This window comes from Alloalcanivorax xenomutans, from assembly GCF_900217905.1.
Taxonomy (GTDB): Bacteria; Pseudomonadota; Gammaproteobacteria; order Pseudomonadales; family Alcanivoracaceae; genus Alloalcanivorax; species Alloalcanivorax xenomutans.
Map to the genome: position 1 here is coordinate 1 of NZ_OBMO01000021.1, position 57,118 is coordinate 57,118.

Sequence of the window (57,118 nt, forward strand, 5' to 3'; positions counted from 1 at the left end):
CCACAGTCTGTACCCTAGGGTCAGAAGCTTGCCTGGTCCCTCCACCCCGACAAGTCTCTTCTTTCTAAGACTTGCCGGGTAACCATACAAGCTTGCCCGCAAGCGAATTTTTTCGGAGTTCAGCCCGATTCGCTTGCAGGGCAAGCTCCTACAGAGCCTTCGTAGACCCCCCTGAGGGAAGCTGGCCGGAGCGGATCAGTCGTGCTTTCCCTTCCAGCTGTACATGGACGTGGAAACGCCGGTGTATTTGGCTACCTGATCCCAGAGGCGGCGCGGCAGCACGCCTTTGAGCAGCTCCACGGAACGGGCCATGGGCGGCTCGATCACGAAGGGCTCACCGGCGGCGATGCCCTTGAGAATGCTGGAGACCACCTTGTCCGGTGTCAGCATGGGGGAGAACAATGGGGTTTTTACCCCTTTGAACATACCCGTGGCGATGTAACTGGGGCAGACCGTGGTGACTTTCACATTACGCAGGCCGCGTTCGGCCAGTTCCAGGCGTAACGATTCGGAGAAACCCACCACCGCCCATTTGCTGGCGGCATAGCTGCTGCCGTAGGGCAGGCCGATGAAGGCGGAGGCGCTGGCGATATTCACCAGATGGCCGCGCCGTGCCTGTATCAGATCGTCAAGAAAGGCATGGGTGCAAGCCATCAGGCCTTCGCTGTTGACCTTGAAGGTCTGCAAATGCTGATCCAGGGAAACTTTCTCGAATTCGCCGCCGAACACCACGCCAGCATTGTTGATCAGCATGGTCAGCGGCCCGACTTCCTCATGGATCTTGTCGCGCAAGGTGGTGATCGAGCTGATCTTCCCCACATCCAGGGTATAGGCGTGGGCGGTGCCGCCAGCGTTGGCGATATGTTTCACCACCTCGCGGGCGGCGTCGATGCGGCGGGCGGTGACGATCACCTCCGCCCCACGGCCGGCCATCCGTTCCGCCATCAGCCGGCCAATGCCGGCCCCGGCGCCGGTGATCAAAACCCGGTGTCCAGAAAATCGCATCGAATCCCTCCTGGGCTTTTGCTCGCTTGAACGCAAAACAGGGCCTGCGATCCCTGATTTTTACAGTGAATTATTGCGGCAGTTTGATGCCCGCCATGATCACCCGCCCTTTTTCCACGGTGCGGGCGCGCAATCTCAGGCCGCCCAGTTTAAGGGTGTCGCCCACCACGGCATGTTGGCCGAAACGATCCTCGAAGGCCGCTTCCACGGTCATGCCCTTGAGGCGCTCCTCCAGCTCATGGATACCGTATACCGCCACCAACTGATCCACCGGTACGCTGCCGCGCACGATGAAGTCGCCGAAATAGCGTCTTTCCGCCACGGTGATCTTGTGGCACATGTCCGACAGATAGTCCTGTTCACTCAGCGGCGCCAGCCAACTGACCATGTCCCCGGCCTCGATTTGTGGATCCTCGGACAGATTGAGGAAAGCCTTGTCCCGAATGATCAGCACCGGGGTGATACGCTGGGTGGTGATGGTGCCAAGCCGCTGGCCCTGGGCTTTGGCGCCTTCTTCCACCTCGAATTGCATCAGATAGCGGTTGGCGGAATGCGCCATGGGCACCATCTGCTTCGGCGCCGCTGTCGCTGGTACCGAGACTTTCAACAATCGTGCCATGTAGCGCAGGCTGGCCCCCTGGGCCAGCAACGAGATCAAAACCACCACCAGGGTGATATCAAACAGCAGGCGGGTCTCGCCCACACCGGCCAACAGCGGGAACACCGCCAGGACAATGGGCACCGCCCCGCGCAGACCGGTCCAGGCGATGAACAGCTTTTCGCGCCAGGTGAAAATAAAGGGAATCAGGCTCACCCACACCGCCGCCGGCCGCGCCACCAGCATCAGGAACAGGGCCACCAGCAACGCGGGCAGCAGATGCTGGCCCAGCTCCGACGGTGTGATCAGCAGGCCCAGCATCAAGAACATGCCGGACTGGGCAAGCCAGGCCATGCTGTCCATGGAACGCAACACGTTGTCCCCGGTGCCGCCGCGGCGGTTACCGGCGACCAGGCCGGTCAGATAGATCGCCAGGAAGCCGCTGCCGCCGGCAAGATTGGTGAGGGCGAATACCATGGCGCCGCCGCTGCACAGTAATAAGGCGTGCAGGCCTTCGTTGCTGCGCACCCGCAACAGGATTTCACTGAGCACCGCGCCCAGCCCCAGGCCGATGATCGCCCCCAGGCCAAACTGCTGGATCAGGGTCAGGATCATGCCGAAGCCGAAGGCGGCGTCCGGCTCCACCAGCACGCCGACCAGCATCAGGGTGATGAAGATCGCCATCGGGTCGTTGAGACCGGATTCGATTTCCAGAGTGCTGGCCACCCGCTCATTGATATTGACCCCGGCGCCCTTGATCACGCTGAATACCGCCGCCGCGTCGGTTGAGCCGATAATGCCGCCCAGCAGCAGCCCCAGGCGCCAGTCCACGCCCATCAGCCAGGTGGTGAAGGCGCCGACCAGGGCGGCGGAGATGGCCACGCCCAGGCTGGCCAGGGACAGCGCCGGCTTCAGGGCCAGACGAAAGGTGTCCATACGGGTGCGCAGGCCGCCATCCATGAGGATGACCGCCAGGGCGATGTTACTGATGACGTAAGCGGTGGAAAGATCGTCGAATTCAATACCGCCGATGCCGTCCTCACCGGCGGCCATCCCCACCAGCAGGAACATCAACAGGGACGGTACGCCGATGCGGGTGCTCAGGGAGCCCAAAAGCAGCCCGATGAACATCAATCCGGTGCCGATCAGCAGAAACAGATTCAACGAATCCAAATGCACTCCTGGAATATCGGGGGGAGGATAAAGACAAGGATTATCATAACAGACCGCCGGGCCTTTCTTTTAATTCCCATGGCACTATACTAGCGCGCCCGGACTGATCATATTTTGCACAGCCCTGATCGGGTACAGCACTCTGAGCGAGATATTTCCATGGATTTTCCCCAGCGATTTGGCGTGATCGTGATTGGCGGTGGCCACGCCGGCACCGAAGCAGCCCTGGCGGCGGCGCGCATGGGCGTGGAAACCCTTTTGCTCACCCATAATATCGAGACTCTGGGTCAGATGAGTTGCAATCCGGCCATTGGCGGCATCGGCAAGAGCCATCTGGTGCGGGAAATCGATGCCCTGGGCGGGGCCATGGCCCGCGCCACCGATCAGGCCGGCATCCAGTTCCGGGTGCTTAATGCCCGCAAGGGGCCGGCGGTGCGCGCCACTCGGGCCCAGGCCGATCGCATCCTTTATAAAGCCGCTATCCGCCATGCTCTGGAGAATCAGCCGCATCTCACACTGTTCCAGCAGGCCGCCGATGATCTGATCGTCGAGCAGGGCCGCTGTGTGGGCGTGGTGACCAACATGGGATTGCGTTTCCACGCCGATGCCGTGGTGCTGACCGCGGGAACTTTTCTCGGCGGGGTCATCCATGTGGGGATGGAAAATCATCAGGGCGGCCGGGCCGGCGATCAGCCCTCCAATGCTCTGGCCCGCCGGCTGCGTGAGCTGCCGTTCCGTGTCGACCGGCTGAAAACCGGCACGCCGCCGCGTATTGACGGCAGAAGCGTGGACTTCTCCGTGATGGAGGAACAGTGGGGTGACAGCCCGACGCCGGTAATGAGCTACCTGGGCAGGGTGGAGGACCATCCGCGCCAGGTGTGTTGTCATGTCACCCATACCAACGAGCGCACCCACGAGATCATTCGCTCCGGCTTTGATCGCAGCCCGATGTTCGCCGGCGTTATCGAAGGCGTGGGGCCGCGCTATTGCCCGTCCGTGGAAGACAAGGTCAATCGCTATCCGGACAAGACCAGCCACCAGGTGTTCGTGGAGCCGGAAGGGCTGAACACCCATGAGCTGTACCCCAACGGCATTTCCACCAGTTTGCCGTTCGATATCCAGCTGGCGGCGGTACGTTCCATCCGCGGGTTCGAGAACGCCCACATCACCCGGCCGGGCTACGCCATTGAGTACGATTTCTTCAATCCCCAGGATCTTAAGCACAGCCTGGAGACCAAGCACATGCCGGGGTTGTTCTTCGCCGGCCAGATCAATGGCACCACCGGGTATGAAGAAGCCGGCGCCCAGGGCTTGCTGGCGGGGCTGAACGCGGCCCTGATGAGCCAGGAGAAAGCGCCGTGGACGCCGCGCCGGGACGAAGCCTACCTGGGCGTACTGGTGGACGATCTGATCACCATGGGCACCCGCGAGCCGTACCGTATGTTCACCAGCCGCGCCGAATACCGCCTGTTACTGCGTGAGGATAACGCCGACCTGCGTTTGACCGGGAAAGGCCGCGAGCTGGGGCTGGTGGACGATGAGCGCTGGGCCGCCTACAACGAAAAGCGTGAGGGGATGGCGCGCGAACAAGCGCGCCTGAGCGCTACCTGGGTGCGCCCCGGAACGGCGGCGGCGGACAGCATCAATGCCCTGGTGGATAAGCCGCTGCCCCACGAGTACAACCTGCTGGATCTGCTCAAGCGCCCGGAAATCGACTACCACGCCCTGATCGGGGCGATGGGGCTGGAACCGGAGACCCCGCCGGTGGTGGAGCAGATGGAAATCCTCGCCAAATACGCGGGTTACATCGACCGTCAGGAAGCGGAGATAGCCCGGCTGCGCGCCGCCGAGCATCAGCGTTTGCCGGCGGACTTCGACTTCGGCCAGGTGCAGGGGTTGTCCAATGAGGTCAAGCAGAAGCTCGCCGAGGTTCGCCCGGAAACCATCGGCCAGGCCGGCCGTATTCCCGGCGTGACGCCGGCGGCCATTTCCCTGTTGTTGATCTACCTGAAAAAGCACCAGCACCGGGCGGCCCGCCAGGCATGACCGAAGATCAACAGCGGCTGGCGCGGGGGCTGGCCGAACTGAATATCGACCTGGACCGGGAGCAACAGGAGCGCCTGTTGCTCTATCGGGATCTGCTGGTGCGCTGGAATCGTGCCTACAATCTTACCGCCGTGCGCGATCCAGCGGAGATGGTCACTCGCCACCTGCTCGATTCCCTGGCAGTGTTGCCCCATGTGGAACCGGTGGACACCCTGGATGTGGGCACCGGTGCCGGGCTGCCCGGTATCCCTCTGGCCCTGGCCCGTCCGGACCAGTCCTTCGTGCTGCTGGACAGCAATGGCAAGAAACTCCGTTTCATCCGTCAGGCGCGACGGGAGCTGGGTTTGCATAACGTGGAGGTTGTGCACGCCCGCGTGGAACAGTACCGTAAGGCTCCATCACAGATTATCAGCCGCGCTTTCGCCGCCTTGCCGGACATGTTGGAGTTACTCGGACCCCTGATGCAGGGCGATGTCCGGTTATTGGCGATGAAAGCCGCCGCCGCCGATCAGGAGATGGCAGCCCTGCCAGCCTGCTGGCGGGTGCAACGCGAAACCCTGAGCGTGCCCGGTTTGGCGGAATCAAGGGTGTTGTTGATCGTGCGTCGCCAATGACGCGCGTCGCCAATGAGAGGGAGCGTCGTGACCACCGTTTTTGCCATTGCCAACCAAAAGGGCGGGGTCGGCAAGACCACCAGTAGCGTCAATCTGGCGGCGTCGTTGGCGGCTACCCGCAAGAAGGTGCTGCTGGTGGATATCGACCCGCAGGGGAACGCCACCAGTGGCGCCGGCGTCGACAAGCACGAACCGGAATACACCATATTGGACGTGTTGCTCGGCGAAGCTGATATGGCCGAGGCCATCGTGATCACGCCGGAAGAGTCCGGCTTCGATCTGGTGGCCGCCAACGGTGATCTGACCGCCGCGGAAGTGCAGTTGCTGGAACTGGACAGCAAGGAGTACCGGCTGCGCGACGCGCTGGTCGGAATCCGTGACCGCTATGACTACATCATTATCGACTGCCCGCCGTCGCTGAACATGCTGACCGTGAATTCCCTGGCGGCGGCGGACTCCGTTATCGTGCCGATCCAGTGTGAGTACTATGCGCTGGAGGGGCTGACCTCGTTGATGAACACCATCGAGAAGATCCGCTCGGTACTGAATCCGAAGCTGCATATAGGCGGCCTGTTGCGGACCATGTATGACCCGCGCAACAGCCTTTCCAACGACGTTTCCAATCAGCTGATCAGTCACTTTGGTGACAAGGTCTATCGCACCATCATTCCACGCAATGTGCGTTTGGCGGAGGCGCCCAGCCACGGCGCGCCGGTGATCACCTATGACCCCAAATCCCGGGGTGCGGTAAGCTATCTGGCGCTGGCCGGTGAAATCCTGCGGCGCGAGCAGACGGTGGCATCGACGGCACCCTCCCAGCAGCCCCCCGAGACGCCGTGAAGGCAGTGACGTCGGGCGATAATCTCCGGTGGCGCAGCGCCACCGCAACCGAACATGAGCGAGTTTGAATCATGGCGGCAAAGCGTAAACGCGGTCTCAGCAAAGGACTCGATGCCCTGCTCAGCACCAGTGCGAGCTATCAGCAACATCAGGAAGAAGTCGCCGTCGGCGCCGCGGCCAGCCCGGCTGAGCCTGCTCAGGAACAACGTCCGCCCCGGGATGGGGAGCTGCGCCATCTGCCGGTGGAGTTCATGCAGCGAGGCCGTTACCAGCCGCGCAAGGACATGTCCGCCGACGCTCTCGAGGAATTGGCGGAGTCGATCCGGGCTCAGGGCGTGATGCAGCCTATCGTGGTGCGTCCACTAAGCGAGAATCGTTACGAAATCATTGCCGGTGAGCGCCGCTGGCGTGCCGCGCAAATGGCGGAACTGGACTCCATTCCCGCGGTGATCCGTGAGGTGCCGGATGAAGCCGCCATCGCCATGTCGCTGATCGAGAACATCCAGCGTGAAAACCTCAATCCGATGGAAGAGGCGCTGGCGTTGTCACGGCTCAAGGATGAGTTTGGCCTGACCCACCAGCAAGTGGCGGATGCCGTGGGGAAATCCCGTGCCATGGTTACCAATCTGCTGCGTCTGATGACGCTGGAAGCGGATGTGAAGAAGCTGCTTGAGCACGGTGACCTGGAAATGGGGCACGCCCGGGCGCTGCTGGCGCTCGGAGGGGACAAGCAGGTGGAAGCGGCCCGCGTGGTGGTGGCCAAAGGGCTTTCGGTGCGCCAAACCGAAGTGCTGGTAAGGGAATTCGAGAAACAGAAGCCGGCCAAACCGGCGCCGAAAAAGGAAGATCCCAATGTCCGCTCTCTGATCACCGATCTGTCCGATCGTCTCGGTGCGCCGGTGCAAATCCAGCAGGGCTCGGGAGGAAAAGGCAAGCTGGTGATCAGCTACAACAATCTGGACGAACTTGACGGGATCTTGTCCCACATCAAGTAACTTGACGTTTGGTTGAAAAAGGAGGACGCTTTGCAAGTTCTGGGTGGATACGAATAAAGCCTATTTGTATACGAAAGAGCAACCGTCTGTTTTTTGGGCTCTTTTTTATCAAATTGGGCCAAACTATCGCGCTCAGCCGGTTGATACCGGATAACCTTCCCCATATACTTCCCGCGCCAAGATCAGGGGGTACCCGCGACCTTCGCCTGGTGAATCGCATTTTTCACCAGTAGCCAAACACGGGAGCACGGTGACCAGTTTCGACTTACGAGCCCGCAGAACACTGTTCTGGGGTTTGATGCGCGCCCAAATCATCACTTTGGTGATTGTCGCCATACTGACCACGGTGCTGGCGGATGCCACCGCGGGCTTGTTTGCAGCCTGGGGCTCGGCCATCAGCCTGATCGCATACGCCTGGGGTGGCTACCAGGTATGGCTTCATCCGGGCAATATCAAGCCCGACCGTATGGCGGGTGCCGCCATCCGGGGCGAAGCCGGAAAAGTTTTGATAATGCTCGCGCTCTTCGGGCTGACCTTCGCCGAAGTGCGGCTTTCGCGCGAGTTCAGGAATGTAACGGTCCTGCTTCTGGGGTTTCTGCTGACGCAGATTGTCGGATGGATTCAGGTGATGCGCCTGGATCGCCGCCTGGGAGCGGAGCGGGACGGGCAAGACGACTAGACTGACGACTAGGTAGGTATCGATATGGCAGCGAGCTCCACCGGCGAGTATATCAAGCACCATTTGGGCAACCTCACCTATGGCCAATTGCCCGCCGGCTATGAACGTACCTGCCATGGTCATGAACAAACGCTGACCGAATCCACATGGACCTTTGCCTGTAATGGCCAGGAAGCCGTTGATATGGGCTTCATGGCGTTCCATGTGGACTCTCTGGCCTGGTCCGGCGGTCTCGGCATTCTGATGTGTTTCCTGTTCTGGCTGGGCGCCCGCAAGGCCAGTGCCGGCGTGCCGTCCGGCTTCATGAATTTCGTCGAAGTCATCATCGGTTTCATCGACACTCAGGTGCGTGACTCGTTCCACGGCAAGAGCAAGCTGATCGCTCCTCTGTCCCTGGTGATCTTCTGCTGGGTCTTCCTGATGAACCTGATGGACCTGATCCCGGTGGATTTTGTTCCCAAGACCTTTGAATGGGTCATGGTGACCTTCGCCGGTTGGGACGCGCATCAAGCCTACTTCAAGATCGTGCCGACCACGGACCCGAACATCACTCTGTCCATGTCGATCACGGTGTTTTTCCTGATTATTTTCTACAGCCTGAGGTCGAAGGGCATCGGTGGCTTCATCGGTGAATTGGCCCTGCATCCCTTCAGCGCTCCGAACAAGCTGGCCATGGTGATTCTGATTCCGATCAACCTTGTATTGGAAACGGTATCCCTGCTGGCCAAACCGGTCTCTCTGGGCATGCGGTTGTTCGGCAACATGTATGCTGGTGAGTTCGTCTTTATTCTTGCCGCCGCCATGCTGGGTACCTGGCAGGCGGTGGGTGCCTGGCCCTGGGCGGTGTTCCACATTCTGGTTATCACGCTGCAGGCCTTCATCTTCATGGTGTTGACCATCGTTTATCTGAGCATGGCGACCGAAGAGCACTAAGCACTGTTTTTACCTTAACTGAAAAGCACTTAACGGGAGTGTAATGATGGAAGATATCAACCTTCTCGCTGCTGGCATCATGGCTGGTCTGGCCGCACTGGGCGCCGGTATCGGCTTTGGTCTGATGGGCGGTCGGTTCCTGGAATCCGTTGCGCGTCAGCCCGAGCTGGGTCCGATGCTGCAAACCCGCATGTTCATCATCGCTGGTCTGTTGGACGCCGTGCCGATTATCGCAGTGGTACTGGGTATGTATCTGATGTTTGCGGCTTAAATCGATTGCTGCCGCACCCGATTTAAGGAGGCGCAATGAATATCAACCTGACACTGATCGGCCAGGCCATCTGGTTCGCTCTGTTCGTCGCCTTCTGCATGAAGTTCGTCTGGCCGCCCATTTCACGGGCACTGGAAGAACGAAAACAGAAGATCGCCGAAGGCCTGAGTGCCGCTGATCGCGCCGAGCGTGATCTGGAGCTGGCTCAGGAAAAAGCGACGGCCAATCTCAAGGAAGCAAAAGAGAAGGCGGCCGAAATCATTGAACAGGCCAACCGCCGAGCAAATCAGATTGTGGAAGAAGCGAAAGATCAGGCCCGCACCGAAGGTGAGCGTCTGATTGCCAAAGCCCAGTCTGAGATTGAGCAGGAAGTCAATCAGGCTCGCGAGCAGCTGCGTAAGGAAGTGTCCGCACTGGCGTTGAACGGCGCCGAGAAAGTTCTCGGTGGTGAAATCAACCGCGACACTCACAAGCAGCTTCTGGACCAGTTGGCGGCTGAACTCTGAGTAAACGGGTAAACCATGGCTGAATTGACCACCATCGCACGCCCCTACGCCAAAGCGGCTTTTTTGTACGCTAAGGAAGCAGGGGTCCTGGACAAGTGGGAACAGATGCTGACCACGATGGCGGCTGTGGCGCAGGACGCCACCATGCGCGCCTTTCTGGATCGGCCCCAACTGGACGACGCCGCTAAAGTCGACGCTTTTGCCCAGGTTTGCGGCGATGTGTTGGACGAGAGCGGCCGTAATTTCATTGCCCAACTGGCGCGCTACAAGCGCCTGTCGCTTCTGCCGCTGATTTTGGCGTTATTCCACGAACTGCTGGCCGAACAGCAAGCGTTCACGGATGTGGAACTCATCTCCGCTTACGAGATGGAAGACGCCGATATCAGCCGACTGGTCGATGCTCTGAAAAGACGTCTCGGCGGCGAAGTGAAAATCAGCACTTCCGTGGACCCCGCCCTGATCGGCGGCGTGCTGGTTCGAGCCGGTGATACCGTAATTGATGGCAGTGTGCGTGGCCGACTGAACCGTCTGGCAGAGCAACTGAACTCTTGAGTTTGAGGGACTAGAGATGCAGCAACTCAACCCGTCCGAAATCAGCGAGATTATCAAGTCCCGCATTGAAAAACTTGATACCTCCACCGAGGCACGCAACGAAGGTACGGTGGTATCCGTATCCGATGGTATTGTGCGCATTCATGGTCTTGCCGACGTGATGTTCGGTGAGATGATCGAGTTTGAAGGCGGCATCTACGGCATGGCCCTTAACCTTGAGCAGGACTCAGTCGGTGCCGTGGTCCTGGGTGATTACCTGGGGTTGGCCGAAGGCCAGAAGGTCCGTTGTACTGGCCGTATTCTGGAAGTACCCACCGGTCCGGAACTGCTGGGTCGCGTGGTGGATGCCCTGGGTAACCCGATCGATGGCAAGGGCCCGATCAATGCGGCCCAGACCGACGCGGTGGAAAAAGTAGCCCCCGGCGTTATCTGGCGGAAAGAGGTGAACGAACCGGTGCAGACCGGTTATAAGTCCATCGACTCCATGGTGCCGATTGGCCGTGGTCAGCGTGAGCTGATCATCGGTGACCGTCAGATTGGTAAGACCGCTGTGGCGGTGGATGCCATCATCAACCAGAGAGATTCCGGCGTTCGCTGTGTCTATGTCGCGGTTGGTCAGAAGCAGTCCACCATCGCCAACGTGGTGCGCAAACTGGAAGAACATGGAGCGATGGAAAACACCATCGTGGTGGCGGCTTCCGCCTCCGATCCGGCTTCCATGCAGTTCCTGGCGCCGTTCGCCGGTTGCGCCATGGGCGAATACTTCCGTGATCGCGGTGAAGATGCCCTGATCGTCTATGATGACCTGACCAAGCAGGCCTGGGCGTATCGTCAGATCTCCCTGCTGCTGCGTCGCCCGCCGGGCCGTGAAGCTTATCCTGGTGACGTGTTCTACCTGCACTCCCGTCTGCTGGAGCGCGCCGCCAAGGTAAACGAAGAATACGTGGAAAAATTCACCAACGGTGAAGTGAAAGGCAAGACCGGTTCCCTGACCGCGCTGCCGATCATTGAAACCCAGGGTGGTGACGTTTCCGCGTTCGTACCGACCAACGTGATCTCCATCACCGACGGTCAGATCTTCCTGGAAACCGACCTGTTCAACTCCGGCATCCGCCCGGCGATGAACGCGGGTGTGTCCGTATCCCGTGTGGGCGGCGCGGCCCAGACCAAGATCATCAAGAAGCTGGGCGGCGGTATTCGTCTGGCACTGGCTCAGTATCGTGAACTGGCGGCCTTCGCCCAGTTCGCTTCCGACCTGGATGACGCTACTCGCGAACAGCTGGAGCATGGTCAGGCGGTTACCGAGCTGATGAAACAAAACCAGTACAGCCCGATGAGCATCGCCGAAATGGGCGTGGTGCTGTACGCCGCCAACGAAGGCTACCTGAAAGGTATCGAAGTCGAGAAGATCGGCGCCTTTGAAGCGGCTCTGCTGGACTATATGAACAGCGAACAGAAAGCGTTGATGGATAAGATCAACGAGAAGGGTGACTACAACGACGAAATCGAAGCCGGTATCAAAGAAGGCATCGAACAGTTCAAGGCCACCCAAACCTGGTAATTCGCTAAAAAAGGATTAGTCCTATGGCTAGCGGTAAAGAGATCAAAGGCAAGATCTCTAGCGTCCAGAGCACAAAGAAGATCACCCGTGCAATGGAGATGGTGGCGGCCAGCAAAATGCGCAAGGCGCAGGACCGCATGGCTGCCAGCAAGCCCTACGCCACCCGCATTCGTCAGGTGGTGGCGCATCTTGCCAACGCTGATCTGGAATACCGGCACACCTACCTGCAAGAGCGGGAAGTGAAAAGCGTGGGCTATATCGTGGTGACCTCCGACCGGGGTCTGTGCGGTGGCCTGAACGTGAACCTGCTCAAGAAAGTGGTGCAAGGCGCCCGCGAATGGCAGGAACAGGGTGCCAAGGTAAGCTATTGCCTGGTGGGTTCCAAGGGAATCAGCTTCTTCAAGAGCATGGGCGGTGATGTGCAAGCCACCGTCAACGGTCTTGGCGATACCCCGCATCTGGAAGACCTGGTGGGTTCCATCAAGGTCATGCTGGAAGCCTATGAGTCTGGTGAGATCGATCGTCTGTACATCATGTACAACGAATTCGTGAACACCATGACGCAACAGGCCAAGCAGATCCAGTTGCTGCCGCTGGAGCCGGGCGACGATGAAGAGCTCAAGCGCCATTGGGACTACATCTATGAGCCGGCGCCCAAGGAGCTGCTTGATGAACTGCTGGTGCGGTTCATCGAGTCCCAGGTATACCAGGGTGTGGTAGAGAACAATGCCTGCGAACAGGCGGCGCGGATGGTAGCGATGAAGGCGGCCAGTGATAACGCCGGTGACATCATTCGTGATCTGCAACTGGTGTACAACAAAGCGCGCCAGGCAGCCATTACGCAGGAAATTTCCGAAATCGTTGGTGGTGCCGCCGCGGTATAACGGCTTGGCGACAATACCGGTAAACGCGGCGAAAAACGCAAGTTTAAGAGGATGCAAGCATGAGTAGCGGTCGTATTGTTCAGATCATCGGTGCTGTGATCGACGTCGAATTTCCGCGCGATAATGTACCCAAGGTGTATGACGCGCTCACCGTGGACGGCACCGAAACCACGCTGGAAGTTCAACAGCAGTTGGGCGACGGTGTGGTGCGCTCCATCGCCATGGGCTCCACCGAAGGTCTGAAACGGGGTCTGCCCGTGACCGATACCGGAGAAGCGATTCAGGTTCCGGTCGGCACCAAGACCCTGGGCCGAATCATGGACGTGCTGGGACGCCCCATTGACGAGGCAGGCCCGATCGGTGAAGAGGAGCGTATGCCCATTCACCGTAAAGCACCTACTTATGCGGATCAGGCAGCCACCAACGAACTGCTGGAAACCGGTATCAAGGTTATCGACCTGGTTTGCCCCTTCGCCAAAGGCGGTAAGGTTGGCCTGTTCGGCGGCGCCGGCGTGGGCAAGACCGTGAACATGATGGAGCTGATCCGGAACATCGCGATCGAGCACTCCGGTTTCTCCGTGTTCGCCGGTGTGGGGGAGCGTACCCGTGAAGGTAACGACTTCTACCACGAAATGAAGGACTCCAACGTTCTCGACAAGGTGTCCCTGGTTTACGGTCAGATGAACGAGCCGCCGGGTAACCGTCTGCGTGTGGCGCTGACCGGTCTGACCATGGCCGAGAAGTTCCGGGACGAAGGTCGCGACGTGTTGTTCTTCGTGGATAACATCTACCGTTACACCCTGGCCGGTACCGAAGTATCCGCACTGTTGGGCCGTATGCCTTCCGCGGTGGGTTACCAGCCGACTCTGGCGGAAGAGATGGGCGTTCTGCAGGAACGGATCACCTCCACCAAAACCGGCTCCATCACCTCCGTGCAGGCGGTATACGTCCCCGCGGATGACTTGACCGACCCGTCTCCGGCCACCACCTTCGCCCACTTGGACGCCACCGTGGTACTTAGCCGTGACATCGCTTCCAAGGGTATTTACCCGGCGATCGACCCGCTGGATTCCACCTCCCGTCAGTTGGATCCGCTGGTGATTGGTCACGAGCATTACGAGGCCGCCCGTGGCGTGCAGACTGTTCTGCAGCGCTACAAGGAGCTCAAGGACATCATCGCGATTCTGGGGATGGACGAACTGTCCGAGGAAGACAAGCTCACCGTGGCCCGGGCCCGTAAGATCGAGCGTTTCCTGTCTCAACCGTTCTTCGTGGCGGAAGTATTTACCGGTTCTCCGGGTAAATATGTGTCCCTGAAGGATACTATTCGCTCCTTTAGCGGTATCCTGAAAGGCGACTATGACCATATCCCCGAGCAGGACTTCTACATGAAGGGGTCCATCGATGAAGTTGTAGAGGCTTACAACAAACGCGGTGGCAAGTAACCTGCACGGGGAGGAACCGAAATGGCGATGACCGTGCATTGCGATATTGTGAGTGCCGAAAAGCAACTCTTCTCCGGTCTGGTGGAGATGGTGGTGGCGGCTGGTGTCGAAGGTGATCTGGGTGTTCTGCCCGGCCACGCTCCGTTGCTGACCCGCCTCAAGCCAGGCCCGGTGCGAGTGAAGCTGCAGAACGGTGAGGAAGAAGTGTTCTACGTATCCGGTGGCTTCCTGGAAGTCCAGCCGAAATTGGTGACGGTGTTGGCCGACACCGCCGAGCGCGCCCAGGATATGGACGGTGCCCAGGCGGAGCAAGCCAGACAGCGTGCCAAGGAAGCGCTGGAAGGGAAGAACTCGGAAATGGATTACACCCGTGCCGCCGCTGTTCTGGCGGAGGCCTCCGCCCGCCTGCGGACCATTGAGCAGATCAAGAAAATGGCGAAGCGCTAACACTTGCGGTGGCACCATTTTCAAAGAGATGTAAAAAAGGGTGGCCATGTGCCGCCCTTTTTTTATTTGCAATGGTCGAGGGATAGGATAAACACCCTTTAGACCCCGTTATGGAGCCCGGAACAGACATGAACCTAGCGGTAGTGATCCTTGCCGCGGGTAAAGGAACCCGCATGAAGTCCGCCCTCCCCAAAGTGCTTCACGGCATCGCCGGGCGGCCGATGGTGCAGCATGTTGTCGACGCGGCGGCGGCGCTCGACCCGTTGAATACCGTGGTGGTGTATGGCCACGGTGGCGAGAAGGTGCGCGAAGCGGTGCAGGGGACCAACCTGCGCTGGGCGGAACAAGCCGAACAGCTCGGCACCGGCCACGCGGTGGCCCAGGCGCTGCCTTATCTGGAAGAGGACGTGGTACTGGTCCTCTACGGTGATGTTCCGCTGATCCGGCCGGAAACCCTGCGGGAGTTCGTTGCCCGGGTAAACGAACGGACCCTGGCGTTGATGACCCTGACCATGGACGACCCTTCCGGTTACGGGCGTATCGTTCGTGGAGAGGACGGTAAGGTACAGCGCATTGTTGAGCAGAAAGACGCCAGCGAAGACGAAAAACGCATCCCGGAGATCAACACCGGTATCCTCGCCTGTACCCGCGGGTTTCTGTCGGAAAGTCTGCCGGCACTGTCCAACAACAACGCTCAGGGCGAGTATTACCTGACCGATCTGATCGCCATGGCGGTGGAAAAAGGAATGACGGTGGAAACCGCCCAGCCCGCTTTTCCGTGGGAAGTGGACGGCGTCAATGACCGCGTGCAACTGGCACGGCTGGAACGGGTTTATCAACTGAACCAGGCCGAAGCGCTGATGCGCGCCGGTGTCACGCTGATGGATCCGGCCCGTCTTGATGTGCGTGGCGATGTCCAGGTGGCCGGTGACGTGATGATGGATGTCAACGTGGTCCTGGAAGGCAAGGTCACCATCGAGTCCGGCGTGCGCATCGGCCCCAATTGCTTGATTCGGGATGCCCATCTCGGCGCTCACACCGTGGTTGAAGCCAACTCTGTCATTGATGGTGCCCGCGTAGGCGAGCATTGTCAGGTGGGGCCGTTTGCCCGCCTGCGACCGGGCACGGAACTGGCGGCCAAGGCAAAGGTCGGCAATTTCGTGGAGACCAAGAAAGCAACCATCGGCGAGGGGTCGAAGGTAAATCACCTGACCTACATCGGCGACAGCCGGATCGGCAAGGGCGTGAATGTGGGCGCGGGCACCATCACCTGTAATTATGACGGCGTTAACAAATACCAGACGATCATGAAGGACGGCGCTTTCATCGGTTCCAATTCTTCACTGGTCGCGCCGGTCACCATTGGCGAGAATGCAACCATCGGCGCGGGCAGCACCATTACCCGGGATGTGGAAGACAACGCTCTGGCAGTGGCGCGTGGTAAACAGCGCAACATTATGGATTGGCAGCGTCCTGTAAAAAAACAGGATCAGTGAAGCAAGGAGTAAGACCGTTATGTGCGGAATCGTCGGAGCTGTGGCTCAGCGCAACGTCAGCAATATTTTGATCACTGGCCTGAAACGCTTGGAATACCGGGGTTATGACAGTGCCGGTGTGGCTTTGATCAATGATCAGGGTTTGCAGCGCGTGCGTCGCCAGGGAAAAGTGGCCGGATTGGAGCAGGCGGTTCGTGAAACCGATGCCTCCGGCTTCACCGGTATCGCACACACCCGTTGGGCTACTCATGGCCGCCCTTCCGAGAAAAACGCCCACCCGCACCTGTCCGGTGAGGAACTGGCTCTGGTGCATAACGGCATCATCGAGAACTTCCAGGAATTGCGCGAGGAACTGGAAAGCGAAGGCTATCAGTTCGCTTCCGACACCGACACCGAGGTGGTGGTCCATTTGGTCCATCGCGCCATGGCGGAAACCGCTGATCTGTTCCGTGCCTTGCAAAGCGTGGTCAAGCGGCTGCGGGGCGCCTATGCTCTGGGCGTGATCCATGCCCGGGAGCCTCATCGTCTGGTGGCGGTCCGCTCCGGCTCTCCGTTGGTGGTGGGATTGGGTATCGACGAAAACTACGTGGCATCCGATCAACTGGCGTTGTTGCCGGTGACCAATCGCTTCGTGTTCCTGGGTGAAGGGGACATGGTGGACGTGACACTCGAAGGCGTGCGCATCTTTGACGCGGATGGCAACGAAGTGAACCGCGAGGTGCATGAGCTGGACGGCGCCCACGAGGATGCGGAAAAAGGCGAATACCGGCATTACATGCAGAAGGAAATCTTCGAGCAGCCGGCGGCCATCCAACGCACCCTGGAAGATCGCATCGACTCACCACAAAGCGTGAGCGACGCTTTTGGAGAGCGGGCGACGGCGATTTTCGACCAGGTGCGTACCGTGCAGATCGTTGCCTGCGGCACCAGCTACCATGCTGGTATGGTGGCCCGCTACTGGCTGGAAGCGCTCGCCGGCATCCCTTGCCAGGTGGAAGTGGCCAGTGAGTTTCGTTATCGCCAGCACGTGGTGCCGGAAGGCACGCTGTTCGTCACCATCTCCCAGAGTGGGGAAACCGCCGATACCCTGGCGGCTTTGCGTGACACCGACTCCAGCAACTATGTGGGCCGGCTGGCGATCTGCAATGTGGACGGCTCTTCTTTGGTACGCGAGTCCGAATTGGTGTTCCTGACCAAGGCCGGCCCGGAAATTGGCGTGGCCTCCACCAAGGCGTTCACGACCCAGCTGACCGCTTTGTTGATGCTGGTAATGGCGCTCGGCCGGCGCAAAGGCATGGCGGACGAGAAAATCGAAAGTATTCTCAACGAGCTGCGCCAATTGCCGAACCTGATCGAACAAGCCGCTTCTCTGGACAAGCCCATCGAGCAGCTCTCCCGGGCCTTCGTGGAAAAGCATCACACCCTGTTCCTGGGGCGTGGTGTACAGTTCCCGGTGGCCATGGAAGGGGCGCTCAAGCTCAAGGAGATTTCCTACATCCATGCCGAAGCGTACCCCGCTGGTGAGCTGAAACATGGCCCCCTGGCCTTGGTGGACAAGGACATGCCGGTGGTGGCGGTGGCGCCCAACGACGAACTGCTGGAGAAGTTGAAATCCAACCTGCAGGAAGTGCGTGCCCGCGGCGGTGAGCTGTACCTGTTCGCCGACAAGAACGCCCATGTGAAGGAAGGCGAGGGGATCCACGTGCTCAATCTGCCAGCGGTGCCGGAAATCATCGCTCCCATCGTCTATACCGTGCCGTTGCAGCTGCTCAGCTATCATGTGGCGGTACTGCGTGGCACCGATGTGGACCAGCCCCGTAACCTGGCGAAGTCGGTGACGGTGGAGTAATAACGCCGGCACCGTACGCGCTCCATCATTGCCGGCCTTGGAAGCGGGATTCGGAGGTAGCTAAAAGGCCACTGCAGGAGCTTGTCTGCAAGCGAATCGGACCTCGTTTCAGGCATTCGCTTGCAGGCAAGCTCCTGCAGTGGCTTCATAGCACATCGTGATAGTGACTGCGTATCGAAGGCGCGGTTATCCGTCGCCTCCCTTGCTCAACCGGAATGGCGCGCTGCCGTTTTCGTTATTGGCTTCCACCAGTCTGATCAACTGCAACATGAAGACATCACGCTGATCTTTCGGGATGGCTTCGATGGTGCGATCGTGAGCCCGTTGCACGGCGGGCTCCATCTTTTTCAGTAAATAAACCCCTTTGCGGCTCAGCTTGACCAGTTTGAAGCGCCGGTCCTCGTCGCTCTGCCGGCGTTTAAGCAAACCCCGGGCTTCCAAGCGGGGGATCACCTCGGCCACGCTGGTGCGTTCCAGGCCGATCTCATGAGCCAGGCTGTTCTGGTCCATCTCTCCGTGGGTGCTTAACGTGGTCATCAGACTGTACTGAACCGGCGTGATGTTGTGCTCCCGGGTTTCATCCAGAAACAGTCCGCAGTGGATCTGGTGCAAACGACGAATAAGAAAACCCGGACGGCCAAGCAGGGCGGATCGTTCGACCGCATTGGCCAGTTGAGCGGCGGCCGCTTTCCTGGATGTCTTAGAGGAATTGCCCATAAAAAATGTGGAGAAATATCTGGTGAGAATAAGAAGAAGTAAAGACCAGCGCCCTTCGGCTTGTCAACCTGGGTTGCGACATGACGGGAGAACGGGCGAGAGAGCGTGATAATCGTCGTCCTTTCATGCTCAACTAAGAGGCATACCACATAAAGATGCCTTGCCCAATGGCACGCTTTACCTTCAAAGCCGCATTTTCATGGCCGCTATATAAACTCGGAATCCTCTAATATAACCACGAAAATCAGCCACTTAAGTCAATGCGGGAAAGGTCTGTAACGGCCAGGCTGGGCTTGAAAAAGGGTGGCATACAACTTGCTTTTCAAAGGTATTACTCCGGCCGCTGTAATCGAGGAAGATACCGATGAACTGCAGAGAACAGCTGAACCAGCAGGACTTTACCCTGGAGCCCGCGTTGTTGAACGACTGGCACGTGGTGGCTGCTTCCGACGAAGTAACGGAAGGTAATTTGATACCCTCCACCCTGTTCGAGCGCGATCTGGTGATCTGGCGTGATTCAAGTGGCCAGGCTCATGTGTGGGAAGATCTGTGCATCCACCGGGGAGCGCGGCTCTCCAAAGGGTTTATCGCCAGTGACCGGGTCGTGTGTCCTTACCATGGCTGGAACTACGATGGCACGGCGCAGTGCCGGCTAATCCCCGCTTCCCCGGGGGAGACACCGATGAAAAAGGCCAAGGCCATCAGCCATCACGTCAAGGAAGCCTATGGCTTCATCTGGACCAGCCTGGGCGAACCGGAGCACGATATACCGGATTTCCCCGAGTGGAACGATGACAGCTACAAGAAGGTGGTGTGCGGCCCCTACCGCTTCAAGTCCGGCTATCGGGCGGTGGAGAATTTCATTGATCCCACCCATTTCCCTTTCGTGCACGCGGGCGTGAACGGCCTGATGGATGATCCGGATCCGATCGGAGCCTATGACGTCTGGGAGGAGAACGGCGGCCTGGCCTCTTCCGAAGTGCAAGTGACCCAGCCTTATGGGGATCCGCGTAATGTGCCGGTAACCGCATTCTATGCCTACAAATGCTTGCGGCCGTTGGTGGCCTACTTTAAAAAACGTGTCCTGATTACGGACCCGGACCGCGCCCATGAAGGTAATCCCAATGATCGCTTCTGCACTTATCTGACCGCCCAACAAGTGAGCGAGACGGAAAGCATCGTTCGGATTTGCTGCGCCATGAACTTCAACCCCATGCCGACGGATGATGAAGTGCGTCAACGTCAGGATCTGGTCTATGCCCAGGACAGTGACATTGTCGATACGCAACGCCCAGAACGGATTCCCACTGATCTGCGTCAAGAGCTTCACCACCGTACCGATCTGCTCGGTATGAAGTACCGTTCCTGGCTGCAGAAGATGGGAGTTCAGTATGGCACGGTCTGATACCGGTGTTTTTCAGGATACCGGGACCTTGCCGGTTCGTTTGGACACCATTCGCTATGGTGCGGAAGAAATTATCTTCTATGAGTTCGAGGCGATTACACCAGCGGCTTTGCCGCCGGTCTCCGCCGGCGCGCATTTGGACATTGGTTTGCCGGGTGGGGTGCTACGTCAATACTCGCTGATAACACCGCTGTGTTCGCCGCGGCGCTATGTTATCGCGGTAAAGCGGGAAGAGAACGGCAGGGGCGGCTCTCGCTGGCTGCACGACAGCGCCCGGGTAGGACAGGTATTTGATCTGAGCCCGCCTCGCAACCAGTTCGAGATAACGCCGGGTACCTCACCGGTATTGCTGTTGGCGGGGGGGATCGGTATCACCCCAATCTACTCTATGTATGAGCATGTCCGCGCAAGCGGTCGGCCGGTACGGCTGCATTACTGGTGCCGCTCAAAAAAACACGGATTGTTTCTGGAAACGCTGCGCGGTCGCAGCGATGTTACGGTCCATTACGCCGCTTCTCCGGAGGATAGCGCCGGGCAATTTGCCGCTGTGGTCAGGGGCGTGACCAGGCAGACCGAGATCTATTGCTGCGGCCCTAAGGGGATGCTCGATCACCTGGAGCGGCTGGGAGAGGAGCTGAATGCGCGGCGCCGCATCCATATGGAGCGCTTTCAGGCCGCCCCACTAGCGGCGGCTTCGAATGATGCGTTCGAGGTGACTTTGGCGCGCTCCGGCGCGCAGGTGCGGGTGGCTCCCGGGCAAACTATCCTGGACGCCCTGCGAGATGCCGGCGCCGACGTCATGTATTCCTGTGAACAGGGGCTTTGCGGGGCCTGCGAGGTGAGGGTATTGGAAGGGCGCCCGGATCATCGTGACACGGTATGTTCGGCGGAAGAGCATGATCGCCGTGGCACCATGATCATCTGCTGCTCTTCAAGCCAGTCGGCCAGTTTGGTGCTGGATATCTGATTCTTCCGTGGATTCTCCGTCTGATGGTCTTTCAGGTACCTGTCGCGAGCAGCTCCGTCAACGTCGTGGTGTGCCTGAAGTGATGTCGCCAAAGCCGAGCACCGAGCGCGCCGGAGGGATCCAGTGATGAGCCCAGGGTCAGGTCCGTAATCAGAGTCGGGCGCAGCCCCAGATCAAACAGCGCGAAGCCGGCGGCGAGTACGCAGGTTTCGGTCTGGATGCCGCACACCAAAACCCTTTCCGGGGCCAGTTGGATAAGATGGTGCAGCACCTCGTTGGTAGGACGGTAGCCATGTTTGACGAAGTGCCGGTCGGCCGCGATCAGACTTCGTTCCTGTTCCGGCGGCCGCCAACCCAATTGCGCCTGAAAGGGTGTGATCGCTTCGTCATGACACTCCACGGTCGCCACGGTCGGCATATGGCCGAGCAAACGGTCAATGTCCCGAAGAAGCCAGGCCGGCGGAGAAAACGAAGGTTGTACGTCGACAATCAAAAGAACCTGTCGCATACCGTAGTCTCCAGGTGAATAACGTGGTTCAGTCTAGCCGCTGGTGGCGCGGGCTGACCATGGGAGCCTTATCCGCCCAGATAAGCTTTGCGGATATCCGGATTGTCACGCATTTCCCTGGCGGTGCCCTGCAATACCACCCGTCCGGTCTCGAGGAGATAGGACCGATCGCACAATTCCAGCGCGGCATAGGCGTTCTGTTCCACCATTAGTACGGTGGTGCCGGCAGCGCGGATTTCGGCGGTCAACTCAAAAACCTGCTCGACGAAGTTGGGCGCCAGGCCCAAGGAGGGTTCGTCGAACATAACCAGTCGCGGACGGGACATCAGCGCCCGTGCGATGGCCAGCATTTGCTGCTCACCGCCGGAAAGGGTGCCCGCGGGTTGTTCGATACGTTCACGCAACCGTGGGAAACGGTCCAGCATGGACTCAAGGTCATCACGGATACCGGCATGATCGCCGCGGCAGTAAGCCCCCATCTCCAGATTCTCGCGCACGTTCAATTGAGAGAATACACGACGCCCTTCCGGGCAATGGGCAATACCGTGCTCGATAATGCTCTGTGGCCTGGCGTTGGTAATCGGCTTTCCTTCAAAGGTGATAGTGCCGGAGACCACGGGTTCCAGGCCGCTGATGGCCCTGAGCGTGCTGGACTTGCCGGCGCCATTGGAGCCGATGAGGGTGACGAACTCACCTTCATTCACTTCCAGCGATACTTTGTCCACCGCCACGGTGGCGCCATAGTGAACGGTAATATCATCAAGCTTTAGCACGTTGCAATCCTGATCCCAGATACGCCCGAATTACCTCCGGGTCGCTTTGAATGTCGGCGGGGCCGCCGTCGGCAATGCGATGCCCCTGGTTCAACACCACGATGTAATCAGAGATCGACATCACCATGTGCATGTCATGCTCCACCAGAAGAATGGTGATGCCGCTGTCGGCTACACGCCGCACCATCTGCTTGAAGTCCTCGGTTTCCGATGGGTTCAAACCCGCGGCGGGTTCATCCAGCAATAACAGCTTGGGCCGGGCCGCCAGGGCAATACCGACGCCGAGCAGACGCTGTTCGCCATAGGACAGATTGGCGGCAAGATCATCGGCGCGATGCTCCAGTTCCAGAAAACCAAGCATCTCCCGTGTACGTGCCTCCAGCGCCTGCTCTTCTCGCTGGAAGGCGGGCAGCCTGAATATGGCACCGAAGAGTCCGCTACGACCTTGCATGTGAAAAGCGGTAAGCAGGTTTTCGAAAACGGTGCAGTTACCAAAGATATTGGTCCTCTGGAAACTGCGGACCAAACCCAGTTCGGCTATCTCATGGGGTTGTTTGCCGGTAATGTCCAGTCCGAGAAAATGCACGGAACCGGCACTGGGGCGCATATAGCCGGAGATAATATTGAACGCCGTGGTTTTGCCGGCGCCATTGGGGCCGATCAGACTGACGATCCGGCCGGGTTCAACCCGGAGGTCCACGTCGCTGAGAATCTGCAGGCCGGCGATGCGCAGGCTGATGCCGGACAAGGACAGTAACGTTTCCGGCTGCTCCGCGGCCGATACAGTCATGAGCTGGCTCCTTGAGTAGCGGAGGGGCGGCGCACGGAAATCCTGCCGCGCTTTAATAAGCCACCAAAGGCGGGAACGATGCCTTTGGGCATGAACAGAAGAATCAGGATCATCAAAGCGCCGTAAATCATCCATTGCACTTCCGGTGCCACCACCCCTCTGAGCATTTCCGGTAAGAGCCCGAAAATAAGACCGCCTACTACCGGACCAGCCAGGGTGCCTTTGCCGCCGGCGATCACCATGATCACCATGGTAATGGTGTAGATGAACAGAAAAACGTCCGGGTCAATGATCCGCACGGTATGGGCGTAGAGACCGCCAGCGGCACCGGCGATACCGGCGGAGAGGACCGAAAAGACGATCAGGCACCGGGTCACCGGGATACCGATGGACTTTGCCAGTACCTCGTTTTCCCGTAACGCGATGGCGGCACGGCCGATGCGGCTGCGTACCAGATTGGCCACGATCACGTAGGCCAGCACACCGGCGGCCAGTACCAACCAGTACGTCGAGGCTTTGCTGACCAGGCGGACAACGCCTTCGCCGGGAACCCAGAGGCTCAGGGGTGGAATGGAAACCAGAGCCATGGGGCCTTCGGTCAGATCGACCCAGTTGAGCGCCACCATGCGCATGACCTGAGCAAAACTGATGGTGACGATCACGAAGTAGGCACCGCGTACGCGAAAAGCAACCTTGCCCAACAGCCATCCAAACAGTGATGCCATGACGATGCCACCGGCGAAAGCCACCCATACCGGTTTGGGTGCTACTACCAGAGGCGATGAGAAGCCCAGATCGACGTCGAAGCCCAGGGAGAGCAGCGCACTGGTATAGGCGCCAATGCCAAAAAAAGCGGCGTGTCCGAGACTGAGCTGGCCAGTGAAGCCGAGCAGCAGGTTAAGACTGATGGCGGCGATGATCATGATTCCCGCGGCCGCTACCACCGACAGCAAATAGGGATCGGGCCACAGCACCGGCAGCAAAGCCAGTGCGGCCACAATGACAAGAAAAGACAATCTCCGCATAATCAACCCACCCTTTCCCTGGCCGCGAACAACCCCTGTGGGCGGGCGATCATAACGGCCAGAATCACCAGGAAACCGATCGCGTCGCGATAGGCTGTGGAAATGTAAGCCGCCCCGAACTCTTCAATCAGCGCCAGCGCGAAGCCGCCGAGCGCCGCTCCGCGTATGTTGCCGAGACCGCCAAGAATAACGATGGCGAAGGCCTTCAGGCTGGCCAGGTCGCCCATTGTCGGTGTGACTACGAAAACCGGTGCCAACAGCGCCCCGGTAATGGCCGCCAGTGACGATCCCAGACCGAAGGTGAGTGTGTAAATCCGGCCCACGTTGACGCCGACGATACGGGCCGCGTCCTCGTCCTGAAAGGTGGCGCGCATCGCCAGCCCCAACCGGGAACGTTCAATCACCAGATAGAAGGCCAACAGCAGCACAATGGCCGCGCCAAGAACAAACAATCGTGTTGGTGACAGATAGATGCCGCCGATAATAATGGACTCCTGCGGGAACGGGGTGGGGACTACTTTGGCGACCCCGCCCCAGGCCAGCAGTTCGGCGTTCTGCATAATGATCATGACCCCAATCATGATCAGCATGACCTCGTCGATGTTCTCCAGACGGCAACGCCGCAACAGCAGGAACTCAATGCTCGCGCCCAATAGCAAACCCAGGCCTGCCGCGAGGATAAGCGCCACGAAATAATCCATCTGCAACAGCGATACCAGAGCGTAGGCCACATAGGCACCGAAAGCGTATAACTCGCCATGGGCGAAGTTGACCACTTTCATGATGCCGAAGATAAGCGTGAGCCCGATGCCAAGCAGGGCATAGGTGGCACCGAGCACCGTGCCGTTGACGAGGTGCTGGAGGAACTGGTCCAAAATAATCTCCCTGACTCACATCCACCTTTCATTGCGCAAAGGGGATAAGGGTGCCGTTACAGTGCTGAAACTTCGCCGTCTTGCAACTGGATGATGTAGATATTGGGTGTGTTCTGGCCGCTTTCCCGGCCTTCAGGGCCTTCCTTGTGAAAGGCGATGTCGCCATTCACACCGGCCAGCTTGACCTTCCAAAGCGCATCGCGGATCGCTTCCGGTTCGGCTTTTCCGGCCACGCGAATTGCTTCCGCGATGGTAAGAATGGCGTCATAGCCGCGAAAGCCTTCGGTCAGACCCGGGAACGGATAGCCTTTTGCTTCCCAGGCATCCATGTAAGTCCTGGCGATATCCGGATGAATGGATTGATCCGCGGTCCAGGGTGAGAAAAACAACAGGTGCGTGCTGACGTATCCCTTGGGTCCCGGATTTTTCACCAGGGGTTCGGGAAACGACCCACCAGTGGTGACCAGCCGTTGTTTTATGCCTTGCTCGGCTGCCTGGCGAATCGCCAAAGTTAGCTGTTCCACACCTGATGTAACGATAATGGTGTCACTGCCGCTGTTTTTGAGGGCAGCCAATTGCGCGGATAAATCAGTGGCATCCGGAGCGATGATTTCGGAACGGCCTACTTCAATCCCCTTGCTTTCCAGCACCTCCTTGAAGGCGCCGGCCGCGCCCAGTCCCCAGTCGTTGTTCACCGACAGGAAATCCACCTTCTTGATAGCAGGAGCGAACGAGGAGAGCTGTTTGGCGAACGCCTGGGCTTCCATCATCGAAGTCGGGCTGATACGGAAAACCCAGGGATTACCGGAAGTGGTAACCTTGGATGAAGAAGCGGTCTCCACCACCATGGGAACGCCGTACTCCTCCAGCTTCGGCATTGTCGCCAGGGTGAAGGTGGAACCCCAGGCCCCCATCATGACCGGCACTTTATCGCGCAGGATCAGTTTCTCCGCGGTGTTGACCGCCTCCCTCGGGTTGGACTTGTTGTCCTCGATAATCAGCTCCAGAGGTTTGCCCAGTACACCACCTTTACCGTTGATGTGCTCCACGGCCAGACGTGCGCCGTTGGTGACGTAGGTACCGGAAGCGGCCACGGATCCGGTTAACGGCTGTGAAACCCCGATCCTGATGGTGTCGTCGGCCTGCGCCTGAGATGCCAGTAATGCTCCCCCGAGCAGCATCGCATACAGCGGTTTGATCAACATAAAGCGCTCCTGAAGTACGATTGGATTTATCACTATGATGATGCCGGCCCCAGCCATGGCTGGAATGCTGATAAGGCGGCAGCAAGTCCTGTGCCATCGTCGATTTAAAGCCTATGTTGTGAGCGTAACCTTATGATTTTATTTGGTATGTTCTATATGTATAAAAGGGGTATACCACATTAATGATGACACGATGAATACCGGCGACGGTTCCGAAAAAGGGCTTGCGCACCACAATGCGGCAATATGTGGTATGCCAACTATATGATGATAAGAGAATGGCAACGCTGCTTCTTGAAGCGGCGCGCACCGTCGGTGCACAGTCCAGGGTTCGAATTGGTGCCGGCGCAGATCAAGCCGTCTTGAATGCGCCCTTCATTTTTCCATATAAATGGTATACCACATAAATATTGAAGAACGTAAACCCATGAATAACAGCAAGTTAGAGATTCACAAAAAGAATAATGGCTATGGATTGGCATGTGTATTGCTACCTGATCGTCATCAGTAACATTTACCTGGAAGGTCTTCATGCAAGCATTACTACTGCACGGCGGTCGTGTGATCGATCCCGCCAACGGCATTGATGAGGTTTGTGACGTTCTTGTGCGCGACGGACGTATCGCCGCTGTTGGCCGGTTGCAGGGTGGCGATGTACCCGGGGACGTGGAAAGAGTCGACTGTAGCGGCAGGCTGGTACTGCCCGGGTTGATCGATACCCACAGCCATGTCTATCAATATGTTACCGGGCGATTTGGATTGAATGCGGATCTTTGCGGTGTGCATTCCGGCGTCACCACTCTGGTCGATCAGGGGGGCGCCAGCTGCATGACACTGCCAGGCTTTCGCAAGCATGTGATCGAGACTTCCCACAGCCGGGTGTTGTCCTTTATTTCCGCTTATTTGGTGGGAGGGCTGGAAGGCCATTTTTATCCACAACTGTACCGGCCGGATTGCGCCGACATTGCCGCCACCGTCAAGGCGGCCAAAGCCAACGCGGATGTGGTGAAGGGCATCAAGGCTCACGCTGAACTGGGCGGTTTTGCCCGTTGGGGAACGGAAGTGATGCAAAAGGCCGCCGCCATCGGCGAGCAGACAGGGCTGCCGGTCTACATTCATTTTGGCCAGCTTTGGCCGGAGCCTGAAGAGGGCGGCATGGATGTGGACCCGGACTCCATCTTTACTCAGGTGGTGGATCTGCTCAAACCGCGTGATGTGCTGGCGCACCCTTTCAGCCGCCACCCCGGCGGGTTCGTTGAGCTGAATGGGGAAGTGCACCCGCTGGTACGGGATGCCATCGAGCGCGGGCTCAAGGTGGATGTGGGGCACGGTTCCCACTTCAGTTTCAAGATGGCGGAGAAGGTGCTGAGCGCGGGTATCGTGCCGCATACGCTCGGTTCCGATATGCATGGCTATAACACTTCGGTGCCGGCGCCGGCCGGTACTCCCGAGGAGCATGAGCACCCGGATGAGGAGCACATGTTCAAGGGCACCTCCCGCTTCAGCCTGGTGTCGGCGATGACCAGCATGATCGCATTGGGCCTGAGTCTGGAGCAGGTGATTCCGATGGTGACAGTGAACGCGGCGCGCATGGTGGGTATGAGTGATGAGATTGGCTCTCTTGGCGTTGGCCGGGTGGCGGATATCAGTGTGCTGTCCGATGAAAGCGGCCGTTGGTTGATGCGGGATAATGAAGGCACGGAGGTGATTGCCGAACGTATGTTGCAGCCCGTGTTCTGCCTGCGTGAGGGGCGGCGTTTTGACGCCACGGCGTCGATTCTGCCGATACCGGAGGTGGCTTGAATGGCATCCGACCCAAGGGCCGGGATGGATGCCGTGGAGAGCGCCAATCGGGCGGCGCTGACGAAGGTTCGGCTGGTCCGGCCACAATGGTCTGGTGTGGCGGAAGCGCGGCGAGCGTTGCCGTTGCCGGACCGGACCTTGTTGCACGCCGGCCCGCCATTCGAGGACCCGCGGGACCCCAGCCCGCCGATCCTGTCTTCGGCGGTTCTGTGTTGCCTGTATGAAGGGTGGGCACGAAACGAGGAGGAGGCGGAACGATTGATCAGCACGGGCCAGGTGAGAATGCTGCCGGCTCAGTCGTTCTCGGTGGTCACACCGCTTGCCGCGGTGATCTCGCCATCGACGGCGTTGGCGGAAATCAGTGACGCCGCGAATCCCGGGCACCGTTGCTGGTCTTTGCTGAGTAGCGGAAGCGGGCCTCAGATCCGCTTCGGCAGCCGGGATCCGGCGATCCTGGAGCGGTTGTACTGGCGCGACCGGATCCTGGCGCCGGCACTGCGAAAGGGGCTGGCGACCCGGCCGGTCGCGTTACTGCCGTTGGCCCGTCTGGGGCTTGAAGCGGGTGATGATTTGCATGCCCAAACCAGCCATGCCAATACGGCCTTATGCGCGGCGATGCCATCCACGTTGCCCGTTGAGGTTGTTGAGTGTTTGGGCAATACACCGCTGTTTTTTCTTACTTTATGGATGGGCGCCTGTCATCTGATGCTGGCCGCCGCCGCCGGGGAAGCCGGCTCCAGCCTGGTGTTGGCGTTGGCGGGCAATGGCCGCCGGGTGGGGCTTCGAGTGGCCGGAGACCCGGCTCGCTGGCATACCCGCGCCGCGCCGGTGCCCGAGGGGCCCCGAATATCAGCCTCCGCCGTGCCGGTCAGCCCCATGGTTGGCGACAGCGGCGTGATCGATGCTTTCGGGCTGGGAGCCCAGGCGTGGAGGTGCTGTTCCGGAGTGGCCGAGGCACTGGCGCCATGGTGGCCAAATCCGGCGGAGGCGTCACCGGACTGGCTGATCGGAGCGCATCCTTTATTCGAGGATTTGCAGTTGCCGATCGGGCTCGCATGTCATCGGGTCACGGCTGATACGGACCTGCCCAGGGTGGCCATCGCCATGGTGGGCGGCGACGGACGGGCTGGTCTGCTGGGGCGAGGACTTTGCGTACCACCGGCGTCGCTGTTCTTGGGCTAAGAGCCGGTTTCGGCATCCCGCATTTCCCCCTACACTGGACGGTCAGACTTCTTGGACCGACAGGCCGGCCAGTATGACGCAAACTCCCGCCCGGGCATGGGCGCTGATCCCGCTACTTTTCTTTCTTGTCGTCTTTCTCGGTAGCGGGCTTTATTTCAGTGCCGCGGGGGCGGAGTTCGCGTTCTATCAAATCAAGGCGCCGGTGGTGGCGGTTGTCGCCATTGTGTTGTCATTCCTTCTGGCACGGCAGTCCTTCCATCACAGTGTCGAACGCTTGCTGGTGGGCGTCGGCCATCCCAACATCATTCTCATGTGCCTGGTATTCCTGTTGGCCGGCGCCTTCGCCAGCGTCAGCAAGAGTATCGGCAGCGTTGATGCCACCGTTCAATTCGGGTTGCAGATCATGCCGGCCAGTTGGGTACTGCCGGCTCTGTTCCTGATCTCCGCTTTTATCGCTACCGCCATGGGCACTTCCATGGGAACCATCGCCGCCACCGCGCCGATCGCGGTGGGGTTCGCCCAGGCCACCTCGTTGTCGTTGCCCTTGTCCTTGGGAGCCGTGGTTGGCGGCGCCATGCTGGGCGATAACCTGTCGATGATCTCGGATACCACCATCGCCGCCACTCGCAGTCAGGGCGTCTCGCTCAAGGACAAATTCCGGGTGAACGTCTGGATAGCGCTGCCGGCGGCGTTGGCGACGGTGGTGTTGCTGGCGCTGCTGGGGGACGGCGAACACACGGTGCCGTCCGAATCCGTGTCCTACTGGCGGGTCATGCCTTACCTGCTGGTGTTCGCTCTGGCGCTGTCCGGGATGAACGTATTGGTGGTGCTGGTGATTGGTATCGTCACCGCCGGGCTCACTGGCGTGATACTGAGTCCGGAATACGGTCTGGTCGACGTCAATGGGGCGATCTACCAGGGCTTCGAATCCATGTTCGAGATCATGTTGTTATCGATGCTGATCGGTGGGTTGTCGCAACTGATGAATGATCAGGGTGGCACGCGCTGGCTGATCGAACGTATTCATTCGCTGACCCGCTGGCTGAAGCTGTCCAGTCAGCGCGCCGGTGAGATAGGTATCGCGCTGCTGGTGGTCACCGCCAATCTGTTTGTCGCCAACAACACGGTATCGATTGTGCTGTGCGGTGAAATGGCCAAGGAGATCGCCGCGGAATATGGCGTCGATCCGAGGCGCTCGGCCAGCCTGATGGATATCTTTTCCTGCGTGGTGCAAGGGCTGATTCCTTACGGCGCTCAAGTCCTCCTGGCCTGCTCCATTGCATCACTGTCGCCGTTGTCATTGATCGGCGCCATTCACTATTGCTGGGCGCTGGGGGTGGCGGCTCTGCTGGCGATCGCCTTTAACCGGCCGCGTTTGAAAGCGCGCCAGCCGGCGCGATCGATTTAGAGAGTAAAGGCGGTTTTCAGCCATTGACGTAATGTGTCGATGGCGTCGTCCTTATCGGCCTGGTGGGCCCAGACCAGATAATAGCGATGTACGTCGATTACCTGGGTCTTCCACAATCGAACCAGACGGCCTGCCGCAAGCGCATCCCGCACCAGATGATGCCGCGCCAGCGCGATACCTTCGCCGTTCTCCGCCGCTGCGAGCAAACTGGTCAGGTTGGGAAAGAGCGGGCCTTGATCGCTGTTGGCCAGTGCCAGGCCCGCGGCCTGAAGCCACAGAGCCCAGGGCTGTGCCGCGTGCCGTAGCAAAACGCAATGGCCCAGATCCGCCCGCCTGCGGGGCAGTTTGCCATCGCGATAATCCGGACTGGCCACCGGGTATACCCACTCCGAAGACAATGCCTCCGATTGCAGGCCGGGCCAGCCTCCGGGGCCGTAGCGCAGTGCCACGTCGCTGTTCGCGTTACCGCCCAGCTTGACCAGATCGACGTCTGTGGATACCTCCACGCGGATGTCGGGAAAGCGTTGATGGAAATCGGCCAGACGCGGTAACAGCCAGCGTTGCGCGATGCTCGGTAAGGTGCTCAAACGTAACGTGGTGGCGCGGTGCCTGCGACGAGGTGTCTTGAAGGCCCGCTCCAGCACACCCAGGCCCTGGCGCACCTGCAAGGCCAGATGTTGAGCTTCCCTGGTGGGGGCAGCGCCCTGACGTTGCCGTTCGAACAACCGCCGTCCCAGACGCTGCTCAAGGGAACGGATGTGCTGGCTGACCGCGCCCTGGGTCAGTGACAGTTCCTGTGCGGCCAGAGTGAAGCTGCGCAGCCGGACGCTGGCCTCGAAAGCCACCAGTGTTTGCAGGGGCGGAAGCGAGTTTCTATCCATGGGCGACATTAATATCACTAATGCCCAGACCCTACAAAGTATCGTTTGTCCGGTTCAGGACGGACTTCTAGGCTGACATTCCCGTTCAAGGAGTCGAGCCATGAGCTATCAGTTGTATTATTCGTCCGGTGCCTGCTCCATGGCAGTGCATATCGTATTGGAGGAACTGGGTGCGCCGACCAGGTTGATGCCCCTGCGGATTCACGACGGCGATACTTCCAAGCCGGGTTACCTGGCCATCAACCCCAAGGGGCGGGTACCGGCTCTGGCTATTCCGGGCGAAGCGGGCGTGCTTACCGAACTGCCCGCGATCCTGACCTTTCTGGCGGAAAGCCATGACACGCCGGCCCTGTTGCCGCCGACCGCTCTGCAGCGCGGCCGTGTTCAGGAATGGCTGGCGTGGTTGGCTGGCTGGATGCACGGTACCGGCTACGGTCTTATATGGCGTCCGCATCGGTTCAGTGCCGATCCGGATGACGCCCCGGCTCTGAGGGAACAGGGTCTGAAGGTGGTGGCCCAGGCCAATCAGGATGTGACCGAGCGCTTGGCACAACCAGGGCCCTGGGCGCTGGGTGACCAGTACAGTGTGGTGGATCCGTTTCTGTTGGTGCTGTTCAGGTGGGGCAGTCTGGTGGGGCTGGATATGAGCGAGCATACGGCGTGGATCGAACACACTCGGTGCATGCTCCAACGCCCGGCGGTAAACCGGGTGTTGGAGCGGGAAGAGGTGACGATCCCTTTGTGAGCTCGCCAGGTCAGGGTTGCAGGTCCAGTTCGTACACCGCTTCGTTGTTATCGTTGGTCTCCAGGAATACCGCTTCCGGCGCTTTTTCGGCAACGAAGTTTCGGGCCCGGTCGGTATTGGGCACCCGGAACACGATGGTCAGATCGGTGGCCGCGTCAATCGGCGCGAACGACCAGTTGCCGTCGGCGGTGGGCGTAACCGGACTGTTTTCCCGGATGTAGTCCGCCAGGACCGCGCGGTTCTCATCCGGTGACTCAATGACGATGTGGTCGCCACCGGTGCCCGCGAACTTGCCGCCGCCAGCGCGGTAATTATTGGTGGCGATCAGGAATTCATCGTCGTCCGCCACCGGGTTGCCCTGATAGGCCAGATTGACGATGCGCTGGCCGTCACTGACCTGGACGCAGTCGCCGTCATAGCGCGCTGGCTGGGTAACGTCGATCTGGTAGGTGAGGCCATCGATAACGTCGAAGTTATAGGTGGGAAAGCCGCTGTAATTCACCAATTCCTGAGGGGCGCTGGTGCTGGTGTCGATCTGGAAAAACTGGGAAGCGGAGCATTCCAGCCATTGAGTCAGCTCGGCGCCATTGGCTTTCACCGCCATCAGTGTATTCGGATACAGATACAGGTCGGCGGCGTTTTTCACTTTCAGTTCGCCTTTGGGCACCACGGTGAAGGCGCTTTCATCGGCGCAGATCCCTTCCCGGCTGCAGGCCTTGAATGGCGCGGCGGCGGACAACACCGGCAGATCCTGGAGATTGACGTCGCCTTCGATCAGATTCTCCACGTAGGCCTTCTGGGCATCCGCCACGATCTGAATGGACGGATCGTCCTTCACCACCGCCAGGAAGCTGTAGATGTCGTCAGTGGATTCACCGATGGGCTGGTTCATGTAATCGATGGTGGCCTGGTGATCCCCGGCCAGCTTGGCCACCAGAGCCGCGTCGGCTTCCACCGCGGGGGCATCGTCCGCGAAGATCGGCTGGGCCTGCACTTGGGAGTTGGTGATGGACCACTGATCCGCTCCGGTATCGTAGGACAGGGTCATATCGATGACGCCCAGATGGCTGCCCCAGTAACCGGGCATGACCGCCGGAACGCCCTTGATGGTGCCTTTTTCCACGTCCACATTGGGGGTGTCGGCGAAGCTGTCGGATGGGAACAGTAAATGGCTGTGGCCGAACATGATAGCGTCGATGCCCTCCACGTCCGCCAGATACCAACTGCTGTTCTCCGCTTTATCCGCTTCGGAGTAAGCCGTGGTGCTGATACCGGAATGGGGAATGGCGACAATAACATCGGCGCCTTCCGCCTTCATCCGCGGCACATAGCGCTCGGCCATGGCCTTGATGTCCTTGGTGATCACCTCGCCTTCCAGGTTCTTCTTGTCCCACTGCATGATTTGCGGCGGCAGGAAGCCGATGAATCCGACCGTGATGTCATGACTGTTGCCGTCGCGGTCCCGGACCGACTTGGTTACCAGTCGGTAGGGCTCGAAGTACAGCTGATCGTTGTCCGGATTGTCATCGTCGTCGTCCACGAAGACGTTCGCGCTAATGTACGGGAAGCCGGCGTCGTTGACGCTTTCGGCCAGGAATTCCAGACCATAGTTGAATTCATGGTTGCCGTAGTTGGCCACGTCATAGCCGAGCTCGTTCATGGCCTTGTAAACCGGGTGGATCTCGCCGGCAGGGAGGCCTTCGGCGTGACGCCAATCGCCCATGGGGCTGCCTTGGATAAGATCGCCGTTATCCACCAGGAAGCTGTTGTCCGGGAAGTCGAGGGCGGCGCGAGCCTGCTTGATCAGTGTGGCGGTACGCACCAGTCCCACCTTGGGGTCGGCGGCATCGCCATAGTAGTTATAGTCCATCACATTGGCGTGGATATCGGTGGTTTCCATCAGGCGGATATCCACCAGGGGGTTGTTATCGCTATCGCTGCCGCAACCGGCAAGCAGGACACCGCTGGAGATGATACCCAGCCAGAACGTTCTTGAAGAAACAGACATGACACCCTCGTCGTCGTAAAAGAAAGGCCGGAAAGTCCGGGCCGGCGTAACGAGGGTGAGAACGGAACATGACCGGGGAATAACCAACAGATTATGGTTTTATGATGGCCTGTGATTTCTTTAACCGGTTTGGCCTCGCTATTCGAACAACGTCAGGTATTGGCCGTAACCGGCGGCGGCCATGTCTTCCTTGGGAATGAAACGCATGGCGGCGGAGTTCATGCACCAGCGCTCCCCGGTGGGCCGCGGACCGTCCTTGAAGACATGCCCCAGATGAGAATCGGCGTAGCGGCTGCGGACCTCGGTGCGAACCATCCACAAAGTACTGTCTTCACGGGTGGTTACCGCATCGGGGCTAATCGGTTTGGTGAAGCTGGGCCAACCGGTGCCGGATTCATACTTGTCCGTGGATGAGAACAGCGGTTCACCACTGACCACATCCACATAGATACCTTGCTGTTTATTGTCCCAATAGGTGTTTTTGAAGGCCGGTTCGGTATCGTCTTCCTGGGTCACCTGAAAGCTCAGGGGAGACAGTCGGGCCCGCAAAGTGGCTTCATCAGGCTTGTTGAAATGCTCGGGCCCGCGCCAGCTCATCGGGGCTTCCGCGTTTGCCTTCTTGCCACCGGGCAGGTGATCCGGATCATCCCAGTGCTTTTCAAGAAACTGGTCCCGGCCGGAGTTGTAGCGATAAAACTTATACCGTAGCGGATTGCGCTTATAATAATCCTGATGGTATTCCTCGGCGGGATAGAACGCCTTTAATGGGGTGATTTCGGTAACGATGGGCTTCTCGAACCGGCCACTTTTTTCCAGTGCCGCCTTGGAGGCCCGTGCCTGTTTTTCCTGTTCCGGCGTCTCGAAGAAAATGGCACCCCGGTACTGGCGGCCGCGATCGACAAATTGACCGTCGGCGTCGGTGGGATCCATGTGGCGCCAGAACCAATCCAGCAACTGAGCGTAGCTGATCTTGTCCGGATCATAGATTACCTGCACCGATTCGGTGTGGCCGGTGGCACCGCTGGAGACCTGCTCATAGGTGGGGTTGGCCTCGTCACCGCCGGCGTAGCCACTGATGGCCTCGCTGACACCGTCGAGTTTCTCGAAGTCCGACTCGGTGCACCAGAAACATCCGCCAGCGAACACCGCCGTGGCTTGCGCCGCCAGGGCGGGGCCCGTGATCAGGGAAATTAGAAGCGCGGCGATGACCCGCATGACCTGGTCCTCCTGCTTGTAGAAAAGCTGACTGAAGGATTGGATGCCTGAATTTGCTTTATGTTACGCCGATGGAGAGAAAAATTTCCGTGAAGGCTTGGAGTATCGTGTCATTGACGGTGCTCAAAAGCCATAATTTTCATAGCGGCGATCTTCGGGTTTGTGAGTATTATCGAATCATCCGTTCACGCATGGTGCGCGCGGAAATCACCTGGGGAGAAGGCCCATGGGTATGATCAAGGAATTTCGTGAATTCGCGATAAAGGGAAATATGGTCGATATGGCGGTGGGCATCATCATCGGTGGGGCGTTTGCCACCATTGTGAAGAGTCTGGTCGCTGACGTCATCATGCCACCTATCGGGTTATTGCTGGGCGGGGTGGATTTCGGCAATTTGTTCGTGGTCCTGCGTGGCACCGGTGATTTCGCTACCTTGGCCGAAGCCCAGGCCGCCGGTGCCGTGACGATCAACTATGGGGTGTTCTTCAATAATGTCATCAGCTTCCTCATCGTCGCCTGGGCGGTGTTCTTCCTGGTGCGCGCCATTAACAGGCTGAAGCGTGAGGAAGAAAAAACAGAGGAAGCCGCCGCGCCGCCGCCGACTCCGGAGGATATCTTGTTGCTGCGGGAAATCCGTGACAACCTTAAACAACGTTGAGGGAATAACCAGGCACGGAAGAGGTCTTTTGTCCGATACCACCAGATCCAGATCGCGGTCGTCCCTGGTGCCGGGTGCCGGCGTCGATTCCGACTTCGCGTTGGTTGCCGACACTGGCGAAGCCTTCTTGCTGCGCATGGCGACGGCCCGGGCCGCCAGGCGTTCTCTGGATCTGCAGTATTACATCTGGGACAACGACCAGGTCGGACGGCGCTTGATATGGGTTGTGCTCGAGGCGGCACGCCGCGGTGTGCGGGTGCGTTTACTGCTGGATCATATCAATCAGTTGGGCCGGGACCGGAATTGGGCGACCTTGAACGCCCATCCCAACGTGGAAGTCCGTCTGTTCAATCCTTTACGCGGTCGCGGTCTTAATTTGCTGCGCTGGCTTTACCGGGCGCCCAAACTCAATCGCCGCATGCACAACAAAGCCTGGATCGTCGATGGTGAAGCCGCCATTGTTGGCGGGCGCAATATCTCTGAACACTACTTTGGCGTCAACGCGGTCACCAACTTCCGTGATCTGGACATCTATGCCGATGGTCCGGTCGCCGCCGACACCCAGGAAGCCTTCAATCGATATTGGCACAGCCCTTTGTCGGTGAGTCTGAGGCAGTTCCGGCGCCGTTCCAGTGATGATGCGGAAGCATTGTGGATGAGTCTGGATACGGAGCAGCGTTCCCGGCACCGGGATGATAGCGTGCTGTCCGAGCATACGCTGCAAGCGGTACGGGCAAGGCGGGTTCGCGCTCCGGCGGCATTGTTATTCGACAGTCCGGAAAAAGCGCACGGTTCTCCTCAGCGCCTGATGGGAACGCAACTGGCCCGGCTGCTTGGCCGTCATTCCGCCCGGGAGATTCTGCTCGAAGCCAGCTATTTCATTCCCGGTGATGATTTCACCCGCGCGTTAAGCGGTTGGCGCAAACGGGGGTGCCGGGTGGCGGTACTGACCAATAGTCTGGCCACCAACGATGTCATCGCCGCCCATGCCGCCTATCAACGCTATCGCCCGGCGCTGGTGGATGCCGGATTGGAGTTGCACGAGCTGCAACCCAATGCCCGCAGCATGATGCGCCAGGCCCGGCTGTTGCGCGGGCGGTCCAAAGCCAGCTTGCATACCAAGGCCATGGTGCTGGACCGGCGTGAGTTGTTTGTCGGCTCGTTTAACGCGGATCCCCGTTCCGTGCACTTCAATACCGAGATGGGGTACTACATTTACTCTCCGTCGTTGGCGGCATCGGTGGCCGCGTTCATCGAAGAAGGCATGGCGCCGCAAAACAGCTACCGGCTGTCTCGTGAAGAGGGGCGGCTGACATGGGCCGGAGGGAGCGACCAGGGCCCCGTGGTCTGTCACCGGGAGCCCCTGGTATCGATACCGCGCCGGTTGGCCAGCGCGGTGTTGGCGTTGCTGCCGATCGAGAATCTGCTGTAACCGGAATCAGCCCCGTTCTTGCTGTTGCTGCTCTTTCCAGTAAGGGTCACGCAGTTCCCGCTTCAGAATCTTGCCAATGGTGCTGCGTGGCAAATGATCCCGAAGTTCCACGTCGTGCAGACGCTGAGCCTTGCCCAGTTGCTGGTTGGCCCAGTCACGGATCTCGTCGGTGCCAGTGTCACTGCCCTCGCGACGTACCACCAGGCCCAGCGGTGTCTCACCCCATTGCTCGCTGGGGATGGCGATCACCGCCGCATCCGCCACATCAGGGTGCTTGAGCAGCATTTTTTCCAGGTCTTCGGCATAGATGTTGAAGCCACCGGAAATGATCATATCCTTGCGGCGGTCCAATACGGACAGGAAGCCGTCTTCGTCGAGCCGCCCCATATCACCGGTGCGATAGAACACCTCTCCTTCCGGGCTGGTCCAGAGCATCTCGTTGGTTTTGTCTTCTCTTTTGTAGTAGCCGCGCATCATTGCGCCGGCACGGCCGACGATTTCGCCGATGGTGCCGGGGGGCACTTCCTTGAGATCCTCGTCGATGATGCGCAGCTCGCAGCCTTCGCCGGCACGGCCGACGGTATCCCATTTATCAGGGAACTCGGCACAGTTGAGGATGGTGCTGACGCCGCCTTCAGTGAGGCCGTAGAACTCGATGATATTGCCTGGCCAGCGTTGCATTACCTCGGCGATGACATGGCCGCGCAAGGGGGCGCTGGTGGAGAACTTCACTTTGAAGCTGCTCAGATCGAAACGATCGAATTCCGGATCGGAAAGGATCCGCTGGTACTGGACCGGCACCAACATGGCATGGGTGACGCGATGCTTCTCACACAATTCAAGGAATCTACGTGCGTCGAATTTGCCCATGGTGACGATGGTGCCGCCGCCGAACAGAGTGGGCAGCACGGAAACCAGAGTGGTGTTGGAGTACAGTGGCGTGGACACCAGGTTGATCGCGGTGTTGTCGAATCCCAGCGCGGTGAAACGGTCCATTTGCCGGGACCGCAGACGGTGGTCGTGCAAAATACCCTTGGGTACGCCGGTGGTGCCGGAGCTGTAGATAATGTTGAATGGGTCGTCCGCGCCGGGTTCGCGATTCGGTTTGGTGCTTGGGGCGTCACCAACCCAGTCCATGAAGTTGCTCCAGCCACTATCCTGGAAATCCAGGGCGATGCGCTGTTGTGGGGAGACATTCTCCAACTGATCGAGCAGCGGCGTGATCAGTTCCTGATTCTTCCTGGAGATGAACAGGAAGCGGGCATCACAGTCGTTGATCATCAGTGCCAGGGTGTCCCCGGCGGCCATGCTGGAAAGAGGGACCATGCAGCCGCCGGCGGTGAGCACGCCCATGAACAGGGTAAAATAGGGAATGCTGTTTTCGGACAGGCCGGCCACGGTATCGCCAGGTTGCAGGCCGGCGTCGATCAGACGGTTGGCCACGCGGTTAACCTGATCCACGAACTGCCGCCAGGTCAGGTTGCCATTGTCATCGTAAATGGCTGGATGATCGCCCTGCTCCGCGGCCAGTTCCTGGAGTCGGCGTGGCAGACAACGGAACTCTTCATTGTCGACTTGCGGTGCGTATTGGGGCATGGCGTTGCTGACTGCGGTCATCGTCCTCTCCCGTGGTCCGGAACCGGGTTCCGGAGCTTCTGGTTATTTTGAAAAACGGTTTGCAAAACGCATTTGGAATTTGGCAGGCAGAATACTACCAGGTATGTTGGCGAACAATACCGGCCGGTCACGGCTTGCCTGGGGTGGCCTGTAACCCTTGTAATATAAGGGGGCTGAGCGATTTCTCCGCCGCCCATAAATGTAAAGGATACAAACCAAGGAGTGTTTCATGAGTGAGCCTTTCCGTTACCGGCTGCGCGTGCGTTACAGTGAATGCGATGCTCAGCATGTAGTGTTCAACGCCCGTTACGGTGACTATGTCGATCTGGCCATGACCGAGTTCATGCGTGCTCTGGGGCGGGATTACGGTGCCCTGCTGGCGCGTGGACTGGATAACCAGGTGGTGAAGCTCACCCTGGAATGGAAAGCATCCGCCCGTTTCGACGACGTGCTCGAGATTCAGGTCAGACCATTGTCGTTGGGCAACACCTCGTTCTCGCTGGAATTCCTTATTCTGAATGCGGAGAGCCAGCAGCTGCTGTGCCGGGCGGAACCGGTGTACGTGATGATGACCACGGAACCGTTCGAGAAAACCCGGGTGCCCGACGATCTGCGGGCCGCGTTGCAGGAAGGCGCGGTCGGTAAGGTGTGCGATCAGAGCGGTTGAAAGCGGACATGGCCCGGCGGTGCCGCCGGGCCAATACTGAAATAGTCGGGATCAACCGACTTTCAGCACCACCTTGCCCTTGGCGCGACGAGAGCTCAATGCCGCCAGGGCCTGCTCATATTCCTCGAACGGGAAGACTTCGCTGACCTTGGGGTTGATCTTCCCTTCCGCGAACATCCGCATCAGATCCTTCACGTTCTGGATGTGCGCTTCCGGCTCCTTGCGGGTGAAGGTGCCCCAGAACACACCGACCACGCTGCAGCCCTTGAGCAACGGCAGGTTGGCGGGGATCTTCGGAATCTCGCCGGCGGCGAAGCCGATGATCAGGAAGCGGCCGTTCCAGGCCATGTTGCGCAGCGCCGGCTCGGTGAAGCGGTCGCCCACCGGGTCGTAGATCACGTCGATGCCCTGCGGATAGCGGCTCTTCAGCACATCCTTCAGGTCTTCCTCGGTGTAGTTGATCAGATCGTCGGCGCCGGCTTCCCGGGCCACTTCCAGCTTGTCGGCGGTGCTGGCGGCGGCGATCACCTTGGCGCCCATGGCTTTGCCCAGCTCCACCGCGGCGAGACCGACGCCGCCGCTGGCGCCCATGACCAGCAGGGTTTCGCCCGGCTGCAGATTGGCCCGCTGTTTCAGCGCATGGTAGCTGGTGCCGTAGACCATGCTGAAACCCGCCGCCTGTTCGTCGGACATACCGTCCGGAACCGGAATCACGCGATCAGCGGTGACCACCATTTCCTCGGCGAAGCTGCCGTAGCCGGTGAGGCCCATTACGCGCTGGCCCGGCTTATAGCCCTTGACGTTCTCGCCCACCTCGACGATCTCGCCGGACATTTCGCCGCCCGGAGAAAAAGGCAGTTCCGGTTTGATCTGGTACTTACCCTCGATGATCAGAGTGTCAGGGAAGTTCAGGCCGGCGGCCTTGACCCGGACCTTGATACCGTCGGCGCCGACGGCGGGGGAAGGAACGTCCTCGATGACCAGCTTATCCGCCGGCCCCAACTCCTTGCAGAGAATGGCGCGCATGCATCTCTCCCGAATAATACTTATTGAGACCGACACGCTACCCCTGGTCCGTGCATTAGACAAATGCATAAGACTCATCAAAGGGCATAAACAGTATGAATGCTGGGCCGGCCGAGGAAAGGACGAGGATTCATCGGTCGTCGATGAGTGTGAGTATTTACTACCTTTTCAGGTCCCGATATTTATGGAGTACGGCGCTTTTATGGGCGACAGAAAGCGATTGTCTTTTGGCCACACCAGGCAAGGCTGTTCATATTGACATTGTTCGATGTAAAGGTTGATCATGAATTGATCGGGCGTGGGCGAGGACGAATAACGATGAAGACCGTAACCATGCAGACTCAATCAGGTGAAATACAAGAATGGCGGGACGGCCGCCGCTACCTTTGGTTGCTCAGTACGCTGACCATGCTGTTGCCCCTGTTCACGGTCTGGCTGGCCAGCACAACTGGCTGGGCCCTGCTCTGGTGGTTTGGATTCCTGTTCGTATTCGGGGTGATCCCGTTGCTGGACATGCTGCTTGGCGAAGAGACCGAGAATCCGCCCGAAGCGCTGGTGCCGCAGTTGGAACAGGACCGGTATTATCGCTGGGCGGTGTATGTGTGCCTGCCGTTTCTCTATAGCGCTTTTATTTATGCCGCCTGGGTGGCCGCCACCTGGAGCCTGCCCTGGTACAGCTACCTGGGGCTGGCGATCTCCACGGGCTGCGCCACGGGTATCGCCATCAATACCGCCCATGAGATGGGGCACAAGACCGACCGCCACGAGAAATGGATGGCCAAGCTATGTCTCGCCCCGGTGTTCTATGGGCACTTCTATGTGGAACATAATCGTGGGCATCACGTGAGGGTTTCCACGCCGGAGGATCCGGCATCCTCCCGGTTCGGCGAGACGTTCTGGGAGTTCCTGCCGCGCACCGTGATCGGCAGCCTTAAATCCGCCTGGTCGCTGGAGAAACAGCGGCTGGAGCGGCAGGGGCTTTCGGTATGGAGCTGGCATAACGACAATCTGCAGGCCTGGGCATTGTCGGTGGTGCTTTGGGGTGCCCTGATACTGTGGTTGGGCTGGGCGGTGGTGCCGTTCCTGCTGATTCAGAGCCTGTTCGGTTTTCAGTTGCTGGAGGTGGTCAACTATCTCGAGCACTACGGGTTGTTACGGCAAAAAAAGGACAATGGACGCTATGAACGCTGCCTGCCGGAGCATTCCTGGAACTCGAACCGCCGGGTAACCAATATTTTTCTTTATCAGCTGCAACGGCATTCCGATCACCACGCCTATCCCACGCGCAGTTATCAATCGCTGCGGCATTTCGATGAGTCCCCTCAATTACCAGGTGGATACGCATCGATGATCCTGCTGGCGTGGGTACCTCCGCTGTGGTTCAGGATCATCGACCCGATGGTGGTGCGTCATTATCAAGGCGATATGAGCCGCGCCAACATCAAGCCGGGGATCCGGGACGAGGTATTGGCCAGATACGGACAAAGCCCGAGCTGAGCCCGGGCGGGTGGATCAGGGGCGCCGCTCGCGGACCAGCAGATTCTGCTGAGCGACGCCGATCGGGCCCTGCTCATCGTGAAGCACGGAGCGGGTCAGCCCGATTCCCGATGGCTCGATCCAGGTTTGACTGTCCAGCCCGACCCATTCGCTGACCGGCGGCCGTTGCAGATAAACGGTCAGGTCGGTATTGGCGAACAGATATCTATCCAGTGGCAGCACCCAACTGAGGCCATTGCCGAAATCCGCCGCGGCCACCGCTCGGGCGGTCGCCGTGGTGGTCCGATCCTCGATCAGGGGCACCGTCAGCCGCAGCCAGGCCGCGGCTGGCCCGGGGCGGTCGGTACGCCCGCGGGCCACCCGGGATTCCATCGCGGTGTAATGAAAACTTTCCTCCCGACTCATGCCGGGGATGGTGACCGGTTCCTGACAATCACCGGGCGCCGGCAGCGGCGCTTCGTCGGTGGCCTGGCCAGTGTCGATACCGTTGGCCAGCACCAGTACCGCCAAGCCTTCCGCTACTGGCCGCCCTTGATGTTGCAGACAAACGGAAACCCGCCGGACCGTGCGCCCGCCCCCTACCTTTATCGTGCTTTCCAGCGGTGCCACTGGCACCGGCCGCACCAGTTCCAGGGTGAGCCGGACCAATTGGTATCCCTCTCCGGCCAGGGCTTCCTCGGCCAGGGCCGCGATCAGTGCGGCCGGGGCGCCACCATGCTGGGCGTCCGGGCTCCAGGGACCGCGCGACAGCCCGGTGGGATTCAAGTGTTGCCCCTGCTGCTGGAAGACACAGTCGCTGGCGGCGATCGAGATCGGATCAGACATGAGTTAACTCCAGTTTTTCGTGGTGAGAGGCGGGCAGAGGTGAGAACTGCGTGGCCCAGCGGCGGAATTTCATGATCGGGCCGTCGCCGGCCGCCAGACTGGGGCGTTCCCAGCGGGCTTTGTGACGCCAGATGGGCACATCCTCGCTGACCTGGCGTATTGCTTCCTGAACCAGCTCCAGGCTCATATCCGGAGAGCGGATTCCCTCCAGACGGGCCATCAGGCTGAAGTTCAGGTCGACTTCGCGGGCGCCACGCACGGTAATGCCATCAATGAACAGGATCTCGGCGAGATCGCCGACGCGGAATCGGACCAGTGCCAGATAAGGGCCATGGAGGGTGGTCTGAATGAAACCGGGCACCACGCCGGCCGGGGTGTTGAAGCGGTGGTGGATATCCACGTCCAGCACCGTGCCCTGGTTCTCGCAGCGTTTCACTTCCGCCAGGCTGTTGACGCCATGCAGGTAATGGAAGTGAGTGCTGTCGACGATGTTCTCCTGGATCTCGTACCACACGGTGGGCACGTTCCAGCCGTGGCGGTGATAGCGCGACCATTGTGGGTCGCGGTACTCGGGCAGGTCGGGAAGCTGGTAGTCCGGGGCCTGGTTCTCCGGGTGCCACCAGGCGAACAACAGGCCATGGCGCTCCACCAGCGGCAGTGAGCGCAGTCCACGATGACTCAGGCGAGCGTCGGGGCTGTAGGGAATTTCCACGCAATCGCCGTCACCGTCGAAACACCAGCCGTGGAACGGGCATTGCAGTGCCGAGCCTTTGACCCGGCCGCCGTGGCCCAGATGGGTGCCCAGGTGGCGGCAGTAAGCATCCATTAGGTGTGCCCGACCTTCTTCGTCTCGCCACAATACGAACTCCCGGTCGAAGGCCCGGAAAGGCCGTACCTCGCCCGGTTTGAGCTGATCGCTGTACTCCACCTGGAACCAGCCGCAGGCAAAGGGATTGATTCGTGCTGAGTTGGTCATGATGCACCTCCCGCGCTCGTTCAGAGCGTCTGTTTTGTTATGTAATCGGCTCGAGGTTAAAAAATGTGCATGACGGTTGCAACAAGAAATGGAACATGATTCATTCTTTGTATGGCATATCGACGTACCCCAAAAATGGAAGCGCGCATGGCGCGTACCCGGTCCCGCATTCTGGAGGCTGCCCAGGCGCTGGTGGCGGAGGGAGGCTATGCCGCCGCCGGCATGCCCGCGGTGGCGCAACGGGCGGAGGTCTCCACCGGACTGCTGTACCGCTACTTTCAATCGAAAACGGACTTGTTCGACCAGGTATTCCGACGTGCCTCCCAGCATGAAATCGACATCTGCGCGGAGGCCGCCGCCGTGGCCGGTGATGCCCGGGAACGGGTGGCGCGGGTGGCGGAGACGTTTTCCCGGCGGGCGCTGAAAGGCTGGCGGTTGGCGTACGCGCTGCTGGCGGAGCCGGTGGATCGCACCATCGAGTTCGACCGCCTGCATTTCCGTGAGCCGTACCGCGCCATTTTCGCCGGGATCATTCGTGACGGCATCGCCGCCGGTGAGATCGCCGAACAGGACGCGCAGTTGCTGGCCACCGCCATAGTCGGTGGTATCGCGGAAACCCTGGTGGGGCCGCTCAGCCAAAGACCGGCGCCGGAACAGGAAACGGCCCTGGTGGAAAGCGTAAAACGCTTTTGTGTGCAGGCTGTGGGGCCGCCCCCGCAGGAAACCTGAACAGCCGACCAAGACTATAAGGAGAAGAAAATGGATCCGTTCTTCCAAACGCCGCCACAGACGGGCAACCGCTTTCACACCGATCCCACGTTGCGTCTGGCATTGCAATGGCGCCTGCCGGAGGCGGTTTTCCAGGCGGCGTCACCGGCTCTGGAAAACATGGGGCGATTGGCCGCCGACACCATGCCGCCACTGGCCGAACAAGCCGAAAACAATCCGCCGCGGCATCTGCCCTACGATGCCTGGGGGCGGCGGGTGGACCGGGTCGAAGTGGATGAGAGCTGGCTGGAACTGGTGCGTTTGGGGCAACGCCAGGGTCTGGTGTCGTTGCCCCACGAAGATCCTTACGGGGTGCATACACGAATCGTGCAGGCCGGGTTGATCAATCTCTACGACCCGGTCAGCGCGGTGGCGGATTGCCCGCTGGTTATGACCGATGGGGCCACCTGCCTTCTTAAGGAGCACGATCCGGAACTGGCGAAACAATATGTGCCGCGCCTGACCGCCCGGGAGCAGGCCTGGACGTCGGGGCAATGGATGACGGAGCGGGAAGGGGGATCGGATGTCGGCCGCAGTGCCACGATAGCGCGACCCGGTGACGGCGGAACCTGGCATCTTTTTGGTAGCAAGTGGTTCACATCCGCCACCACCGCCGATATGGCCCTGGCTCTGGCCCGGCCGGAAGGTGCCGGCGGCGGCAGTCGTGGGCTGTCGCTGTTTCTGTTGGAGTTGCGGCAGGCCGACGGCGGCTGGAATGGACTGACGGTACGGCGGCTCAAGGACAAACTGGGCACCCGCGCCCTGCCCACCGCGGAGCTGGATCTGGCCGGTGCCCGGGCGGTACCGGTGGGGGGGTTGGGGGATGGCGTGCGCAAGCTTACCGGATTGCTGGGCGTTGCCCGCTATTGGGCGGCCATAGGAGGGCTGGCCGGAGTCGGGCATTTGCTGGCGTTGGCGCGGGACTATGCCGGCAAGCGCGAGGTGTTCGGCCGGTGCTTGGCGGATCACCCGATCCATCGGGAATGGCTCGCCCGCATCGCCTCGGTGTACGACGCCATGGTGGTGTTGAATCTGGAAACCGCCTGGCAGTTGGGACGGGCTGAGCACGGGGAGGACGGAACGCTGGCGCGGCTGTTTACCTCCCTGGGTAAGCTGGCCTGTGCCCGCCAGGGGGTGTGGGCCGCCAGCGAATTACTGGAGAGCTTCGGTGGCGCCGGCTATGTGGAAGATACCGGGATCCCGCGTCTGTTCCGCAACCTGCATGTCAACTGTATTTGGGAGGGGACGTCCTCGGTACTGGCTCATGATGTGTTACGGGCACTGAAAAAACCGGAAACCGGAGAGGCGTATATCGAAGAAGTGGTAAGGCGCCTGGGGGCGCTTCGCCATCCGGCCAGCGGGTCCATGCGCGAATGTATCGAAGAGGCGCTGGAGTCGCTGGTGCCGATGATCAATTCGCCCAGAGAAGAACAGGCCCGGCGGCTGGCCTGGGGTATGGCGCGGACCTTCCAGGCGTTGCTGCTGACGGAGTTCGCCGAGTGGCGGCTGAACTATTATGACGACGGCATTGGTGTGACAGTGGCGCGTTTGTTTGCCGCGGAAGGACTGGTGGAGGCGGGTTGCGATGAGTCGGCCGCCGCCTTACAGGCAGTGGCGTTCACGGGACAGGCGCTGCCGCGGTGAGGTCGTTGTGATCGGGGGAAGCGTCGCTGGGGCCCGGTCTCAGTGATGCTTCTCCAGGTGGGCCAGCACGTTTTCCAGCCGGTCCACCAGTACCTTGTTGATGCTTTTTTCCAGCACCCGGCCCAGTTCGTCGTTGACCACCGCTTCCGCCAGTGGCCGGATGCGGGTGATGAATTCCGCCAGGGTGGCCACGTCTTCCCCCTGGGGGAGGCTGTTCTCACCGTATTTGTCGTCCACCAGATGCTGGATGATCATACCGATGAAACGCTCGGCCAGCTTGTCCACCTCCTGGCGAACCAGACGCACATGGGTGAGTACCGCATCCAGCGGCACTCCGGCTTCCACCAGTTCCTTGCCGGCGTTGTAGACGCGTGGATAAGGCACGCGCAGGCGCATGCCTTCGGGAACGATATAACCCAGGCTGACCGCCTTGGTCATGACTTCCGGGGTGATGTCCTCACCAAAGTCGTCGATCAGGTCCTGATAGTCCACATAGGAGGGCACTTGTGGATTGCGCCAGGAGGTCACCGCCACTTCCAGGCCGAGGATATCGTTGAGGTCGCGGCCCTCTTCCCAGGCACTGAGCAGATCACGAATATTGTTCAGGGTATAACCCCGTTCCAGCAGGGCGCCGATGATCTTCAGGCGAGCCAGATGAACATCGCTGTAGATGCCGGTACGGCCGCGCTTCTCCGGTGGCGGCAGCAGGCCACGGTCCTGGTAGGCGCGCACGTTGCGCACCGTGGAGCCGGCCTCCCGGGCCAACTCGTCGATGGTGAATTCCTGGCGTTTTTCCAGGTCGGCGCTGGTGCTCCCCGTCGGCCGGAAGGCTTGCTGACGCAGGGAGCGCAGCAGCGCGGCAGGGGTTTTTCGTGATGAACTCATGGGGGCGATAATAGACCCTATGCCGCGGTGGTGCCAGGGATCCCGGCCTTCCTCAAGGGGTCAGATCCAGCCGTGCCAGCCGCCGCGCCAGCGCCGGGCTGAAACGGCCCACCAGGCGCATGCCGCTGGCTTCGGCGCTGACCGGCACTTCCGCCCGGTTCTCCTCCACCGCGGAGACGATGGCGGCCGCCACCCGGTCAGGGGTGAAGCCCCGGCGCCGGTAGAAGCGCTCCGCTGACGCCCTGCGACGCGCTTGTTCTTCGTCATCGGCACCGACAAAACGAGTGCGGCCGGTGATGGGTGTATCGATGATGCCGGGGCAGATGGCGGAGACGCCGATACCCTGGTCCGCCAGTTCCGCGCGCAGGCACTCAGTCAGCATCAGTACCGCGGATTTGCTGGTGGCATAAGCGGGCAGGACCTTTGAGGGCAGGTAGGCGGAAGCCGAGGAAACATTGACGATATGGCCGGCCTTGGCCTGGTCGATCATTTGCCGGGCGAACAGCCGGCAGCCGTGGATCACGCCCCACAGATTGACGTCCAGCACCTGTTTCCAGTCCTTCACGCTGGTATCCAGCAGCGGTCCGGCCAACCCGATGCCGGCATTGTTCACCACCACATCCGGAGCGCCCAGTTCCCGCTCCACATAGCGTGCCAGCGCTTCCATGGAGCGCGCGCTGGCGACGTCCGCGCGGCGGCCGAGAGCCTGGCCGCCGGCATCGACAATGTGTTGAGCGGTACGCTCGGCGGCGCCGCCATCAATGTCGGTACACAGCACGGTGGCGCCACGGGCGCCGAAAGCCAGTGCGGTGGCTTCACCGATACCGGAACCGGCGCCGGTGATGACCACCAGCTTGCCGCTGTCCGGCTGCGGGGCAGCGGGCACGCGCGCCCGTTGCAGGGAGGGGCTCTCCGGCGCCCCTTCGATATGCGCGATGAACTCACGCAAGTAACCGGCGGTGATGTCCGGGTGGGCCTGCAGCGGCCCCCAATGACCGGTATGCATTTCCCGGCGCCACACCCGTTCCGCCCACCGCGGTACTTCGTCCAGCAGTTCCGGGCCGACGTAGCGGTCGCGCAGCGCCACCAGCAATTGCACCGGCACCTGGGTGTGGCGTTCCCGGGGATGCAGCAGGCACGGCAGCATGTTGGCGCGGTAGAGGGCGATACCGTTGATGCCGTCCCGGCGCTGAGTGGGGCTTGGCGCCACCCGCAGGTGTTCGGTGCGCCGCAACAGGTCCGGCCAGGCGCGATCCAGGCCCAGGCGCCACGCCATGGGCGCCAGACCGGGCAGGTGAAAAGCACCGATATACCAGCTCTTGGCCAATTGACCGAGACCGGAGGTCAGGGAAGAGCGGCGCCGCAGGCGCTGGCCCATGTGATCCAGGCAGGGCCCCGACAGGCTGGTGAACGAGGCCAGGCGGCGTCCGGAATCCGGCTCGGTGACCGCTTCCCAGGACTGGATCGAACCCCAGTCGTGGGCCAGCAAATGCACGGGCTTGCCGGGGCTGACCGCATCGATTACAGCGAACAGGTCGTCGCGCAACTCGCCGAGGCGATAGGCGGACACCTCCGTTGGCGCGGAGGAGGCGCCGGCGCCACGGACGTCGTAAGTGACCACATGCAGGTCCTCCCACAGGGCCTCGGCCAGCTTGTCCCAGGTCTCGCTGTTGTCCGGATAGCCGTGCACCATGACCAGAACCGGGCCGTCCGGGTTGCCCCCCTGGCGTATCGCCAGATTGACGCCTTCGCGTACCACGGTTCGATGTTGCCACTGCATCATTGCCTGTCTCCCTGCGGGTCGGATTCCTGAAGCCAACGGATTCCATTGTCGCCCCAGGACTGGCGCGGGTAATTTGCCCCGGCGCCGGTGCCCGGGGGCAATACGCCCGGCCGGTCCACCATTTTGGCCCCAGCGGATCGGTTTGCGGGTGGACGGCCCTGGTGCGCGGATGCTCCGGAGTGGTGCATCACTATCGAAAAGTCCGTCTCGCGCCCCAGAGTGGGGAGGCGGCCCGTCCTTGCATGCAAGGCGGTGGGGCGGCGCGCCTCGGGCCTCTCCGCAACCCCTCCCCATGGCCTTCGCGGCATCGCCCAACACCTTTAAAAAAAGGCCTCCCAGCGCCCGCCGCCATCTGGCCCGGAATCTGCATACCGGAAGTCGCATACAAGTTGGTATTCATGTTAACCCGCAGGGGGCAGTGTTCATGTACCGTCGCGATTTTCTAAAAGGGGTCTCCGCTTTGTCCGTGGGTGTGGGCGCCCTGACCTTCCTCAAGAGCATGCCGGCGCTGGCGGCCCGGAATGACACCCTGGTGGTGGTTACCGGAACCACCATCAACAGTCTGGACATCCACCGTAGCGGCACCAACCGGCCCAGTTACCAGGTGGCGGTGAACTGCTACGACCGTCTGCTGACGTTTGGCCACAAGCAATTGGAGGACGGGTCTTTCAGCTACGATTACGACAATCTGCAACCGGAGCTGGCCGAATCCTGGGACGTCTCCGAGGACGGCCGCACGCTGATCTTTAAACTTCGTGACAACGCCCGCTTCTGGGATGGCAAGCCGGTCACCGCCCATGATGTGAAATGGTCCTTCGATCGTGCCGTGACACTGGGGGGCTTCCCCACCGCGCAGATGGCCGCCGGCTCCCTGGAAGAACCGGAGCAGTTCGAAGCGGTGGACGACAAGACCTTCCGGATTCGTTTGCCGCACTCGTCCAAATTGACGCTGCCGGATCTGACCACGCCGGTGGCCATCGTCATCAACTCGGAAGTGGCCAAGGTGCACGCCACCGATCAGGACCCCTGGGCCACGGAATACCTGCATCGTAATCCGGCCGGTTCCGGCGCCTTCCAGGTGGAACGCTGGGACTCCGGTCAGCAACTGGTCTATAGCCGCAACGACGACTGGGCCTGCGGGCCGGTGCCGAAGATCCAGCGCGTGATTATTCGCGAGATTCCGTCCCAGTCCACGCGCCGTGCCTTGATCGAACGGGGGGACGTGCACTTCTCCCAGAGTATCCCGGCCAAGGACGCCCGCGAACTGGAGGCGGCCGGTAAGGTGAAGGTGGTCAGCACGCCGATCGAAAACTGTCTGCATGTGCTCTGCACCAATCTCAACTTCGAACCGTTCCAGGATAAAAAAGTACGCCAGGCCATCGCCCATGCGGTGCCCTACGAAGCGATCTTCAACAATGCCGCCTACGGGCGTGGCGTGCCGATGTGGGGCGGTGACAGCACCAAACCGGAAAGCACCGCCTGGCCGCAGCCCTTTCCCTACAGCCAGGATCTGGAGAAGGCCAAGGCTTTGATGGCGGAGTCCGGCCATGCCGACGGTTTCTCCGTGCCGCTGTCGTTCGATCTGGGCCAGGCGGACTGGGCTGAACCCACCGCGCTGCTGATCCAGGAAGCGTTGGGCAAGATCGGCATCAAGGTGTCCTTGAACAAGGTGCCGGGTGCCAACTGGCGAACCGTGGCACTGGTGGAGAAATCCCTGCCGCTGCACCTGGAAAATTTTGGCGGCTGGCTAAACACGCCGGACTACTATTTCTATTGGGCTTACGTAAAAGGCAACCTGTTCAACTCCTCCAACTACGACAACAAGGAAATTGCCGGGCTGGTGGATGAAACCCTGTACATGGCCCAGGACGATCCCAAGTACGCCCCGAACATTCGCCGCATGATCGAAATCGCCATCGACGATGTGCCGCGTATTCCACTGTATCAACCGTCGCTGAACGTGGCGATGCAACAGAACACGGGCGGTTACGAGTACTGGTACCACCGTCAGTTGGATGTCCGGCCCCTGACTCTGAAACAGGACTGAATCATGGTGCGTGTGCCCAAACGTTTGCGGCTGGTGGGTTACCGCCTGCTGCAGGCGATTCCGGTATTGATCGGCATTGTCGTGGTGTCGTTCCTGTTGACCCGGGCATTGCCCGGGGACCCGGCGGTGTACTTCGCCGGGCCGGCGGCGTCGGAGGAGTCCATCGAACAGATCCGCGTCAGCATGGGACTGGATCGGTCACTGCCGGTTCAGTTCCTTGCCTACGTGGGAGATCTGCTGCGCGGGGAACTGGGGCAATCCATTTCCACCGGTCAGCCGGTGCTCACCGAACTGACCACGCGTTTGCCGGCGTCGCTGGAGTTGACCGGATTCGCGCTGCTGTTCTCCATCGCGGTGGCGATGCCGCTGGGGATTTTGGCCGCCACCCGGCCCAATTCCTGGATCGATCACCTGTGCCGGTTCGTGGTCACCGCCGGGGTATCGCTGCCCACTTTCTTTACCGGCTTGGCGCTGGTTTACCTGTTCTACTTTCTGCTGGGCTGGTCGCCGGCGCCGATGGGGCGGCTCGATATTCTTTATCTGTCACCGCCCCACGTTACCGGCTTTTATGTGATCGATGCGCTGATTGACGGTGATTTCGAGACGGCACGGGCGGCGCTGGCGCAATTGATCCTGCCGGCGGTGACGCTGGGCCTGTTCACGCTAGCGCCGATTGCCCGCATGACCCGGGCTGCCATGTTGCAGGTGCTGGAAGGTGACTTCATCCGCACCGCCCGGGCGGCGGGCCTGTCTGGCAATAAAGTGCTGTACACCTACGCCTTGCGCAACGCCATCCTGCCGGTGATCACCACTTTGGGCATGGTGTTTTCCTTTGCCCTCGGCGCCAATGTGCTGGTGGAAAAAGTGTTCGCCTGGCCGGGCATCGGTTCCTACGCAGTGGAAGCGCTGGTGGTGTCCGACTACGCCGCGGTGCAGGGATTCGTGTTGTCCATGGCGCTGCTGTTCGTGATCCTCAATTTGCTGATCGATGTGACTTATACCCTGGTCGATCCCCGTCTGGGTATGGAGGACTGATCCGATGTCATCTTCCTCGGTGAAGAATTTCGCCCGCCATGCCCGTTATGTGATGACGGAAAACCCGGTCACCGCACTGGCGGCGCTGCTGTTTCTGCTGATTGTCATCGCCGCCGTGGCCGGACCCGCGCTGGTGCCCTACGATCCGATGGCCACCAACGACACCCGTGCCTTGCAGCCGCCGTCCTGGGATCACTGGTTCGGTACCGACCATCTCGGCCGCGACGTGTTTTCCCGGGTGGTGGTGGCGACCCGTCTGGATCTGATGATTTCTCTGGCCGCGGTGGCCATGGCCTTTGTCATCGGTTCCGCCATGGGCGCGGTAGCCGGCTACTTCGGTGGTTGGGCGGATCGCATCACCGGCCGGCTGCTCGATACCATCATGGCGTTTCCGCTGTTCGTGCTCGCCATGGGCGTGGTGGCGGCGGCGGGCAATACCATTGAAAACATCGTCTATGCCACGGCCATCATCAACCTGCCGTTCTACGCACGCATGGCGCGGGCCGAAGTGAATATCCGCCGCAACGCCGGCTTCGTGCAGGCGGCGCGTCTGTCCGGCAATGGCGACTGGCGCATCCTCGCCCAGCATATCTTTCCCAACACCCTGCCGCCGATGATGGTGCAAATCTCGCTCAACATGGGCTGGGCCATTCTCAACGCCGCTGGCCTTTCGTTCATCGGTCTGGGGGTACGCCCGCCGACGCCGGAGTGGGGGATCATGGTGGCGGAAGGCGCCAACTTCATTGTCTCCGGTGAGTGGTGGCTGGCGTTTTTCCCGGGTGTGGCACTGATGCTGGCGGTGTTCACGTTCAACCTGCTCGGTGACGGTCTGCGCGATCTGGTCGACCCGCAGCGGCGTACTTGAGGTGAGAATATGAGCATACCGTTACTGGATATAAAAGCGCTCACGGTGGAATTCGGTACCCGTCGCGGCGTGGTGGACGCGGTGCGGCAGGTTTCGGTCACCGTGGCCAAGGGGGAAACCGTCGGCATCGTCGGGGAATCCGGCTCGGGCAAGTCGGTGACTTCCTACGCGGTGATGCGGATCCTTGATCGTGCTGGCCGTATCGCCGGTGGCAGCATCGTGTTCGGCGGCATCAATGTGGGCAAGGCCGATGAGCGTACCATGCGGGATCTGCGTGGCCGTGAGATGTCGATGATCTTCCAGAATCCAAGGGCGGCGCTCAATCCGATCCGTTCGGTAGGCCGGCAAATCGAGGACGTGCTGATCGAACACAGTCTGGCCACCCGCGCCGATGCCAGGGAAAAAGCCATCGACGTGCTCAAGGCGGTACGTATCAACGATCCGGAAAGCCGCTACCATGCCTATCCGTTCGAACTGTCCGGGGGCATGTGTCAGCGGGTGGTGATCGCCATCGCCCTGGCCTGCCGGCCGCAGCTGCTGATCGCCGATGAACCCACTACCGGTCTGGATGTGACCACGCAAAAGGCGGTGATGGATCTGATCCGCGAGCTCACCGCCGAGCGTAATATGTCGACCTTGTTGATTACGCACGACCTCGGTCTCGCCGCCGCTTACTGTGACCGCATCGTGGTGATGGAAAAAGGGCGGGTCGTCGAGGAAGCGGATACCGCCACCTTGTTCGCCAACCCCCGGCATCCCTATACCCGGCGGTTGTTGCAGGCGACACCAAGACTTGATTCAAAGGTGGCGGATCTGTTGCCGGAAGAGGATTCGCGCCGCCGTACACCGAGTACGCGCCCGCCTGGCGAAACGCTGCTGCAAGTACAGGATCTGGTCAAGGTATTCCCCGGCAAGGACAAGGGCGATGAGTACCGGGCCGTGGACGGCCTGTCCTTCGAAGTACGCTCCGGTGAAAGCCTGGGGCTGGTGGGCGAGAGCGGCTGTGGCAAGTCCACCACCTCGTCGATGATCATGCGTTTGCTGGACCCCACATCCGGCCACATTCTGTTTAACGGTGAGGACATCGGCGCGGTGCCGGGAAAACGTTTTGCCGGCCATTCGGCCCGTGCCAGTCTGCAGATGGTGTTCCAGGACCCGACCGACAGTCTTAACCCCCGCTGGAGCGCGCGCCGCTCGATCAGTGATCCGCTGATGCGGCTTGCCAGTGTGGGCGGCTCCGCGTTGCGCGCCAAGGTGGAGGCAGTGGCGGAAATGGTGGGGCTGCCGGATCACCTGCTTGACCGCTTTCCCCATCAGCTCTCCGGCGGTCAGAAAGCGCGGGTGGGAATCGCCCGGGCGATTGCCCTGGAACCGAAGCTGCTGATTCTCGACGAGCCGACGGCGGCGCTGGACGTATCGGTGCAGGCAGTGGTGCTCAATCTGCTGGTGGAACTGCGCGAGCGTCTGGGTATGAGCTATCTGTTCATCAGCCACGATCTCAATGTGGTGCGGCTGTTGTGTGAGCGGGTGCTGGTAATGAAAGCGGGGCGGATTGTCGAGCAAGGGTCGGCTGAACACTTACTGGACCGTCCGGAACATCCCTATACCCGTGAGCTGCTTGCCGCTATTCCTCATCCGCCATCCTCCCCGCCCCGGGTTTCTTCGGAGAGCGAGGATTCGGTGATCGCGGCAAGGTGGCCATAGAAGCCCGCTCTGCTGTTAGAGCCTTACTCAACCCCCTTTCCGTGACCTGCGATATCCGTCCCACATACCCCATATGGGGTATGTGCGGCCGCTCTAAACTGTCTAGTCTTGCCCGGTAGCCGGAGGGAGCCCGCGGGGGTCCTTGGGGAGCCGGCTTTTCCAAAGCGTTCTGAAGTACGTCGCGCCGCGTTGCTTTATCCCCGCAGGCGATTGTCGGCCCGACCGTGTATACGGAGGCGGACAATAATGATCCGGAAGAGTTTGGTTGCCGCGGCGGTACTGGCCGGAATTCAAGGCTGTGCTCCAGTACAAGTGGATAATGTGGCCGGACAGGCCACCGTATATGAAGACCCAACCACATCCGGACGGGTACAGGGTGTGGGTATCGAATCACAGGACGTGGTGGCCATGACCGACCAGATGATGCGTGACATGCTCGCCAACCGCATTCTTGCGGCCCGCGACGTGCCGCCACGGATCATCATCGACAACGAGTATATGCGCAACGAAAGCTCGTCGATCATCAATACCAATCTTCTCACTGACCGCCTGCGCGTGGAACTGAACCGGGCCGCCAATGGCCGGTTGATCTTTGTCGGACGTCACTATGCCGACATGGTGGAGAAGGAACGGGCGCTGAAGCGGGATGGTGCCGTGGATGGAGGAACCATCCGCAAGACCCAGGCCACCGCGGGTGCGGATTACCGCCTTGGCGGGCGGGTCGCTTCCCTGGACGCAATGGATCGCAATACCCAGACCCGCTCCCGTTACCATCAGGTTACCTTCGAAATGGTGGACCTGGAGCTGGGCACCATCGTTTGGAGTGGCTCTTACGAAATGCGCAAAGCGGCTCAGGACAATGTGCTCTATCGCTAAACTGATGGCCGCCGGTGTGGCCGTTATGGCTCTCGCGGGCTGCGCCACCGGCCCCACTCAGTATCAGCCGCGAACACTTTCAGTGGCTCAGCAGGAAGTGGTGGACCAAAAGCCTCCATCATTGCGACCGCTGTACCGCGCACTATTTGAAGAAGGCCGCCGCAATGAGGTCCTCAATTTGATGGAAATCGGCGCGGCGGCATTTCATTTGCAGGAATATGATCTGGCCCGCGCCGCGTTCGACCAGGCCATTGTCAACATCGAAAGCGTATACGCGGACAACGATGCCGCACACCGGGCGCGCAGCCTTTGGTACGAGGAAGGAGAAAAGGAATTCAAGGGCGAGCCCTACGAGCGGAGCATGGTGTTCTACTACCGGGGTTTGCTGTTCCTGCGTGAGGGTGATTACGGCAATGCGAGGGCGGCTTTTATGAGTGGCCTATTGCAGGATGCCTTCGCCGAGGAAGAGCAGCACGCCACGGACTTTGCGTCCTTGATCTTCCTGGCGGGCTGGGCGGCGCGCCTGGATGGTAACGGCAGTTTGGCCAAACAGCACTTTGCCGAGTATCGGCGGCTCCGCCCGAATGGCCCCTTGCCGGATGACGACGACAACACCCTTGTCATTGCCGAAACCGGCAGTGCCCCGCGCAAGTTAGCTGACGGTGTTGGACACTATCAATTGGTCTACCGCCGTGGCCGTGAGATACAGACACAGGGTGCTCGCCTTGAAACGGCCGCTGTATCACAGTCGCTTTTCCCGATCGAGGATGTTTTTTTTCAGGCATCAACTCGGGGAGGGCGGACCGTGGACCGCATTATCGAAGGTAAGGTTCAGTTCAAGAAAAGTGCTGAGGCCACGGGTGATGCTCTGACCTCGGTCAGCGACAGCAGCGTGCTGGCCGGGCTCAGCACCAGTGCCGGCGGTGCGGTGGCGGCTGGCTTTCACACCATCACCGCCATCGGCGTGGCGGCGCAAGGATTGTCCGCTCGTTCGCGTACTCGGGCGGACACACGCTATTGGCGTCGGCTTCCCGATCAAATTCATCTGACCACCGTGCGAAGTGATCCTGTCAGCAACGGGTCGCGGATGGTGTTCCTGGATGCCGATGGTGCGCTGATGGTGGATAGAGTCGCCACCATAGCCGTCCATTACGACGGCAAAGGCAATGGCTTTGCCTTCGTCCGATCTACACCAGAAGGGGTCTCACCATGATGCGAACCAGATTGATGAATGCGGTTTGGGCGATGGGCTTGCTGTCTTTAATGGGCGGCTGTCAAAGCCCGGGGATGAGTAAAAAGGAGCTGAGCCAGCGCCTTGAAGAGCCCGGTTTCAATACCGTCGTCTTCGCCGACTACGACCTGAACCGGAACTTCAGCGAAGGGCTGTTCGGCCCGGATAAAGTGTTGCGCCT

General features: G+C 60.1%; 52 protein-coding genes (1 of these 52 cut by a window edge). 34 read left to right on the forward strand and 18 right to left on the reverse strand.

The genetic code is table 11. The features are described from left to right. Positions 1-195 precede the first annotated feature (195 nt). Together CRO06_RS16005 and CRO06_RS16010 are read right to left on the reverse strand one after the other, a co-directional pair. Complete coding sequence (locus tag CRO06_RS16005) at positions 196-1,005, reverse strand: SDR family NAD(P)-dependent oxidoreductase (protein WP_080531807.1); 810 nt, start codon at positions 1,003-1,005, stop codon at positions 196-198. Positions 1,006-1,075: 70 nt separating this feature from the next. Next, a complete protein-coding gene (locus tag CRO06_RS16010) occupies positions 1,076-2,782 on the reverse strand; it encodes a potassium/proton antiporter (RefSeq protein WP_231504704.1) in 1,707 nt (568 codons plus the stop codon). A gap of 153 nt (positions 2,783-2,935) precedes the next feature. On the opposite strand from CRO06_RS16010, the gene mnmG reads away from it, so the two are divergent. The 15 genes from mnmG (at position 2,936) to glmS (ending at position 17,894) form a co-directional block, all read left to right on the forward strand. Next, a complete protein-coding gene (gene mnmG, locus CRO06_RS16015) occupies positions 2,936-4,822 on the forward strand; it encodes a tRNA uridine-5-carboxymethylaminomethyl(34) synthesis enzyme MnmG (RefSeq protein ID WP_022997374.1) in 1,887 nt (628 codons plus the stop codon). Then, complete coding sequence (rsmG, locus tag CRO06_RS16020; RefSeq protein ID WP_022997373.1) at positions 4,819-5,436, forward strand: 16S rRNA (guanine(527)-N(7))-methyltransferase RsmG; 618 nt, start codon at positions 4,819-4,821, stop codon at positions 5,434-5,436. The genes mnmG and rsmG overlap by 4 nt, the downstream gene beginning before the upstream one ends. 27 nt (positions 5,437-5,463) lie before the next feature. Further along, positions 5,464-6,276: a ParA family protein gene (locus tag CRO06_RS16025; protein WP_022997372.1), complete on the forward strand. Its 813-nt coding sequence runs from the start codon at positions 5,464-5,466 to the stop codon at positions 6,274-6,276. Positions 6,277-6,347: 71 nt separating this feature from the next. Then, on the forward strand, positions 6,348-7,271 hold the full coding sequence (locus CRO06_RS16030) for a ParB/RepB/Spo0J family partition protein (protein WP_097058863.1): 924 nt from the start codon (positions 6,348-6,350) through the stop codon (positions 7,269-7,271). Positions 7,272-7,521: 250 nt separating this feature from the next. Further along, a complete protein-coding gene (locus CRO06_RS16035; protein ID WP_022997370.1) occupies positions 7,522-7,950 on the forward strand; it encodes an ATP synthase subunit I in 429 nt (142 codons plus the stop codon). Positions 7,951-7,974: 24 nt separating this feature from the next. Continuing rightward, a complete protein-coding gene (gene atpB / locus CRO06_RS16040) occupies positions 7,975-8,883 on the forward strand; it encodes a F0F1 ATP synthase subunit A (RefSeq protein WP_097058864.1) in 909 nt (302 codons plus the stop codon). A 43-nt stretch (positions 8,884-8,926) separates the two neighbouring features. Then, positions 8,927-9,154 (forward strand): F0F1 ATP synthase subunit C, encoded by a 228-nt coding sequence (atpE, locus tag CRO06_RS16045; RefSeq protein ID WP_014996732.1) that lies wholly within the window; start codon positions 8,927-8,929, stop codon positions 9,152-9,154. Between the two features lie 35 nt (positions 9,155-9,189). Next, complete coding sequence (locus CRO06_RS16050) at positions 9,190-9,660, forward strand: F0F1 ATP synthase subunit B (protein WP_022997367.1); 471 nt, start codon at positions 9,190-9,192, stop codon at positions 9,658-9,660. A 15-nt stretch (positions 9,661-9,675) separates the two neighbouring features. Beyond that, positions 9,676-10,212 carry a F0F1 ATP synthase subunit delta gene (locus CRO06_RS16055; protein WP_022997366.1) on the forward strand — a complete coding sequence of 179 codons (537 nt, stop codon included), beginning with the start codon at positions 9,676-9,678 and terminating at the stop codon, positions 10,210-10,212. A 16-nt stretch (positions 10,213-10,228) separates the two neighbouring features. Further along, positions 10,229-11,773, forward strand: coding sequence for a F0F1 ATP synthase subunit alpha (atpA, locus tag CRO06_RS16060; protein ID WP_022997365.1), 1,545 nt, complete (start codon positions 10,229-10,231; stop codon positions 11,771-11,773). 23 nt (positions 11,774-11,796) lie between these two features. Continuing rightward, on the forward strand, positions 11,797-12,657 hold the full coding sequence (atpG, locus tag CRO06_RS16065) for a F0F1 ATP synthase subunit gamma (RefSeq protein WP_022997364.1): 861 nt from the start codon (positions 11,797-11,799) through the stop codon (positions 12,655-12,657). A gap of 59 nt (positions 12,658-12,716) precedes the next feature. Next, positions 12,717-14,102 carry a F0F1 ATP synthase subunit beta gene (gene atpD / locus CRO06_RS16070; RefSeq protein ID WP_022997363.1) on the forward strand — a complete coding sequence of 462 codons (1,386 nt, stop codon included), beginning with the start codon at positions 12,717-12,719 and terminating at the stop codon, positions 14,100-14,102. Positions 14,103-14,123: 21 nt separating this feature from the next. Beyond that, positions 14,124-14,549, forward strand: coding sequence for a F0F1 ATP synthase subunit epsilon (locus CRO06_RS16075; RefSeq protein ID WP_022997362.1), 426 nt, complete (start codon positions 14,124-14,126; stop codon positions 14,547-14,549). 128 nt (positions 14,550-14,677) lie between these two features. Beyond that, positions 14,678-16,045, forward strand: a complete 1,368-nt coding sequence (gene glmU, locus CRO06_RS16080) for a bifunctional UDP-N-acetylglucosamine diphosphorylase/glucosamine-1-phosphate N-acetyltransferase GlmU (RefSeq protein ID WP_026948786.1) — start codon at positions 14,678-14,680, stop codon at positions 16,043-16,045. A gap of 19 nt (positions 16,046-16,064) precedes the next feature. Further along, positions 16,065-17,894, forward strand: coding sequence for a glutamine--fructose-6-phosphate transaminase (isomerizing) (glmS, locus tag CRO06_RS16085; protein WP_022997360.1), 1,830 nt, complete (start codon positions 16,065-16,067; stop codon positions 17,892-17,894). A gap of 186 nt (positions 17,895-18,080) precedes the next feature. On the opposite strand, the gene CRO06_RS16090 is transcribed toward glmS, so the two are convergent. Continuing rightward, a complete protein-coding gene (locus CRO06_RS16090) occupies positions 18,081-18,611 on the reverse strand; it encodes a MarR family winged helix-turn-helix transcriptional regulator (RefSeq protein WP_022997359.1) in 531 nt (176 codons plus the stop codon). Between the two features lie 364 nt (positions 18,612-18,975). Between CRO06_RS16090 and CRO06_RS16095 the strand changes: the two genes are divergently transcribed. Next, a complete protein-coding gene (locus CRO06_RS16095) occupies positions 18,976-20,016 on the forward strand; it encodes an aromatic ring-hydroxylating oxygenase subunit alpha (RefSeq protein WP_022997358.1) in 1,041 nt (346 codons plus the stop codon). After that, positions 20,003-20,983 (forward strand): PDR/VanB family oxidoreductase, encoded by a 981-nt coding sequence (locus CRO06_RS16100; RefSeq protein WP_097058865.1) that lies wholly within the window; start codon positions 20,003-20,005, stop codon positions 20,981-20,983. Before CRO06_RS16095 ends, CRO06_RS16100 begins: the two co-directional genes overlap by 14 nt. A gap of 31 nt (positions 20,984-21,014) precedes the next feature. Here CRO06_RS16100 and CRO06_RS16105 read toward each other — a convergent pair whose 3' ends face one another. From CRO06_RS16105 to CRO06_RS16130, 6 genes are all read right to left on the reverse strand, one after another. Continuing rightward, entirely contained in the window at positions 21,015-21,491 is a 477-nt protein-coding gene (locus tag CRO06_RS16105; RefSeq protein ID WP_022997356.1) for a cysteine hydrolase family protein, read from the reverse strand. A gap of 68 nt (positions 21,492-21,559) precedes the next feature. Continuing rightward, on the reverse strand, positions 21,560-22,264 hold the full coding sequence (locus CRO06_RS16110; RefSeq protein ID WP_022997355.1) for an ABC transporter ATP-binding protein: 705 nt from the start codon (positions 22,262-22,264) through the stop codon (positions 21,560-21,562). Continuing rightward, entirely contained in the window at positions 22,251-23,054 is an 804-nt protein-coding gene (locus tag CRO06_RS16115; protein ID WP_097058866.1) for an ABC transporter ATP-binding protein, read from the reverse strand. The genes CRO06_RS16110 and CRO06_RS16115 overlap by 14 nt, the downstream gene beginning before the upstream one ends. After that, positions 23,051-24,079: a branched-chain amino acid ABC transporter permease gene (locus CRO06_RS16120; RefSeq protein WP_031229078.1), complete on the reverse strand. Its 1,029-nt coding sequence runs from the start codon at positions 24,077-24,079 to the stop codon at positions 23,051-23,053. Before CRO06_RS16120 ends, CRO06_RS16115 begins: the two co-directional genes overlap by 4 nt. 2 nt (positions 24,080-24,081) lie before the next feature. Further along, positions 24,082-24,954 (reverse strand): branched-chain amino acid ABC transporter permease, encoded by an 873-nt coding sequence (locus tag CRO06_RS16125; protein WP_022997352.1) that lies wholly within the window; start codon positions 24,952-24,954, stop codon positions 24,082-24,084. A 56-nt stretch (positions 24,955-25,010) separates the two neighbouring features. Then, positions 25,011-26,159 carry an ABC transporter substrate-binding protein gene (locus CRO06_RS16130; RefSeq protein ID WP_055100305.1) on the reverse strand — a complete coding sequence of 383 codons (1,149 nt, stop codon included), beginning with the start codon at positions 26,157-26,159 and terminating at the stop codon, positions 25,011-25,013. Positions 26,160-26,690: 531 nt separating this feature from the next. Here CRO06_RS16130 and CRO06_RS16135 point away from each other — a divergent pair. The 3 genes from CRO06_RS16135 (at position 26,691) to CRO06_RS16145 (ending at position 30,552) form a co-directional block, all read left to right on the forward strand. Beyond that, a complete protein-coding gene (locus CRO06_RS16135) occupies positions 26,691-27,962 on the forward strand; it encodes an amidohydrolase/deacetylase family metallohydrolase (RefSeq protein WP_097058867.1) in 1,272 nt (423 codons plus the stop codon). Next, a complete protein-coding gene (locus tag CRO06_RS16140; RefSeq protein ID WP_244902848.1) occupies positions 27,963-29,144 on the forward strand; it encodes a YlbE family protein in 1,182 nt (393 codons plus the stop codon). Between the two features lie 73 nt (positions 29,145-29,217). Next, positions 29,218-30,552 carry a Na+/H+ antiporter NhaC family protein gene (locus CRO06_RS16145; RefSeq protein ID WP_097058869.1) on the forward strand — a complete coding sequence of 445 codons (1,335 nt, stop codon included), beginning with the start codon at positions 29,218-29,220 and terminating at the stop codon, positions 30,550-30,552. On the opposite strand, the gene CRO06_RS16150 is transcribed toward CRO06_RS16145, so the two are convergent. Beyond that, positions 30,549-31,433, reverse strand: coding sequence for a LysR substrate-binding domain-containing protein (locus CRO06_RS16150; protein ID WP_055100812.1), 885 nt, complete (start codon positions 31,431-31,433; stop codon positions 30,549-30,551). The genes CRO06_RS16145 and CRO06_RS16150 overlap by 4 nt on opposite strands. Before the next feature lie 100 nt (positions 31,434-31,533). Here CRO06_RS16150 and CRO06_RS16155 point away from each other — a divergent pair, with 100 nt between their 5' ends. Beyond that, positions 31,534-32,178: a glutathione S-transferase family protein gene (locus CRO06_RS16155; protein WP_022997345.1), complete on the forward strand. Its 645-nt coding sequence runs from the start codon at positions 31,534-31,536 to the stop codon at positions 32,176-32,178. Between the two features lie 10 nt (positions 32,179-32,188). Here CRO06_RS16155 and CRO06_RS16160 read toward each other — a convergent pair whose 3' ends face one another. Together CRO06_RS16160 and msrA are read right to left on the reverse strand one after the other, a co-directional pair. Continuing rightward, complete coding sequence (locus CRO06_RS16160) at positions 32,189-34,186, reverse strand: bifunctional 2',3'-cyclic-nucleotide 2'-phosphodiesterase/3'-nucleotidase (protein WP_097058870.1); 1,998 nt, start codon at positions 34,184-34,186, stop codon at positions 32,189-32,191. A 138-nt stretch (positions 34,187-34,324) separates the two neighbouring features. Further along, positions 34,325-35,401 carry a peptide-methionine (S)-S-oxide reductase MsrA gene (gene msrA / locus CRO06_RS16165; protein WP_022997343.1) on the reverse strand — a complete coding sequence of 359 codons (1,077 nt, stop codon included), beginning with the start codon at positions 35,399-35,401 and terminating at the stop codon, positions 34,325-34,327. A gap of 226 nt (positions 35,402-35,627) precedes the next feature. Between msrA and mscL the strand changes: the two genes are divergently transcribed. Together mscL and CRO06_RS16175 are read left to right on the forward strand one after the other, a co-directional pair. Then, on the forward strand, positions 35,628-36,059 hold the full coding sequence (mscL, locus tag CRO06_RS16170) for a large conductance mechanosensitive channel protein MscL (protein ID WP_022997342.1): 432 nt from the start codon (positions 35,628-35,630) through the stop codon (positions 36,057-36,059). Positions 36,060-36,087: 28 nt separating this feature from the next. Beyond that, positions 36,088-37,491 (forward strand): phospholipase D family protein, encoded by a 1,404-nt coding sequence (locus CRO06_RS16175; protein ID WP_097058871.1) that lies wholly within the window; start codon positions 36,088-36,090, stop codon positions 37,489-37,491. Positions 37,492-37,497: 6 nt separating this feature from the next. On the opposite strand, the gene CRO06_RS16180 is transcribed toward CRO06_RS16175, so the two are convergent. Then, the gene (locus CRO06_RS16180; protein WP_022997340.1) at positions 37,498-39,108 is read right to left on the reverse strand and encodes a class I adenylate-forming enzyme family protein; all 1,611 of its coding nucleotides are present in this window, start codon (positions 39,106-39,108) and stop codon (positions 37,498-37,500) included. 229 nt (positions 39,109-39,337) lie between these two features. Here CRO06_RS16180 and CRO06_RS16185 point away from each other — a divergent pair, with 229 nt between their 5' ends. Further along, the gene (locus tag CRO06_RS16185; protein ID WP_097058872.1) at positions 39,338-39,775 is read left to right on the forward strand and encodes an acyl-CoA thioesterase; all 438 of its coding nucleotides are present in this window, start codon (positions 39,338-39,340) and stop codon (positions 39,773-39,775) included. 51 nt (positions 39,776-39,826) lie between these two features. On the opposite strand, the gene CRO06_RS16190 is transcribed toward CRO06_RS16185, so the two are convergent. Next, positions 39,827-40,801 carry an NADPH:quinone oxidoreductase family protein gene (locus tag CRO06_RS16190; RefSeq protein ID WP_022997338.1) on the reverse strand — a complete coding sequence of 325 codons (975 nt, stop codon included), beginning with the start codon at positions 40,799-40,801 and terminating at the stop codon, positions 39,827-39,829. 318 nt (positions 40,802-41,119) lie between these two features. On the opposite strand from CRO06_RS16190, the gene CRO06_RS16195 reads away from it, so the two are divergent. Next, positions 41,120-42,298 carry an alkane 1-monooxygenase gene (locus tag CRO06_RS16195; protein ID WP_097058873.1) on the forward strand — a complete coding sequence of 393 codons (1,179 nt, stop codon included), beginning with the start codon at positions 41,120-41,122 and terminating at the stop codon, positions 42,296-42,298. Positions 42,299-42,313: 15 nt separating this feature from the next. Here the strand turns inward: CRO06_RS16195 and CRO06_RS16200 are convergent, their stop codons facing one another. After that, a complete protein-coding gene (locus CRO06_RS16200) occupies positions 42,314-43,123 on the reverse strand; it encodes an acyl-CoA thioesterase domain-containing protein (RefSeq protein WP_022997336.1) in 810 nt (269 codons plus the stop codon). Next, positions 43,116-44,099 carry a Rieske 2Fe-2S domain-containing protein gene (locus tag CRO06_RS16205; protein WP_097058874.1) on the reverse strand — a complete coding sequence of 328 codons (984 nt, stop codon included), beginning with the start codon at positions 44,097-44,099 and terminating at the stop codon, positions 43,116-43,118. The genes CRO06_RS16200 and CRO06_RS16205 overlap by 8 nt, the downstream gene beginning before the upstream one ends. Positions 44,100-44,246: 147 nt before the next feature. On the opposite strand from CRO06_RS16205, the gene CRO06_RS16210 reads away from it, so the two are divergent. Continuing rightward, the gene (locus CRO06_RS16210; protein ID WP_022997334.1) at positions 44,247-44,828 is read left to right on the forward strand and encodes a TetR/AcrR family transcriptional regulator; all 582 of its coding nucleotides are present in this window, start codon (positions 44,247-44,249) and stop codon (positions 44,826-44,828) included. Positions 44,829-44,858: 30 nt separating this feature from the next. Continuing rightward, entirely contained in the window at positions 44,859-46,511 is a 1,653-nt protein-coding gene (locus tag CRO06_RS16215) for an acyl-CoA dehydrogenase family protein (RefSeq protein ID WP_097058875.1), read from the forward strand. A gap of 39 nt (positions 46,512-46,550) precedes the next feature. Here the strand turns inward: CRO06_RS16215 and CRO06_RS16220 are convergent, their stop codons facing one another. Both CRO06_RS16220 and CRO06_RS16225 read right to left on the reverse strand, forming a co-directional pair. After that, the gene (locus tag CRO06_RS16220) at positions 46,551-47,396 is read right to left on the reverse strand and encodes a MerR family transcriptional regulator (RefSeq protein ID WP_022997332.1); all 846 of its coding nucleotides are present in this window, start codon (positions 47,394-47,396) and stop codon (positions 46,551-46,553) included. A 52-nt stretch (positions 47,397-47,448) separates the two neighbouring features. Next, positions 47,449-49,179, reverse strand: a complete 1,731-nt coding sequence (locus CRO06_RS16225; protein WP_097058876.1) for an SDR family oxidoreductase — start codon at positions 49,177-49,179, stop codon at positions 47,449-47,451. A gap of 424 nt (positions 49,180-49,603) precedes the next feature. Between CRO06_RS16225 and CRO06_RS16230 the strand changes: the two genes are divergently transcribed. The 7 genes from CRO06_RS16230 to CRO06_RS16260 all read left to right on the forward strand — a co-directional run. Next, a complete protein-coding gene (locus CRO06_RS16230; RefSeq protein ID WP_097058877.1) occupies positions 49,604-51,226 on the forward strand; it encodes an ABC transporter substrate-binding protein in 1,623 nt (540 codons plus the stop codon). A 3-nt stretch (positions 51,227-51,229) separates the two neighbouring features. Continuing rightward, positions 51,230-52,261, forward strand: coding sequence for an ABC transporter permease (locus tag CRO06_RS16235; protein ID WP_080531793.1), 1,032 nt, complete (start codon positions 51,230-51,232; stop codon positions 52,259-52,261). 4 nt (positions 52,262-52,265) lie between these two features. Next, the gene (locus tag CRO06_RS16240) at positions 52,266-53,126 is read left to right on the forward strand and encodes an ABC transporter permease (protein ID WP_097058878.1); all 861 of its coding nucleotides are present in this window, start codon (positions 52,266-52,268) and stop codon (positions 53,124-53,126) included. 9 nt (positions 53,127-53,135) lie between these two features. Continuing rightward, the gene (locus tag CRO06_RS16245) at positions 53,136-54,830 is read left to right on the forward strand and encodes a dipeptide ABC transporter ATP-binding protein (RefSeq protein ID WP_097058879.1); all 1,695 of its coding nucleotides are present in this window, start codon (positions 53,136-53,138) and stop codon (positions 54,828-54,830) included. Between the two features lie 246 nt (positions 54,831-55,076). Continuing rightward, positions 55,077-55,706 carry a hypothetical protein gene (locus CRO06_RS16250; RefSeq protein WP_014996696.1) on the forward strand — a complete coding sequence of 210 codons (630 nt, stop codon included), beginning with the start codon at positions 55,077-55,079 and terminating at the stop codon, positions 55,704-55,706. Positions 55,707-55,731: 25 nt separating this feature from the next. After that, positions 55,732-56,919: a COG3014 family protein gene (locus tag CRO06_RS16255; protein ID WP_143247748.1), complete on the forward strand. Its 1,188-nt coding sequence runs from the start codon at positions 55,732-55,734 to the stop codon at positions 56,917-56,919. Next, positions 56,916-57,118 carry the start of a putative periplasmic lipoprotein gene (locus CRO06_RS16260; protein WP_080531791.1) on the forward strand. The gene runs 256 nt beyond the window's last position, so only the first 203 of its 459 coding nucleotides appear in the window; the start codon lies at positions 56,916-56,918; its stop codon lies off the right edge, out of view. The genes CRO06_RS16255 and CRO06_RS16260 overlap by 4 nt, the downstream gene beginning before the upstream one ends.

Coding starts and splice junctions, on each gene's coding strand:
- CRO06_RS16210 (WP_022997334.1), top strand. CDS start 44,247: ATGGCGCGTACCCGGTCCCGCATTCTGGAGGCTGCCCAGGCGCTGGTG.
- CRO06_RS16160 (WP_097058870.1), bottom strand. CDS start 34,186: ATGTCTGTTTCTTCAAGAACGTTCTGGCTGGGTATCATCTCCAGCGGT.
- CRO06_RS16050 (WP_022997367.1), top strand. CDS start 9,190: ATGAATATCAACCTGACACTGATCGGCCAGGCCATCTGGTTCGCTCTG.
- CRO06_RS16250 (WP_014996696.1), top strand. CDS start 55,077: ATGATCCGGAAGAGTTTGGTTGCCGCGGCGGTACTGGCCGGAATTCAA.
- CRO06_RS16105 (WP_022997356.1), bottom strand. CDS start 21,491: ATGCGACAGGTTCTTTTGATTGTCGACGTACAACCTTCGTTTTCTCCG.
- CRO06_RS16190 (WP_022997338.1), bottom strand. CDS start 40,801: ATGCGCGCCATTCTCTGCAAGGAGTTGGGGCCGGCGGATAAGCTGGTC.
- atpA (WP_022997365.1), top strand. CDS start 10,229: ATGCAGCAACTCAACCCGTCCGAAATCAGCGAGATTATCAAGTCCCGC.
- CRO06_RS16150 (WP_055100812.1), bottom strand. CDS start 31,433: ATGGATAGAAACTCGCTTCCGCCCCTGCAAACACTGGTGGCTTTCGAG.
- CRO06_RS16090 (WP_022997359.1), bottom strand. CDS start 18,611: ATGGGCAATTCCTCTAAGACATCCAGGAAAGCGGCCGCCGCTCAACTG.
- atpG (WP_022997364.1), top strand. CDS start 11,797: ATGGCTAGCGGTAAAGAGATCAAAGGCAAGATCTCTAGCGTCCAGAGC.
- CRO06_RS16180 (WP_022997340.1), bottom strand. CDS start 39,108: ATGACCGCAGTCAGCAACGCCATGCCCCAATACGCACCGCAAGTCGAC.
- CRO06_RS16235 (WP_080531793.1), top strand. CDS start 51,230: ATGGTGCGTGTGCCCAAACGTTTGCGGCTGGTGGGTTACCGCCTGCTG.
- CRO06_RS16155 (WP_022997345.1), top strand. CDS start 31,534: ATGAGCTATCAGTTGTATTATTCGTCCGGTGCCTGCTCCATGGCAGTG.
- mnmG (WP_022997374.1), top strand. CDS start 2,936: ATGGATTTTCCCCAGCGATTTGGCGTGATCGTGATTGGCGGTGGCCAC.
- atpD (WP_022997363.1), top strand. CDS start 12,717: ATGAGTAGCGGTCGTATTGTTCAGATCATCGGTGCTGTGATCGACGTC.
- CRO06_RS16230 (WP_097058877.1), top strand. CDS start 49,604: ATGTACCGTCGCGATTTTCTAAAAGGGGTCTCCGCTTTGTCCGTGGGT.
- atpE (WP_014996732.1), top strand. CDS start 8,927: ATGATGGAAGATATCAACCTTCTCGCTGCTGGCATCATGGCTGGTCTG.
- CRO06_RS16055 (WP_022997366.1), top strand. CDS start 9,676: ATGGCTGAATTGACCACCATCGCACGCCCCTACGCCAAAGCGGCTTTT.
- CRO06_RS16030 (WP_097058863.1), top strand. CDS start 6,348: ATGGCGGCAAAGCGTAAACGCGGTCTCAGCAAAGGACTCGATGCCCTG.
- CRO06_RS16205 (WP_097058874.1), bottom strand. CDS start 44,099: ATGACCAACTCAGCACGAATCAATCCCTTTGCCTGCGGCTGGTTCCAG.
- CRO06_RS16135 (WP_097058867.1), top strand. CDS start 26,691: ATGCAAGCATTACTACTGCACGGCGGTCGTGTGATCGATCCCGCCAAC.
- CRO06_RS16220 (WP_022997332.1), bottom strand. CDS start 47,396: ATGAGTTCATCACGAAAAACCCCTGCCGCGCTGCTGCGCTCCCTGCGT.
- CRO06_RS16095 (WP_022997358.1), top strand. CDS start 18,976: ATGAACTGCAGAGAACAGCTGAACCAGCAGGACTTTACCCTGGAGCCC.
- rsmG (WP_022997373.1), top strand. CDS start 4,819: ATGACCGAAGATCAACAGCGGCTGGCGCGGGGGCTGGCCGAACTGAAT.
- CRO06_RS16005 (WP_080531807.1), bottom strand. CDS start 1,005: ATGCGATTTTCTGGACACCGGGTTTTGATCACCGGCGCCGGGGCCGGC.
- CRO06_RS16185 (WP_097058872.1), top strand. CDS start 39,338: ATGAGTGAGCCTTTCCGTTACCGGCTGCGCGTGCGTTACAGTGAATGC.
- CRO06_RS16075 (WP_022997362.1), top strand. CDS start 14,124: ATGGCGATGACCGTGCATTGCGATATTGTGAGTGCCGAAAAGCAACTC.
- CRO06_RS16215 (WP_097058875.1), top strand. CDS start 44,859: ATGGATCCGTTCTTCCAAACGCCGCCACAGACGGGCAACCGCTTTCAC.
- atpB (WP_097058864.1), top strand. CDS start 7,975: ATGGCAGCGAGCTCCACCGGCGAGTATATCAAGCACCATTTGGGCAAC.
- msrA (WP_022997343.1), bottom strand. CDS start 35,401: ATGCGGGTCATCGCCGCGCTTCTAATTTCCCTGATCACGGGCCCCGCC.
- CRO06_RS16115 (WP_097058866.1), bottom strand. CDS start 23,054: ATGACTGTATCGGCCGCGGAGCAGCCGGAAACGTTACTGTCCTTGTCC.
- CRO06_RS16145 (WP_097058869.1), top strand. CDS start 29,218: ATGACGCAAACTCCCGCCCGGGCATGGGCGCTGATCCCGCTACTTTTC.
- CRO06_RS16120 (WP_031229078.1), bottom strand. CDS start 24,079: ATGCGGAGATTGTCTTTTCTTGTCATTGTGGCCGCACTGGCTTTGCTG.
- CRO06_RS16140 (WP_244902848.1), top strand. CDS start 27,963: ATGGCATCCGACCCAAGGGCCGGGATGGATGCCGTGGAGAGCGCCAAT.
- mscL (WP_022997342.1), top strand. CDS start 35,628: ATGGGTATGATCAAGGAATTTCGTGAATTCGCGATAAAGGGAAATATG.
- glmU (WP_026948786.1), top strand. CDS start 14,678: ATGAACCTAGCGGTAGTGATCCTTGCCGCGGGTAAAGGAACCCGCATG.
- CRO06_RS16245 (WP_097058879.1), top strand. CDS start 53,136: ATGAGCATACCGTTACTGGATATAAAAGCGCTCACGGTGGAATTCGGT.
- CRO06_RS16240 (WP_097058878.1), top strand. CDS start 52,266: ATGTCATCTTCCTCGGTGAAGAATTTCGCCCGCCATGCCCGTTATGTG.
- CRO06_RS16200 (WP_022997336.1), bottom strand. CDS start 43,123: ATGTCTGATCCGATCTCGATCGCCGCCAGCGACTGTGTCTTCCAGCAG.
- CRO06_RS16255 (WP_143247748.1), top strand. CDS start 55,732: ATGGCTCTCGCGGGCTGCGCCACCGGCCCCACTCAGTATCAGCCGCGA.
- CRO06_RS16225 (WP_097058876.1), bottom strand. CDS start 49,179: ATGATGCAGTGGCAACATCGAACCGTGGTACGCGAAGGCGTCAATCTG.
- glmS (WP_022997360.1), top strand. CDS start 16,065: ATGTGCGGAATCGTCGGAGCTGTGGCTCAGCGCAACGTCAGCAATATT.
- CRO06_RS16100 (WP_097058865.1), top strand. CDS start 20,003: ATGGCACGGTCTGATACCGGTGTTTTTCAGGATACCGGGACCTTGCCG.
- CRO06_RS16195 (WP_097058873.1), top strand. CDS start 41,120: ATGAAGACCGTAACCATGCAGACTCAATCAGGTGAAATACAAGAATGG.
- CRO06_RS16130 (WP_055100305.1), bottom strand. CDS start 26,159: ATGTTGATCAAACCGCTGTATGCGATGCTGCTCGGGGGAGCATTACTG.